Origin of the sequence: Winslowiella iniecta (genome assembly GCF_001267535.1) — a bacterium.
GTDB lineage: Bacteria > Pseudomonadota > Gammaproteobacteria > Enterobacterales > Enterobacteriaceae > Erwinia > Erwinia iniecta.
The window spans coordinates 40,745-98,415 of record NZ_JRXE01000019.1; the positions used below are offsets into that span (position 1 = coordinate 40,745).

Annotated in this window: 53 protein-coding genes, 1 tRNA gene and 2 pseudogenes (1 of these 56 cut by a window edge); 24 read left to right on the forward strand and 32 right to left on the reverse strand. The window is 52.8% G+C overall.

All coding sequences use genetic code 11. The features are described 5' to 3' along the window. Positions 1 to 101 (reverse strand): annotated as a pseudogene (locus tag NG42_RS23555) (PTS mannose/fructose/sorbose transporter subunit IIC); the annotation flags it as partial. A 71-nt stretch (positions 102 to 172) separates the two neighbouring features. Beyond that, the gene (manX, locus tag NG42_RS14175) at positions 173 to 1,138 is read right to left on the reverse strand and encodes a PTS mannose transporter subunit IIAB (protein WP_052900103.1); all 966 of its coding nucleotides are present in this window, start codon (positions 1,136 to 1,138) and stop codon (positions 173 to 175) included. A gap of 519 nt (positions 1,139 to 1,657) precedes the next feature. On the opposite strand from manX, the gene NG42_RS14180 reads away from it, so the two are divergent. Further along, positions 1,658 to 3,220 (forward strand): TerC family protein, encoded by a 1,563-nt coding sequence (locus NG42_RS14180; RefSeq protein WP_052900104.1) that lies wholly within the window; start codon positions 1,658 to 1,660, stop codon positions 3,218 to 3,220. Between the two features lie 74 nt (positions 3,221 to 3,294). Here the strand turns inward: NG42_RS14180 and NG42_RS14185 are convergent, their stop codons facing one another. The 4 genes from NG42_RS14185 to pabB form a co-directional block, all read right to left on the reverse strand. Beyond that, the gene (locus NG42_RS14185) at positions 3,295 to 4,857 is read right to left on the reverse strand and encodes an EAL domain-containing protein (RefSeq protein ID WP_052900105.1); all 1,563 of its coding nucleotides are present in this window, start codon (positions 4,855 to 4,857) and stop codon (positions 3,295 to 3,297) included. A gap of 217 nt (positions 4,858 to 5,074) precedes the next feature. After that, positions 5,075 to 6,439, reverse strand: a complete 1,365-nt coding sequence (gene sdaA, locus NG42_RS14190; RefSeq protein ID WP_052900106.1) for an L-serine ammonia-lyase — start codon at positions 6,437 to 6,439, stop codon at positions 5,075 to 5,077. 302 nt (positions 6,440 to 6,741) lie between these two features. Continuing rightward, a complete protein-coding gene (locus NG42_RS14195; protein ID WP_052900107.1) occupies positions 6,742 to 7,317 on the reverse strand; it encodes a CoA pyrophosphatase in 576 nt (191 codons plus the stop codon). Continuing rightward, positions 7,307 to 8,677: an aminodeoxychorismate synthase component 1 gene (gene pabB, locus NG42_RS14200; protein WP_052900108.1), complete on the reverse strand. Its 1,371-nt coding sequence runs from the start codon at positions 8,675 to 8,677 to the stop codon at positions 7,307 to 7,309. Before pabB ends, NG42_RS14195 begins: the two co-directional genes overlap by 11 nt. A gap of 112 nt (positions 8,678 to 8,789) precedes the next feature. Here pabB and NG42_RS14205 point away from each other — a divergent pair, with 112 nt between their 5' ends. Further along, entirely contained in the window at positions 8,790 to 8,975 is a 186-nt protein-coding gene (locus tag NG42_RS14205) for a YoaH family protein (protein WP_052900109.1), read from the forward strand. A gap of 14 nt (positions 8,976 to 8,989) precedes the next feature. Here the strand turns inward: NG42_RS14205 and NG42_RS14210 are convergent, their stop codons facing one another. Then, positions 8,990 to 9,334 (reverse strand): RidA family protein, encoded by a 345-nt coding sequence (locus NG42_RS14210; RefSeq protein WP_052900110.1) that lies wholly within the window; start codon positions 9,332 to 9,334, stop codon positions 8,990 to 8,992. A gap of 130 nt (positions 9,335 to 9,464) precedes the next feature. On the opposite strand from NG42_RS14210, the gene NG42_RS14215 reads away from it, so the two are divergent. The 5 genes from NG42_RS14215 to rnd all read left to right on the forward strand — a co-directional run bounded on the left by NG42_RS14215 (position 9,465) and on the right by rnd (position 15,931). Then, complete coding sequence (locus NG42_RS14215) at positions 9,465 to 11,375, forward strand: DNA repair helicase YoaA (protein WP_052900111.1); 1,911 nt, start codon at positions 9,465 to 9,467, stop codon at positions 11,373 to 11,375. Between the two features lie 57 nt (positions 11,376 to 11,432). Beyond that, the gene (gene tsaB, locus NG42_RS14220) at positions 11,433 to 12,134 is read left to right on the forward strand and encodes a tRNA (adenosine(37)-N6)-threonylcarbamoyltransferase complex dimerization subunit type 1 TsaB (protein ID WP_052900175.1); all 702 of its coding nucleotides are present in this window, start codon (positions 11,433 to 11,435) and stop codon (positions 12,132 to 12,134) included. A 56-nt stretch (positions 12,135 to 12,190) separates the two neighbouring features. Continuing rightward, positions 12,191 to 12,787: a Slp family lipoprotein gene (locus NG42_RS14225; protein ID WP_052900112.1), complete on the forward strand. Its 597-nt coding sequence runs from the start codon at positions 12,191 to 12,193 to the stop codon at positions 12,785 to 12,787. A 222-nt stretch (positions 12,788 to 13,009) separates the two neighbouring features. Beyond that, entirely contained in the window at positions 13,010 to 14,695 is a 1,686-nt protein-coding gene (fadD, locus tag NG42_RS14230; protein ID WP_156322135.1) for a long-chain-fatty-acid--CoA ligase FadD, read from the forward strand. A 114-nt stretch (positions 14,696 to 14,809) separates the two neighbouring features. Beyond that, positions 14,810 to 15,931, forward strand: a complete 1,122-nt coding sequence (gene rnd / locus NG42_RS14235) for a ribonuclease D (protein WP_052900114.1) — start codon at positions 14,810 to 14,812, stop codon at positions 15,929 to 15,931. Positions 15,932 to 15,993: 62 nt separating this feature from the next. Here the strand turns inward: rnd and minE are convergent, their stop codons facing one another. The 3 genes from minE to minC all read right to left on the reverse strand — a co-directional run bounded on the left by minE (position 15,994) and on the right by minC (position 17,901). Further along, on the reverse strand, positions 15,994 to 16,263 hold the full coding sequence (minE, locus tag NG42_RS14240) for a cell division topological specificity factor MinE (RefSeq protein WP_052900115.1): 270 nt from the start codon (positions 16,261 to 16,263) through the stop codon (positions 15,994 to 15,996). A 3-nt stretch (positions 16,264 to 16,266) separates the two neighbouring features. Then, complete coding sequence (minD, locus tag NG42_RS14245; RefSeq protein ID WP_052900116.1) at positions 16,267 to 17,079, reverse strand: septum site-determining protein MinD; 813 nt, start codon at positions 17,077 to 17,079, stop codon at positions 16,267 to 16,269. Between the two features lie 120 nt (positions 17,080 to 17,199). Beyond that, positions 17,200 to 17,901, reverse strand: a complete 702-nt coding sequence (minC, locus tag NG42_RS14250; protein ID WP_052900117.1) for a septum site-determining protein MinC — start codon at positions 17,899 to 17,901, stop codon at positions 17,200 to 17,202. 160 nt (positions 17,902 to 18,061) lie between these two features. Here minC and NG42_RS14255 point away from each other — a divergent pair, with 160 nt between their 5' ends. From NG42_RS14255 to NG42_RS14270, 4 genes are all read left to right on the forward strand, one after another. Continuing rightward, positions 18,062 to 18,331: a YcgL domain-containing protein gene (locus NG42_RS14255; RefSeq protein ID WP_052900118.1), complete on the forward strand. Its 270-nt coding sequence runs from the start codon at positions 18,062 to 18,064 to the stop codon at positions 18,329 to 18,331. A 96-nt stretch (positions 18,332 to 18,427) separates the two neighbouring features. Further along, entirely contained in the window at positions 18,428 to 19,519 is a 1,092-nt protein-coding gene (locus NG42_RS14260; protein WP_052900119.1) for a lytic murein transglycosylase, read from the forward strand. A gap of 66 nt (positions 19,520 to 19,585) precedes the next feature. Further along, entirely contained in the window at positions 19,586 to 20,245 is a 660-nt protein-coding gene (locus tag NG42_RS14265; RefSeq protein WP_052900120.1) for a fumarylacetoacetate hydrolase family protein, read from the forward strand. 62 nt (positions 20,246 to 20,307) lie between these two features. After that, positions 20,308 to 20,760 (forward strand): YcgN family cysteine cluster protein, encoded by a 453-nt coding sequence (locus tag NG42_RS14270; protein WP_052900121.1) that lies wholly within the window; start codon positions 20,308 to 20,310, stop codon positions 20,758 to 20,760. A 33-nt stretch (positions 20,761 to 20,793) separates the two neighbouring features. Here the strand turns inward: NG42_RS14270 and dsbB are convergent, their stop codons facing one another. Both dsbB and nhaB read right to left on the reverse strand, forming a co-directional pair. Further along, a complete protein-coding gene (dsbB, locus tag NG42_RS14275) occupies positions 20,794 to 21,324 on the reverse strand; it encodes a disulfide bond formation protein DsbB (protein WP_052900122.1) in 531 nt (176 codons plus the stop codon). 121 nt (positions 21,325 to 21,445) lie between these two features. Then, positions 21,446 to 22,996 carry a sodium/proton antiporter NhaB gene (nhaB, locus tag NG42_RS14280; protein WP_052900123.1) on the reverse strand — a complete coding sequence of 517 codons (1,551 nt, stop codon included), beginning with the start codon at positions 22,994 to 22,996 and terminating at the stop codon, positions 21,446 to 21,448. A gap of 217 nt (positions 22,997 to 23,213) precedes the next feature. On the opposite strand from nhaB, the gene fadR reads away from it, so the two are divergent. Beyond that, positions 23,214 to 23,933: a fatty acid metabolism transcriptional regulator FadR gene (fadR, locus tag NG42_RS14285; protein ID WP_052900124.1), complete on the forward strand. Its 720-nt coding sequence runs from the start codon at positions 23,214 to 23,216 to the stop codon at positions 23,931 to 23,933. Between the two features lie 54 nt (positions 23,934 to 23,987). Here the strand turns inward: fadR and NG42_RS14290 are convergent, their stop codons facing one another. Continuing rightward, entirely contained in the window at positions 23,988 to 25,523 is a 1,536-nt protein-coding gene (locus tag NG42_RS14290; RefSeq protein WP_052900125.1) for a SpoVR family protein, read from the reverse strand. Between the two features lie 530 nt (positions 25,524 to 26,053). On the opposite strand from NG42_RS14290, the gene NG42_RS14295 reads away from it, so the two are divergent. Together NG42_RS14295 and dadX are read left to right on the forward strand one after the other, a co-directional pair. Next, entirely contained in the window at positions 26,054 to 27,358 is a 1,305-nt protein-coding gene (locus NG42_RS14295) for a D-amino acid dehydrogenase (RefSeq protein WP_052900126.1), read from the forward strand. Positions 27,359 to 27,376: 18 nt separating this feature from the next. Continuing rightward, complete coding sequence (dadX, locus tag NG42_RS14300; protein ID WP_052900127.1) at positions 27,377 to 28,447, forward strand: catabolic alanine racemase DadX; 1,071 nt, start codon at positions 27,377 to 27,379, stop codon at positions 28,445 to 28,447. Positions 28,448 to 28,450: 3 nt separating this feature from the next. On the opposite strand, the gene NG42_RS14305 is transcribed toward dadX, so the two are convergent. The 4 genes from NG42_RS14305 to NG42_RS14320 all read right to left on the reverse strand — a co-directional run bounded on the left by NG42_RS14305 (position 28,451) and on the right by NG42_RS14320 (position 32,882). Continuing rightward, entirely contained in the window at positions 28,451 to 29,641 is a 1,191-nt protein-coding gene (locus NG42_RS14305; protein ID WP_052900128.1) for a multidrug effflux MFS transporter, read from the reverse strand. 153 nt (positions 29,642 to 29,794) lie between these two features. Next, the gene (locus tag NG42_RS14310; RefSeq protein ID WP_052900129.1) at positions 29,795 to 30,490 is read right to left on the reverse strand and encodes a sugar transferase; all 696 of its coding nucleotides are present in this window, start codon (positions 30,488 to 30,490) and stop codon (positions 29,795 to 29,797) included. Positions 30,491 to 30,844: 354 nt separating this feature from the next. Further along, positions 30,845 to 31,078 (reverse strand): DUF1480 family protein, encoded by a 234-nt coding sequence (locus NG42_RS14315; protein WP_052900130.1) that lies wholly within the window; start codon positions 31,076 to 31,078, stop codon positions 30,845 to 30,847. 76 nt (positions 31,079 to 31,154) lie between these two features. Further along, entirely contained in the window at positions 31,155 to 32,882 is a 1,728-nt protein-coding gene (locus NG42_RS14320) for a potassium/proton antiporter (protein ID WP_052900131.1), read from the reverse strand. A 56-nt stretch (positions 32,883 to 32,938) separates the two neighbouring features. Here NG42_RS14320 and NG42_RS14325 point away from each other — a divergent pair, with 56 nt between their 5' ends. Then, positions 32,939 to 33,229 carry a hypothetical protein gene (locus NG42_RS14325; protein WP_156322137.1) on the forward strand — a complete coding sequence of 97 codons (291 nt, stop codon included), beginning with the start codon at positions 32,939 to 32,941 and terminating at the stop codon, positions 33,227 to 33,229. Here NG42_RS14325 and NG42_RS14330 read toward each other — a convergent pair. The 5 genes and pseudogenes from NG42_RS14330 to NG42_RS14350 form a co-directional block, all read right to left on the reverse strand. Continuing rightward, positions 33,195 to 34,315, reverse strand: a pseudogene (locus NG42_RS14330) (IS110 family RNA-guided transposase). The gene NG42_RS14325 and the pseudogene NG42_RS14330 overlap by 35 nt on opposite strands. 363 nt (positions 34,316 to 34,678) lie before the next feature. Further along, positions 34,679 to 35,389 carry an ArsR/SmtB family transcription factor gene (locus NG42_RS14335; protein ID WP_052900133.1) on the reverse strand — a complete coding sequence of 237 codons (711 nt, stop codon included), beginning with the start codon at positions 35,387 to 35,389 and terminating at the stop codon, positions 34,679 to 34,681. Next, positions 35,386 to 35,778, reverse strand: coding sequence for an amino acid-binding protein (locus NG42_RS14340; RefSeq protein ID WP_052900134.1), 393 nt, complete (start codon positions 35,776 to 35,778; stop codon positions 35,386 to 35,388). The genes NG42_RS14335 and NG42_RS14340 overlap by 4 nt, the downstream gene beginning before the upstream one ends. Next, positions 35,771 to 36,094: an antibiotic biosynthesis monooxygenase family protein gene (locus tag NG42_RS14345; protein ID WP_052900135.1), complete on the reverse strand. Its 324-nt coding sequence runs from the start codon at positions 36,092 to 36,094 to the stop codon at positions 35,771 to 35,773. Before NG42_RS14345 ends, NG42_RS14340 begins: the two co-directional genes overlap by 8 nt. Positions 36,095 to 36,367: 273 nt before the next feature. Continuing rightward, positions 36,368 to 37,285: a LysR family transcriptional regulator gene (locus tag NG42_RS14350; RefSeq protein WP_052900136.1), complete on the reverse strand. Its 918-nt coding sequence runs from the start codon at positions 37,283 to 37,285 to the stop codon at positions 36,368 to 36,370. 103 nt (positions 37,286 to 37,388) lie between these two features. Here NG42_RS14350 and NG42_RS14355 point away from each other — a divergent pair, with 103 nt between their 5' ends. The 3 genes from NG42_RS14355 to NG42_RS14365 all read left to right on the forward strand — a co-directional run bounded on the left by NG42_RS14355 (position 37,389) and on the right by NG42_RS14365 (position 40,600). Continuing rightward, positions 37,389 to 38,597 carry an MFS transporter gene (locus NG42_RS14355; protein ID WP_052900137.1) on the forward strand — a complete coding sequence of 403 codons (1,209 nt, stop codon included), beginning with the start codon at positions 37,389 to 37,391 and terminating at the stop codon, positions 38,595 to 38,597. A 448-nt stretch (positions 38,598 to 39,045) separates the two neighbouring features. Then, on the forward strand, positions 39,046 to 39,486 hold the full coding sequence (locus NG42_RS14360) for a GNAT family N-acetyltransferase (RefSeq protein WP_052900138.1): 441 nt from the start codon (positions 39,046 to 39,048) through the stop codon (positions 39,484 to 39,486). Between the two features lie 481 nt (positions 39,487 to 39,967). Beyond that, positions 39,968 to 40,600, forward strand: a complete 633-nt coding sequence (locus tag NG42_RS14365) for a hypothetical protein (protein ID WP_052900177.1) — start codon at positions 39,968 to 39,970, stop codon at positions 40,598 to 40,600. Positions 40,601 to 40,688: 88 nt separating this feature from the next. On the opposite strand, the gene NG42_RS14370 is transcribed toward NG42_RS14365, so the two are convergent. Further along, entirely contained in the window at positions 40,689 to 41,969 is a 1,281-nt protein-coding gene (locus tag NG42_RS14370; RefSeq protein WP_052900139.1) for a YeaH/YhbH family protein, read from the reverse strand. 92 nt (positions 41,970 to 42,061) lie between these two features. After that, positions 42,062 to 43,996, reverse strand: a complete 1,935-nt coding sequence (yeaG, locus tag NG42_RS14375) for a protein kinase YeaG (protein ID WP_052900140.1) — start codon at positions 43,994 to 43,996, stop codon at positions 42,062 to 42,064. A 441-nt stretch (positions 43,997 to 44,437) separates the two neighbouring features. On the opposite strand from yeaG, the gene NG42_RS14380 reads away from it, so the two are divergent. After that, positions 44,438 to 45,187 (forward strand): MipA/OmpV family protein, encoded by a 750-nt coding sequence (locus NG42_RS14380; RefSeq protein WP_052900141.1) that lies wholly within the window; start codon positions 44,438 to 44,440, stop codon positions 45,185 to 45,187. An 80-nt stretch (positions 45,188 to 45,267) separates the two neighbouring features. Beyond that, on the forward strand, positions 45,268 to 46,119 hold the full coding sequence (locus NG42_RS14385) for an aldo/keto reductase (protein WP_052900142.1): 852 nt from the start codon (positions 45,268 to 45,270) through the stop codon (positions 46,117 to 46,119). Between the two features lie 33 nt (positions 46,120 to 46,152). Here NG42_RS14385 and NG42_RS14390 read toward each other — a convergent pair whose 3' ends face one another. Continuing rightward, entirely contained in the window at positions 46,153 to 47,031 is an 879-nt protein-coding gene (locus tag NG42_RS14390; protein WP_052900143.1) for a D-hexose-6-phosphate mutarotase, read from the reverse strand. Positions 47,032 to 47,113: 82 nt separating this feature from the next. Then, complete coding sequence (gapA, locus tag NG42_RS14395; protein ID WP_052900144.1) at positions 47,114 to 48,112, reverse strand: glyceraldehyde-3-phosphate dehydrogenase; 999 nt, start codon at positions 48,110 to 48,112, stop codon at positions 47,114 to 47,116. 342 nt (positions 48,113 to 48,454) lie between these two features. On the opposite strand from gapA, the gene msrB reads away from it, so the two are divergent. Beyond that, a complete protein-coding gene (msrB, locus tag NG42_RS14400) occupies positions 48,455 to 48,865 on the forward strand; it encodes a peptide-methionine (R)-S-oxide reductase MsrB (protein ID WP_052900145.1) in 411 nt (136 codons plus the stop codon). A gap of 4 nt (positions 48,866 to 48,869) precedes the next feature. Then, positions 48,870 to 49,151, forward strand: coding sequence for a YeaC family protein (locus tag NG42_RS14405; protein ID WP_052900146.1), 282 nt, complete (start codon positions 48,870 to 48,872; stop codon positions 49,149 to 49,151). Positions 49,152 to 49,187: 36 nt separating this feature from the next. Here the strand turns inward: NG42_RS14405 and pncA are convergent, their stop codons facing one another. The 3 genes from pncA to sppA all read right to left on the reverse strand — a co-directional run bounded on the left by pncA (position 49,188) and on the right by sppA (position 52,878). Further along, positions 49,188 to 49,796 (reverse strand): bifunctional nicotinamidase/pyrazinamidase, encoded by a 609-nt coding sequence (gene pncA / locus NG42_RS14410; RefSeq protein ID WP_052900147.1) that lies wholly within the window; start codon positions 49,794 to 49,796, stop codon positions 49,188 to 49,190. Positions 49,797 to 49,815: 19 nt separating this feature from the next. Then, entirely contained in the window at positions 49,816 to 50,829 is a 1,014-nt protein-coding gene (gene ansA / locus NG42_RS14415; RefSeq protein ID WP_052900148.1) for an asparaginase, read from the reverse strand. 192 nt (positions 50,830 to 51,021) lie between these two features. Next, positions 51,022 to 52,878, reverse strand: a complete 1,857-nt coding sequence (gene sppA / locus NG42_RS14420; protein ID WP_052900149.1) for a signal peptide peptidase SppA — start codon at positions 52,876 to 52,878, stop codon at positions 51,022 to 51,024. Positions 52,879 to 53,052: 174 nt separating this feature from the next. On the opposite strand from sppA, the gene NG42_RS14425 reads away from it, so the two are divergent. Both NG42_RS14425 and NG42_RS14430 read left to right on the forward strand, forming a co-directional pair. Then, positions 53,053 to 53,604: an NAD(P)H nitroreductase gene (locus NG42_RS14425; RefSeq protein WP_052900150.1), complete on the forward strand. Its 552-nt coding sequence runs from the start codon at positions 53,053 to 53,055 to the stop codon at positions 53,602 to 53,604. A gap of 245 nt (positions 53,605 to 53,849) precedes the next feature. Next, positions 53,850 to 55,766 (forward strand): DNA topoisomerase III, encoded by a 1,917-nt coding sequence (locus tag NG42_RS14430; RefSeq protein ID WP_052900151.1) that lies wholly within the window; start codon positions 53,850 to 53,852, stop codon positions 55,764 to 55,766. Between the two features lie 45 nt (positions 55,767 to 55,811). Here the strand turns inward: NG42_RS14430 and xthA are convergent, their stop codons facing one another. From xthA to purU, 3 genes are all read right to left on the reverse strand, one after another. Beyond that, positions 55,812 to 56,618 (reverse strand): exodeoxyribonuclease III, encoded by an 807-nt coding sequence (gene xthA / locus NG42_RS14435; protein ID WP_052900152.1) that lies wholly within the window; start codon positions 56,616 to 56,618, stop codon positions 55,812 to 55,814. Between the two features lie 140 nt (positions 56,619 to 56,758). Continuing rightward, positions 56,759 to 56,843: transfer RNA gene (locus NG42_RS14440), tRNA-Tyr, on the reverse strand. 149 nt (positions 56,844 to 56,992) lie between these two features. Continuing rightward, positions 56,993 to 57,671, reverse strand: partial view of a formyltetrahydrofolate deformylase gene (gene purU, locus NG42_RS14445; RefSeq protein ID WP_052900153.1) — the 3' portion only. Its footprint extends 170 nt past the window's final position; only the last 679 of its 849 coding nucleotides appear in the window; its start codon lies off the right edge, out of view; the stop codon is at positions 56,993 to 56,995.

Consider the following 57,671-nt stretch of genomic DNA (forward strand, 5'->3'; position numbering starts at 1 on the left):
ACCAGCGGACGGTGAAACTGAAACTCATCAAGAATCGATCCCATACCTGCGACGCAGGCAACAATAAATATCAGTACAATTTGAAGAGTGGTAATCTCCATTGCACTTCTCCTTCTGACATTAACATTCTGAGGTAAACCTGACGCGTCAGGCGATGAATAAGGCTTTCAACTTATTGATTCACTCTGGCAATCAGGTCCATCATTTTTAGTTTCTGGTCGGACGAGACTTTTCTCACTTCCAGTTCGATGCCGCGAGCATTGAGCTTTTTAAACGCTTCAATGTCCTTTTCATCAACCGACACCGCATTGTTCACCTGGGTTTTGCCCTGGCGGAACGCCATGCCACCGATATTGACGGATTTGATATTGACGCCTTCTGCCACAATCCGCTCGACATCGGTCGGATTGGTGAACAGCAGCATCACTTTATCCTGACCATATTTCGGGTTGTTGTAGACGCGAACCATTTTGGCGACATCAACCACATGCGCGGTGACGCCGGGTGGCGCGACCTGAGTCAGCAGGGTTTTACGCACGTTATCCGCTGCCACTTCATCACTGACGACGATGATGCGGTTAACGTTGGTTTCTTTAGTCCAGCGGGTGGCGACCTGACCATGAATCAGGCGGTCATCGATACGCGCCAGACCAATTTTCATATGATCTTCGGCGCTCATCGGCTTTTGCGGTGCAGCAGGGGCGACAGGTTTAACGGCGGCAACCGCAGCGGGTTCCGCTTCTTTGGCCTTCAGCGCTTTCACCCCTTCACGGCCCGTTTCCACCGCCAGCGCCACCAGCTCATCAAATGCCGGATCGTCATCACGCGCCATCAGCGTTTCCACCAGCATCGGGATGTTTACCCCAGCGATCACTTCATAGTTTTGCTTATCGACCACAATACGACTGGCGGCGTTAAACGGACTGCCACCCCAGGTATCAACGAGGAACAGTACGCCCTTACTGGTATCCAGTTCCGCAAGGCGTGCGGTGTATTTCTCTATCAGGGTTTCAGCATTTTCACCGGGGACAAAATCAATCCAGCCGACGTTTTCCTGTTCGCCTAACAGCATTTCGGCGGTTTTAAGAAGCTGTTCCGCTGCCCAACCATGCGTGCCGATGACAATAGCAATAGTCACTTGCTACCTCCTTTTAGAATAGTGAGCGCTTCAGCCAGTGTGCACTGAGTCGCCAACGGGTTGCTCGCCACAGCGAAAAACCCACCCCATGTAAACGCCGCAATCATCTGTAAGACTTTTTGCAGTGTCAGGATTTGAAGCGATTGTTTCGGTAATTATTTTAGTCTGTGAAAAAATAAATTTTGTGACCCCGCTCAGTTAATACGATGGTTAACTTGCTGATTTGTCATTCAGCTTAGTTATAAGGCGGCCAAATTGAGCCACTTTGTTAACTGTAAGAAAATATTTTGACGACAATGTTTCTGCTGATAAAGTAATGCTTCCTTTTTTGCTACAGGAGTAATGGGCCTCAGCCCTCCCTATGGACTGTCACCGAAGTTGCTTATCCATGCCACCGGGTCATCCGGCTTGTTTTCTGACGCCTTCCGGCGTATCACGCACTATTGCCTGTCGTTATCCCCTGCGCACGCCCATTAGCCTGATGGCGGCGTTGTCCTGTTCCTTGTTCCGGAGTCTGTAATGGAATTTCTTTTAGACCCCTCAATTTGGGCCGGTCTGCTGACGCTAATCGTTCTTGAGATCGTGCTGGGTATTGATAACCTGGTATTTATCGCCATCCTGGCGGACAAATTGCCGCCGAAGCAGCGCGATAAAGCGCGTCTGATCGGCCTGTCGCTGGCGCTGCTGATGCGTCTGGGGCTGTTGTCGTTAATTTCCTGGATGGTGACCCTGACAAAACCGCTGTTCAGCGTGGCTGATTTCAGCTTTTCGGGGCGCGACCTGATTCTGTTGTTCGGCGGGGTGTTCTTGCTGTTTAAGGCGACCATGGAGTTGCATGAACGGCTGGAGAACCGTCAACACGAGAGTGACGGCAACCGCACTTACGCCAGTTTCTGGGCAGTGGTGATTCAGATTGTGGTACTGGATGCGGTGTTCTCGCTTGATGCGGTGATTACCGCGGTGGGTATGGTCAATGACCTGGCGATTATGATGACCGCAGTGATCATTGCCATGGGCGTCATGCTGCTGGCGTCGAAGCCGTTAACTAACTTTGTTAACGCGCATCCGACAGTGGTGGTGCTGTGCCTCAGCTTCCTGCTGATGATTGGTTTGAGCCTGGTGGCTGAAGGCTTTGGTTTCCATATTCCGAAAGGTTACCTGTACGCGGCGATCGGCTTCTCGATTCTTATCGAGCTGTTTAACCAGATTGCGCGGCGTAACTTTATTCGTCATCAGTCGCATCGTCCGATGCGTGAGCGTACCGCCGAAGCGATTCTGCGCCTGATGGGCGGGCGCCAGGGTTCGCAGCAGGTGAAAAGCGAGAGCAGCGAGGTGGCTTCGGTAATGCCGAAGGAAGCGTTTAAAGACGAAGAGCGCTATATGATTAACGGCGTGCTGACGCTGGCTTCGCGCTCGGTGCGCAGCATTATGACGCCGCGCGGCGAAATCTCATGGGTCGATGCTGAACGTCCGCTGGATGAAATCCGCATTCAGCTGCTGGATACGCCACACAGCCTGTTCCCGGTGTGTCGCGGTGAGCTGGATGAAATTATCGGCGTGGTGCGTGCCAAGGAACTGCTGGTGGCGCTGGATCACGGTATTGATGTGGCTACCTTCGCCTCGGCGACGCCACCGATTATCGTGCCGGAAACCCTCGACCCGATTAACCTGTTGGGTGTGCTGCGTCGTGCCAAGGGCAGCTTTGTGGTGGTCACCAGTGAGTTCGGCGTGGTGCAGGGTCTGATTACCCCGCTGGATGTGCTGGAAGCGATTGCCGGTGAATTCCCGGATGAGGATGAAACCCCGGATATTATCGCCGACGGTGACGGCTGGCTGGTCAAAGGCGGCACCGATCTGCACTCGCTGCAACAGCTGCTGGATACCAAGGATCTGGTGAAAGCCGAGGACGATCACGCTTCACTGGCGGGCTTACTGATTGCGCAGAAAGGGCAACTGCCGTTACCCGGTGATGTGATTGAGCTATTGCCACTGCGCTTCCAGATTATCGAAGCCACCGAGTATCGTGTGGATCTGGTGCGTGTGACGAAAGAGCGCAACGAGATGGATGAAGAAGAGTCCTGATTAAGGGATGGAGGGCGGTGAGAATATCGCCCTGAAACAGGAAAACACAACGGCGCTTTTATCGCGCCGTTTTTTTATGTCATCTGATCCGACTGATGTGCACTCAGCCATGCCGGGAAATCCGCTAATGGCATCGGGCGGGCAAAATAATAACCCTGTAGCGTATCCACTCCGCGCTCACGCAAATAGGCCGCCTGTTCCGCGGTTTCCACCCCTTCGGCCACCACGCTGATATTCAGGCGCTGCGCCAGCGAAATCACCATATCCGTCACCGTAGCGTTAATCGCATCGGTACCGATCGAGGCGGTAAAGATTTTATCGATCTTCAGCACATCGGGACTGAGGGTTTTCAGATAAGAGAGCGAACTGTGGCCGGTGCCAAAGTCGTCAATCGCTACTTTAACGCCGGTTTTTTGCAGGTGGGCGACCACGCGTTGATCCACCACCGGCAGGGCATCTCGTTCGGTCAGTTCAACAATCAGCTGCGGACGCGGGTTCGCCGGCCACCACAGATGCTGTAAATCGTCGAGAATGGCGCGGTCATGGAAGTGGCTGGCGGCGACGTTAAGGGCAATATGGAAAGCCGGGTTGTCGGGCAGCGAGGGCAGGTGGCTCACGGCTTCCGTAATCACAAAACGCGTCAGCGGCGCGATCAGGTTTTGCCGTTCGGCCATCGGAATAAAGACATCCGGCGGCACCCAACCCTGACGGGGATTATGCCAGCGCAGCAGCAGTTCAATGCCGTCACATCCACCGGTTTGCGCATTGATTAACGGCTGGCAGTAAACGATAAACTCCTGCGACGATAAGCCGTAGCTGATTTCCCAGGCGATACTCATCCGGTTCGCGGTCGCCAGCCAGACGATATAGCCCATCAGCAGGCTCAGTAACAGCGCCAGCGGCAGCTGAGACGGAAGCGCCATCAGCGCCAGACGGGCGGGCGACGGGCCGAACAGCGTGATCGAAAACGGATAGCGCATCGACGCTTCTTCGTAGCTCACTTCATCTTCGGAGGGAATAGCCGGCTGGATAAGCGGAGTGCCATATTCCAGGCTTTTACCGCCAACATTAAATATCGCGCGCTCAACCCATGGCAGTGCCGGTTCCAGCAGATAATTGCTCATCATCTCGATGTTAATCACCTGCACAATACCGGACTGATTATCGAGTGATTTTGGCGTCCACAACATCAGAACCGGCGAACCTTTCAGCAGGTAGTTGTCGGTGGTCAGCAGCATACGCTGATTATTTACTGCCAGCTCGGGGTAAAGTTCACTGAATGACAGGGTGCGGTCACCAAAGATGCTGGAGCAGTAGATACTGTCATTCTCGACCAGTAACAGCACTCGCACCGTTTGCAGGGTCGCCAGCTTCTCCACCAGCGGAAAACGTACATCGGTGCAGCGCAGGCCGACCAGCCCGAGGGTGTTATTCGCCGAGACATCCAGCGGTGAGAACATGCGGTCAAAACGCTGGATCGCTTCACTGGCAAAGGTGTGCGACAGTTGTTCGATGCGGCTTTTTTCTTCGAAAAAGCGAAAGGCCAGGGCAAGAATGATCACTAACGCGGCAACAGTCGAAGCAATCAATAAACGCTTGCGACGAAACTGTCCAACAATTTGCTGGGACACTTGCATCAGTAACCATCCTTAAGAAAGTGCCAAATGAAATTCTGACTAGCAGTTATCGACCGTGCGTAAGCTGAGTTTAGTACCGATAATTAAAAAGCGCAGCGGCCATAAATAACAACGCGGCCTGAAAAGGCCGCGTAGGTTTACTGTAGCGCTTTACCGCTATATCTGATAGTTCTGGAGCAACTATTTATGCGGCAGTGCACTCATTTCTAATGAGAAATTAGTCACATTGCACTTTAATCGCCAGCCCGCCGCGTGAAGTTTCACGATATTTGGCGTTCATATCTTTGCCGGTTTCATACATGGTTTCGATCACTTTATCCAGTGAGACGCGTGGCTGGCTGGTGCGTCGCATGGCCATACGCGCGGAGTTGATCGCTTTTACCGACGCGATAGCATTACGCTCAATGCACGGCACCTGCACCTGGCCGGCAACCGGATCGCAGGTCAGACCGAGGTTGTGTTCCATACCGATTTCGGCCGCGACGCAAACCTGTTCCGGGCTGGCACCCAATAATTCAGCCAGACCAGCGGCGGCCATCGAACAGGCTACACCGACTTCACCCTGGCAACCCACTTCCGCGCCGGAAATAGACGCATTCATTTTATACAGCACGCCAACCGCACCGGCGGCGAGGAAATAGCGGATAAAAATATCCGGGCTGACCGATTCGATAAAGTGATCATAGTAAGCCAGCACCGCTGGGACGATACCGCAGGCACCGTTGGTCGGAGCGGTAACCACCCGGCCACCGGCCGCATTCTCTTCATTGACCGCCAGCGCAAACATATTGACCCAGTCAATCACGTTCATCGGGTCGCTGGAGAGCTTATCGGATGAGACCAGCAAACGACGCAGCGCCGAGGCGCGGCGCGGAACCCGCAGTGGGCCAGGCAGAACGCCTTCGGTATTCAGACCACGATCGATACAGTCGCGCATCGCTTGCCAGACATCACCAAAATACTTCTCGATATCCTGACGGCTGTGCAGCGCCAGTTCGTTTTTCATCACCATGCCGGAGAGTGACAGGCCGGTTTCATGGCAGTGCGCCAGCATCTCTTTCGCCGAATGGAAAGGATAGGGCACGCTGACTTCATCCAGCGCGGACTCACCGAAGTGCTCCTCATCGACAATAAAACCGCCGCCGATGGAGTAATAAGTTTTGCTGTAGATAAGCTGTTCACCGGCAAAAGCATGGATGCGCATGCCGTTCTCATGCAGCGACAGGTTATCACTGCGGAACACCATGCCGCCTTCACGCGGGAAATCAACCTCGTGCTCGCCATTTGCCAGCAGCAGGCGCTGACGCTGCTCGACGTCACGAATAAAGCCCGGAATGCTGTCAATATCCACGCTGTCCGGAGACGCGCCCGACAACCCCATAATAATCGCGATATCAGTATGGTGGCCCTTACCGGTCAGGGAAAGAGAGCCATAAACGTCGACGGCAATACGCGTAACAGAAGAGAGCTGGCCATTTTGCACCAGATCATCGACGAACTGTTTGCCGGCTTTCATCGGTCCTACCGTATGAGAACTGGAAGGGCCAATGCCGATCTTAAACATGTCGAAAACGCTAATCACGCTACACGCTCCTTAAAGTGGTTATCTCTGCGTTGGCTATCGGGTGAGCAGAGCGACTGGTGTCAATCATGCGGGAAAGGGGAAAGCTATCGCATGAAAAAAAACTTATCTAAATAAACTGTCAGATTTCTGACTGCCGCATTAAACGGCGGCATAGCATAACTGACTTTGATTGCGCGAGGAATATAAATGAAAAGCCGCCTGATGTAAGTGATTCAGATCGCTTACTCAGGCATTGCCAGTGAAAAATAATGAATTGTGCAGAAATCAGACGATATTTGTAGTGGAACGCGCCAGCCGCATCAGGGCTGACCAATCTGCAAGCTGAGCTGGCGAATAATTCCGGCGGTCATGCCCCAGACAAAGTAATCCTCAAACCACGATAGCCAGACGCGATGTTCCGTGCCGTGACGATGAATATCCAGTGGCGTATAGCGGCCGAGGCGCAGCGCTTCCTGCAATGGCATTTCAAACACCGCTGCCACTTCATCTTCACTCGGATGATAAGTAATGGTATCCGGCAGGATACCGACCACCGGCGTCACCTGAAAGCCGGTGCTGCTGGTGACGGCCGGCAGCGTACCAATGACTTTTACGCTGGCGGGCGTGATTGCCACTTCCTCTTCGGCTTCACGCAGTGCGGTGAAAACCAGCGAAGGATCGCTGTGATCCATCATTCCGCCAGGAAAGGCCACCTGACCGGCATGCTTGCGTAGCGAATCGGCGCGGCGGGTCAATAACAGCGTTGGCTGCGGCCGCGCGATAATCGGCACCAGTACCGCCGCGCGACGGGTCGGCAACACCGCTGGCTGGATTTCAGGCTGTTGTAGCATAAAACGGGTAAGAAACTGGGGCAACGTCAGCGAGTCAGCCGTCATGGCGGTGATCCTTAAGATAAGGCAGAATGCGGTTCACTTTGTCGAACGTCTCCTGATATTCCGCCTGCTGGTCACTGTCGGCCACGATGCCGCCGCCCGCCGAGCAGAACAGTTGCCCCTGTTCGGCAATCAGCGTGCGGATAGTAATACTGGTATCCATACGGCCGCAAAGACTGAGATAACCAATACTGCCGCACCAGGCGTTACGCCGCTGCGGTTCCAGCTCTTCAATAATCTCCATCGCACGCACCTTCGGGGCACCGGTAATGGAACCGCCAGGGAAGCAGGCGCGCAGCAGATCGCTGGCATTCAGTTCCGGCTTCAGTTGGGCACGAATGGTGCTGACCAGATGATGCACCGCCGGGAAAGGCTCGACGACAAACAGTTCGGGCACGTTAACCGTACCGGGCAGCGCCACGCGGCCAATATCATTGCGCAGCAGATCGACAATCATCAGGTTTTCCGCACGATCTTTTGGCGAGGATGCCAGTTTTTCTGCCTGGCGGCGATCGGCTTCAGCCTCCGCTAAACGCGGCAGGGTGCCTTTAATCGGGCGGGTTTCAATCTCACCCTGTTGCAGTTCAAGGAAGCGCTCTGGCGACAGGCTGAGGATCGCGCTCTGTTGCAGCCGGATAAAGGCGCTGAAAGGCGCGCGGTTCTGCTGATTCAGCAGATTAAACGCCTGCCATTCATCGCCACGATAGCGGGCGGCGAAACGCTGCGCCAGATTTACCTGATAACAATCGCCCGCTTGCAGATACTGCTGTATGCTGTCGAACTTCTCACCGTACTGCGCAGGCGTCATATTCGACTGCCACTCGCTGGTGAGGGTAAAGGCTTCAGTCTGCTGCGGGGCTGGCAGCGTCAGCAACCAGCTGCGGCGTGCTTCATGCTGCCGGTGGGTAATCAGCGTCAGCGTCTGGCGATGATGATCGGCGATCAACGCCCAGTCATACAGCCCGACCGCCATATCCGGCGTGGTCAAATCGGCGACGGCCGTTTGCGGCAGTTGCTCGAAACGGCGACCAAGATCGTAACCAAACAGTCCCAGTGCGCCTCCCTGGAAAGGAAGGTCGGGATGCTGCGTGGTCGGTAAGTTGAGTTTATCCAGCGCTTGCTGCAACAACGTCAGGGGATCGGCAGCCGACTCGGTGAGGATTTCACCCTGCTGCCAGTGCGTCACTGCGCCGCGAGTCTGTAATGTGGCGCACGGCTCTGCCACCATCATATCGAAACGGTTATCGGCATGCTCGGCGAAGCCGGAACTGAGCAGCATTGCCCAGGGTAAATGGGCTACGCGTGCAAACAGATTATGCAGGGCATCGGGCGTATAGTCTAAAGCGTGGTAAACAGGCAGCATTGAATTCAGCAGGTCGTCACATCATAAAGATGCAAGCCTGGCATATTTTTGCCTTGCTGGCATCTCTTTGTTTGTCGTGAAATAATTTGCATATTCATTATTAGGAGTCACCATGATTACAGGTCTTCCCGCATTATCACACGAACAGCAGCAGCAAGCTGTGGAGCGTATTCAGGAATTAATGTCGCAGGGATTAACCAGTGGCCAGGCGATCGCGCTGGTGGCGCAGGAGATTCGTGAAACCCATACCGGTGGGATGATTGCGGCGCGCTTCGAAGATGAGGATGACGAAGAGTAACGCGCCGCGCTGATTTACAGTGCAGCGATAATCTTGATTTCCACTTTGTATTTCGGGTTCATCAGATTTGCCTGCACCGTGCAGCGTACCGGTGCGTTACCCGGTGACACCCATGCGTCCCACGCACGGTTCATCGCCGGGAAATCCTCCAGGTTCACCAGAAAAAGGGTGGCATCCAGAATGCGGCTTTTATCCGAACCGACACGCGTCAGAAGCGCGTCAATCACCGCCAGCGCATTGGCCGTTTGCGCTTCGGCATCATCATCGAGATTTTCCGGCACGCTGGTGTAATACACCGTTTGATTGTGGATCACGGCTTCCGACATGCGGTGTTCAGGATCAATGCGGGTAATGCTCATCAAGGTTTCCTTCTTATTGAGTTTCGGTTGCCAGCCTGCCACAGAATTCATCCTGCTGTCATCTGTTGTGGAGGGCAGTACAAAATACTGACATAATAAACAGTGTTTTTTTCTCTGACAGAGAGGGTATGTGGCGGACGATTTTGCAGCAGACGGCGCACTGGCGCGGGAAATTCCCGGTTTTAAACCGCGTGAAGCGCAGCGTCAGATGGCTGAGGCGGTCAGTAAGGCGATTGAAAACCGCAGCGAGCTGGTGGTCGAAGCCGGTACAGGTACAGGTAAAACCTTCGCTTATTTAGCCCCGGCACTGCGCGCCGGTAAAAAAGTGATCGTCTCCACCGGCTCCAAAGCCTTGCAGGATCAGCTGTACAGCCGGGATTTACCGACCGTGGCGCGGGCGCTGAAATTTAAAGGCAGCCTCGCGCTGCTGAAAGGCCGCTCCAACTATCTCTGTCTTGAACGTCTTGAGCAGCAGTCAATGGCCGGCGGCGAGCTGGCGGTGCAGGCGATGAGCGATCTGGTTCATCTGCGCGGCTGGTCGAACGAAACCGTCGACGGTGATATCAGTACCTGCGGCGGTGTGGCGGAAGACAGCACCATCTGGCCGCTGGTGACCAGCACCAACGATAACTGCCTCGGCAGTGACTGCCCGCTGTATAAAGATTGTTTCGTGGTGAAAGCGCGCCGCCGCGCCATGGACGCCGACGTGGTGGTGGTGAATCATCACCTGTTTCTCGCCGATATGGTGGTAAAGGAGAGCGGTTTCGCCGAGCTGATCCCCGAAGCCGACGTAATGATCTTCGATGAAGCGCATCAGGTGCCGGATATTGCCAGCCAGTATTTTGGTCAGCAGCTCTCCAGTCGTCAGCTGATCGATCTGGCGAAAGATATTACGATTGCCTACCGCACCGAAATCCGCGATGCCCAGCAGTTGCAGAAATCTGCCGATCGACTGGCGCAGTGCGCGCAGGATTTCCGGCTGGCGCTTGGCGACCCGGGTTTCCGCGGTAATTTACGTGAGCTGTTAAGTGACACGCATATCCAGCGTGCGCTGACGTTACTCGATGACGCGCTGGAACTCTGTTACGACGTGGCGAAAATGTCGCTTGGGCGCTCGGCACTGCTGGATGCCGCTTTTGAGCGCGCGGCGCTGTACCGCAACCGCCTGAAGCGGCTGAAAGATGTGTCACAACCGGGCTTCAGCTACTGGTATGAGTGTAACTCGCGTCACTTTGTGCTGGCGCTGACGCCGCTGTCGGTCTCCGAACGCTTCCGTGAAGTGATGGATGAGCGCCCGGCGGCATGGATTTTCACCTCAGCGACGCTGTCGGTTAATGAGCAGATGAGTCATTTCGTTGAGCGACTCGGCGTGACCGGCGCTGACTCAATGATTCTTTCCAGCCCGTTTGATTACGCCAGCCAGGCGTTGCTGTGCGTGCCGCGTAATTTGCCGTCGCCGAATCAGCCTGACGGTGCGCGCCAGCTGGCCCGCATGCTGCTGCCGCTGATTGAGGCCAATAATGGCCGCTGCTTCTTTCTCTGTACCTCGCATAAAATGATGCGTGAGCTGGCAGAACAGTTTCGTGCGCTGCTGACCCTGCCGGTGTTGTTGCAGGGCGAAACCAGTAAAGGCCAGTTGCTGAAACAGTTTGTCGCGGCCGGTAATGCGTTGCTGGTTGCTACCAGCAGTTTCTGGGAAGGGGTGGATGTACGCGGCGATGCGCTGTCGCTGGTGATTATCGATAAGCTGCCGTTTACCTCGCCGGACGATCCTCTGTTAAAGGCGCGCATGGAAGACTGCAAAGTGCGCGGCGGCGAACCGTTTGATGATGTGCAACTGCCGGATGCGGTGATTACCCTGAAACAAGGGGTGGGGCGTTTGATCCGCGACGTTGACGATCGGGGCGTGCTGGTGATTTGTGATAACCGGCTGGTGATGCGTCCGTATGGCGCGGTTTTCCTTAACAGCCTGCCGCCGACGCCGCGTACCCGCGATATCCAGCAGGCGGTTGATTTCCTTACCTCTGCGTCAGCGCAGTAATTCGCGGCACCTTGTGCTAAGATGCCGCCGAAAATTTTTATCCCGCCTGAGGTTGTTATGTCCACGCGAATTTTAGCCATTGATACCGCGACTGAAGCTTGTTCAGTGGCGCTGTTAAATGATGAAAGCATTGATGCGCTGTTTGAACTCTGTCCGCGTGAGCATACGCAACGCATTCTGCCGATGGTGCAGCAGGTGCTGGCAAATAATCAGCTAAACTTAAATCAGCTGGATGCGCTGGCTTTTGGCCGTGGGCCAGGCAGTTTTACCGGCGTGCGTATCGGCATTGGCATCGCGCAGGGGCTGGGGCTGGGCGCGGATTTGCCGCTGATTGGCGTGTCAACGCTGGCGACCATGGCGCAGGGCGCCTGGCGTCAGACCGGTGCCACCCGGGTGCTGGCGGCAATTGACGCGCGGATGGGCGAAGTCTACTGGGCAGAGTACCAGCGCGATGAGCAAGGTAACTGGCTGGGTGAAAGCAGTGAAGCGGTACTGAAGCCGGATGCGGCAATGGCGCGGATGGCACAGCTGGATGGCGAGTGGGCGACGGTTGGCACCGGCTGGAAAGCCTGGCCGGAGCTGGCCGAGCAGAGTCCGTTGCAGTTAACCGCCACCGCCGTTGAACTGCCCGCCGCAGAAGATATGTTACCACTGGCGGTGCTGGCGCTGGCCACGGGTCACACCGTCGCCGCAGAGCATGCTGAGCCAACCTATTTGCGTAATGAAGTGACCTGGAAAAAATTGCCCGGACGTCAGTAACCGGCAACTTTTTAGCTGCCTGAGAGTCTAAAAAAACAGTACAGGGAGAGATCATAATGCGTAAACGTTTTATTGGCCCGGCCGGTGCGTTATTACTGGCAACTGTTTTACTTTCAGGCTGTGTTTCCGTTCCCGATTCGGTGAAAGGCAGCTCGGCCGCTCCACAGCAAGATTTACTGCGGGTTATGAATGCACCGCAGTTGTATGTCGGTCAGGAAGCGCGCTTTGGCGGTAAAGTGGTCAACGTCACCAATCTTACTGGCCGCACGCGTTTAGAGATTGCCACTCAGCGACTGGATGACAGCGCACGGCCGATTCTCGGTTCGGCTTCTGTCGGGCGAATTTTCGCCGATGTGAACAGCTTCATCGATCCGGTTGATGTAAAAAATCAGATGGTGACGGTGGTCGGGCCAATTAAGGGCACCGAAAAAGGTGAAATTGGTAAGGCAGCCTACAATTTTGTCGTGGTGAATGTGACCGGCTATCAGCGCTGGCATTTGACACAACAGGTTATGGTTCCGCCGCAGCCGATTGATCCGTGGATTTGGTATGGTCCACCGCGGGGTCGTCATGGCGGCTACTGGGGGCCAGGCCCGTGGGGCGGTTACTACAATCCCGCACCGGCGCAGGTTCAGACTATTTTGACCGAGTAAAACCCGCAGTAACATCGTGTTAAAACATTTTGCGGCCCGGTCGCGACATCATGCGACCGGGCTTTTTTATTTAATTTCTCAGGGAGTGAGAAATTTAGTGATGTGCTTCGCAACCTCGTCACAGAGAGATCTGCAAACTGGTACGCTGAGTTAAAATATTGTTAACAAGGCGTGCTGGCAGAGGCTGCGATGACAACAAATTATAATTTCCGAGGTGAATCCTTGAAAAAGGTTTGGCTTAACCGTTATCCGGCTGATGTTCCGGCTGAAATTAATTCTGAGCGCTATACGTCACTTATCGACCTGTTTGAGCAGGCAGCAAAACGTTATGCCGACCAGCCCGCTTTTATCAATATGGGGCAGGCGATGACTTTCCGTAAGCTGGAGGAGCGCAGTCGCGCCTTTGCCGCCTATTTACAGGAAGGGCTGGGGCTGAAAAAGGGCGACCGGGTGGCACTGATGATGCCAAACCTGTTGCAGTATCCAATCGCGCTGTTTGGTGTGCTGCGCGCCGGGATGATCGTGGTTAACGTCAACCCGCTGTACACCCCGCGTGAACTGGAACATCAGCTGAATGACAGCGGCGCCAGCGCGATTGTGCTGGTCTCCAACTTTGCGCATACGCTGGAAAAAGTGGTCGACCGGACTCAGGTTAAGCACGTTATCCTCACCCGACTGGGCGATCAGCTCTCCCCGGCGAAAGCCACGCTGGTCAACTTTGTCGTCAAATATATCAAGCGGCTGGTGCCGAAATATAACCTGCCAAACGCCATCTCGTTCCGCAGCGCCATGCACCAGGGCTACCGCCTGCAATATGTTAAGCCGGACATCATTAATGACGATCTGGCGTTTCTGCAATATACCGGCGGAACCACCGGCGTTGCAAAAGGCGCGATGCTGACCCACCGCAATATGCAGGCCAATCTTGAGCAGACCAAAGCCACTTATGGTTCGTTATTACAGGATGGTAACGAAACCGTGGTGACCGCACTGCCGCTGTATCATATCTTTGCGCTGACGGTGAACTGTCTGCTGTTTATTGAGCTGGGCGGCTGTAATCTGTTAATTACCAACCCGCGCGATATTCCGGGCCTGGTAAAAGAGCTGGGCAAATATCCGTTTACCGCCATTACCGGCGTGAATACGCTGTTTAATGCGCTGCTGAATGACAAAGATTTCCAGCAGCTGGATTTCTCCTCACTGCGCCTGTCGGCCGGTGGCGGCATGGCGGTGCAGAAGGCGGTGGCCGAGCGCTGGGAAAAGCTCACCGGACACTATTTGCTGGAAGGCTACGGGCTGACCGAGTGCTCGCCGCTGGTGTCGGTTAACCCTTACGATATCACCTGTCATAATGGCAGCATTGGTTTACCGGTGCCTTCCACCGATATCAAACTGGTGGATGACGAAGGCAATGAAGTGGCAGAGGGTGAACCGGGTGAGCTGTGTATTAAAGGGCCACAGGTGATGCTCGGCTACTGGCAGCATCCCAAAGCCACCGATGAAGTGTTAAAAAATGGATGGCTTCGCAGCGGCGATATTGTTACCGTTGATCATGAAGGCTTCCTGCGGATTGTCGATCGCAAAAAGGATATGATTCTGGTTTCCGGATTTAACGTCTATCCGAATGAGATCGAAGATGTTCTGATGCAACATCCGAAAGTGCGCGAAGCAGCAGCCATCGGTGTGCCAAGCGATCTGTCTGGCGAAGCAGTGAAAATCTGCGTGGTGAAGAAGGATGATTCACTGAGCAAAGACGAGCTGATCGAGCACTGTCGCCGCAATTTAACCGGCTATAAAGTGCCGAAAATTGTCGAGTTTCGTGACGAATTACCGAAAAGCAATGTCGGTAAAATTCTGCGGCGTGAGCTGCGTGACGAAGCGATAAAAGCGGCAAAACAGAGTCAGTAGCTGAAAAGAAGCTGCGAAAAGTTTAAAAAAACGCCGGAAACCCCGGCGTTTTTATTGATATCAACACCTGACTGCTGTCTGTTCTCAGTTTGCAGGCGGCGAGAGATAAACACTTTGAATTACTCATTAATTACCACCAATGACGCGCTGGCCGAGGTATGTCAGGCGGCACGTCAGTTCCCGGCACTGGCGCTGGATACCGAATTTGTTCGCACCCGCACCTACTACCCACGTTTAGGCCTGATCCAGCTGTATGATGGTGAACGTCTGTCGTTAATCGATCCGCTGACTATCACCGACTGGACGCCGTTTGAAGCGCTGCTTAGCGACCCGCAGGTGATCAAGTTCCTGCACGCCGGTAGTGAAGATCTGGAAGTGTTTCTCAATGAATTCGGTGTGATGCCGCAACCGATGATTGATACGCAAATTCTGGCGGCGTTTAGCGGGCGTCCGCTTTCTTGCGGCTTTGCCACTATTGTTGAATCCTTTACCGGCATTGCGCTGGACAAAAGCGAGTCACGAACCGACTGGATTGCCCGTCCACTGACCGATCGCCAGTGTGAATATGCCGCCGCCGATGTGTTTTATCTGCTGCCGATCGCTCACAAGCTGGTGGCCGAGACCGAAGCCGCAGGGCAGATGGCGGCTGCACTCAGTGAATGTCAGCTGCTGTGCCAGCGCCGTAGCGATATTCTGCTGCCGGAAGATGCATGGCGTGATATCAGCAATGCCTGGCAGTTGCGTCCACGCCAGCTGGCGGCGCTGCGACTGATGGCGGCCTGGCGTCTGGATCTGGCGCGCGAGAAAGATATGGCGGTTAACTTTGTGGTGCGCGAAGAGAATTTATGGAAAGTGGCGCGCTATATGCCGGGTTCACTGGGTGAGCTGGATCATCTTGGCCTGAATGGCCATGAAATCCGCTTCCACGGTAAAACGCTGGTGGGGTTTGTTGAGCAAGCCAATGCGCTGCCCGAAGAACAGCTGCCGGAGCCGTTGAGCAATATTATTGAGCACCCGGAGTATAAAAGAGCATTTAAGGCCCTGAAAGCACTGGTGCAGGAAGTGAGTGAAAGCTCGGGTCTGAGTCAGGAACTACTGGCATCACGTCGCCAGATCAATCAGTTACTTAGCTGGCACTGGCGCATCAAACCGCGTGAGCGTTTACCAGAACTGCTGGCCGGCTGGCGTGGCGAGCTGATGGAAAAAGGCATAAACGAGATACTGGCGCAGTATTAATTCGCCATGATACAAACGTTTCCCCTGCAACAGCGCAGGGGAAATTTAATCGTAATGAAGAATCATTTCGTGGTTTCTTCCACTTCTGGCAGCGTAACGTTCAGCTCCAGAATCGAAATGTCATCTCCTTTTTGATCCAGCTGCACGGTCACCATCTCGGGATCTATTTTTACGTACTTACAAATCACTTCCAGGATGTCGCGCTTCAACTGCGGAAGATAGTGGGGCTCGCTATCGCCCCTCCTGCGTTCCGCCACGATGATTTGCAGCCGTTCCTTGGCTATATTAGCTGTGCTCTTTTTACGGGATAAAAAGAAATCGAGTAAGGCCATGGTTTATCCCCCGAACAGGCGTTTCAGGAAACCCTTCTTCTCTTCTTCAATGAAGCGGAAGGGACGTTCTTCGCCGAGTAAACGATCAACAGTGTCAGCGTAGGCTTTGCCAGCATCGGACTCGCTATCAAGAATGACCGGCTCGCCCTGGTTGGACGCACGCAGTACAGACTGATCTTCCGGGATCACGCCAGCCAGTGGAATGCGCAGGATTTCCAGCACATCTTCCATGCTCAGCATGTCGCCACGGTTAACGCGGCCCGGGTTATAACGGGTTAACAGCAGGTGTTCTTTGATCGGATCCTGACCATTTTCCGCACGACGTGATTTCGAGGCGATAATCCCCAAAATACGGTCGGAGTCACGTACCGAAGAGACTTCCGGGTTAGTGGTAATGATCGCTTCGTCAGCAAAGTACAGCGCCATCAGTGCACCGGTTTCGATACCTGCCGGTGAATCACAGACCACAAAATCAAACTCCATCGTGCCTAAATCATTCAGCACTTTTTCCACGCCTTCGCGCGTCAGAGCATCTTTATCACGGGTCTGAGAAGCCGGAAGAATAAATAAGTTTTCGGTGCGTTTATCTTTGATCAGCGCCTGATTCAGCGTGGCATCACCCTGAATCACGTTAACGAAGTCATATACCACACGGCGTTCGCAACCCATAATCAGGTCAAGGTTACGCAGACCGATATCGAAATCGATCACTACCGTTTTTTTGCCTTTCTGCGCCAGGCCAGTAGCGATGGCCGCGCTTGACGTGGTCTTACCAACGCCCCCTTTACCCGATGTAACTACAATAATGCGTGCCATATTGATTTATTCCTTAAAAAAGGGGCTGTGTCTGTTCCAACAGGCTATTTTACCGGTCATGCAGCGGCAGGCTGATACCTGCCAATAGTGTGTGCAAATGACGCTGTAAAACCAGTCCTGCTAATTCAATGTCTGGATGGTCAACGCGCCATCTTTCAGGCTCAGTCGCGAAGCTTTCCCAAAAAATTCAGCAGGAATCTGGTCCATAATCCAGTATTCACCAGCAATCGACACCAATTCAGCTGACAGGTTAGTACAAAAAATCTGGCAATCACGATCGCCACTGGCTCCGGCAAGTGCGCGTCCACGCATCATACCGTAGATATGAATATTGCCGTCGGCAACCAGTTCAGCACCGGCGCTGACGCTGTTAGTGATAATCAGGTCTGCGTTGCGGGCATAAATCTGCTGGCCGGATCGCACCGGCGTATTGACCACGCGCGTTTTCAGCACCAGATTTTCGGCGGGCGTGACCGGCTCAGTTACCGCAGCAGGTTCCGCGGAACGCTTCTGCTCTTTTCCTTCAGCCAGCACCGGCAGACCCGCACGGGCAATCATTCGTTTCAGGTTTTCATCTTTGCAACCACTGACGCCAACGATTCGTAAACCGGTGGAGATCACGGCTTGCTGCATCTGTTTCCAGTTAACATCACCAGACAGGGTCGCGACATTCAGAACCACTGGCGCGTTTTTCAGGAAGGCGGGAGCCTGGTCAATTTTGTCCTGAAGCGCCTGGCGAACCACCTCGGGTTGAGAGTGGTGTAAATGAACGACAGACAGCGTAAAACTACTGCCTTTTAACTCGATTGGCGTTTGCGACATCTGTGCTGACTCAGTCCTGTTATGTCTGTACCCGACGCAATTAGGCTTAATTTTGCAATCGCTTAATCATGTCGACACATTATTCCGAAGTACTGCAAGCATGTTATAGTTACTGCTATATTCAGGCAAGTCACCATCCCGGTTAATTCGAGTAAAAAATATGTTTTGTGTGATCTACAGAAGCCCACAGCGTGACCAGACTTATCTTTACGTTGAAAAAAAGGACGATTTCTCTCGCGTTCCTGAAGAACTGCTGAAAGGCTTTGGTAAACCGCAGCTTGCCATGCTGCTGCCGCTTGATGGCAGTAAAAAGCTGGTCAATGCGGACCTCGCCAAAGTGAAAGCGGCACTGGAAAAGCAGGGCTATTATTTGCAGCTGCCACCGCCGCCGGAAAGTCTGCTTAAGATGCATCTGGAAAATAGCAAATAACGCGAATTAAGAATCATCTGTAAATATCTCCGCCGCATTCGCTACCTGAGGTTAATTATTTGCGGCGGATAAACCCGATTAATAAAGGATGCCCGCATGAAGCTGACAGCCCTGAGCGCGCTAACCCTGTCGATTTTCCTCACCGGATGTGCCAGTAAAAACAGTGCCGCAACCCCGCCCGCCGCACCGCAACCCTCTGCCAGCACCGCGCCCGCCACGCCAGAAGGCGGCTTTCTTAAGCCCGGCAATGGCAAAGCTACCCTGGCCACCGAGGGGCGTAATCCCGCAGAGTTTCCTGCTTATGTGGAGCAGCTAAAAGCCAAAGCGCGTGCCGAGGGCATCAGCGACAGCACGCTGCAAAGCGCCTTTGCCGACATACACTTTGTTGATCGGGTTATTCAGTCCGATCGAAACCAGTTAGAGAAGAAAGTGACGCTGGATGATTATCTTGCGCGCACCCTACCGGCGTGGAAGATTAAGCAGGCGCAGGAAAATTATCAGCGTTACCAGGCGGATTTAGCGCCAATCAGCAAAAAATATGGCGTGCCAGCCCAATATATTGTGGCGTTGTGGGCGATGGAGAGCAGCTTTGGCAAAATCCAGGGCAAGGAAGATGTGATTTCCGCTCTGGCGACGCTGGCCTTTGAAGGCCGGCGCGAAGCCTTCTTTACCCAAGAGCTGATGGCGGCGCTGAATATCATTCAGCAGCAGCATATCGCTGCCAGCGACATGAAAGGGTCCTGGGCCGGTGCCATGGGGCAGAATCAGTTTATGCCCAGCTCGTTCCTGCGCTACGGCGCTGACGGCGACGGCGATGGTAAAATCGATATCTGGAATAATACCGACGACGTGTTTGCCTCAACCGCTAACTATCTGGCGAAAGAGGGCTGGCGTGCCGGTGAAGGCTGGGGGCGCGAAGTGGTGCTGCCGGTCGATTTCGAGAAACAGCAGGCGGGTATTAAGTCGTCGCAGGGGAAAAGCGTCGGTGAGTGGCAAAAGCTGGGGGTACGTATGACCAACAGCCTGTCGCTGCCGGACACTGCACAACGCGCCTGGATCATTCTGCCGGATGATATGGAAGGGCGGGCGTTTATGGTTTACGACAACTTCCGCACCATTATGCACTGGAATCGCTCTTATTATTTCGCCATCAGCATCGGTAAAATGGCCGACGCGATCGCAGAGTAATCTATTACAGGATTGACGCCGGCAGCCGTGCTGGCGTTGCCAATCACTCACAAGCAGGGGAAAAGCATGTATCAGCATCGTAACTGGCAAGGCGCACTGTTAGATTTTCCGGTCAGCAAAGTGGTTTGTGTCGGCAGTAATTATGCCAAACATATTAAAGAGATGGGCAGCGCCACGCCGACCGAGCCGGTGATTTTTATTAAACCCGAAACCGCAATTTGCGATCTGCGTCAGCCAATTTCCATTCCGCAAGAGTTTGGTTCAGTGCATCATGAAATTGAGCTGGCGGTGCTGATAGGCTCCAACCTGAAGCATGCCTCGGAAGAGCATGTGGCAAAAGCGATTGCCGGTTACGGTATCGCCCTCGACCTTACGCTGCGTGATGTGCAGTCCGGACTCAAAAAGGCCGGTCAGCCGTGGGAAAAGGCCAAAGGTTTTGATAACTCTTGTCCGCTGTCCGGCTTTATCGCCGCCAGCGAGTTTGCGGACGACCCGCAAAACACCGAACTGAAGCTGCTGGTTAATGGTGAAGTTCGCCAGCACGGCAGTACTTCGGATATGATCACTAAAATTCTGCCGCTGATTGCCTACATGAGCCGTTATTTTACCCTGCGTGCGGGCGATGTGGTGATTACCGGTACACCGGAAGGCGTCGGCCCGATGGCCTCTGGCGACAAGCTAGAACTGTCGCTTGGCGGTCACGGCATCTCGACGCGCGTACTGTAAAGGTTGCATCTGACGCCTGAACCCTTTATAAGGTGCGGGTTTTCACTAATCAGGACACAACGATGACAGAGACCCAAACCCCTTTCTGGCAACAGAAGTCGCTGGAGCAAATGACCGATGAGGAATGGGAATCCTTGTGTGATGGTTGTGGCCAGTGTTGCCTGAATAAGTTGCAGGATGAAGATACTGATGAAATTTATTTCACCAATGTCGCCTGTAACCAGCTCAATATTAAAACCTGTCAATGCCGTAACTATGAGCGCCGCTTCGAGTATGAAGAGGATTGCATCAAGCTGACGCGCGACAATCTGCCAACCTTTTCCTGGTTACCGCCAAGCTGCGCTTATCGCCTGCTGGCCGAAGGGAAGGGCCTGCCGGTCTGGCATCCGCTGCGCAGCGGTTCAAAGGCGGCGATGCATGCCGAACGCATTTCGGTGCGCCATATTGCGGTGCGCGAAAGTGAAGTGGTGGACTGGGAAGATCACATCATGAATCGCCCGAGCTGGGCAAAATAATCAACGGGCCGTCAGGCCCGTTTTGCTGTCTGTTTAGCGTGAGAACAGGTCGCGACGCTTCGGCTTAAACGGCTGAGCGATTAACACCAGAACGCCAACCGCCAGATAAGCGGCAAAGATTACCAGCATCCATTGCGGCATACTGAAAGTCAGGAAAGACCAGGATCGCTCCGCGCAGTCGCCAGAGGCAACAAAAACCGACGGCAGCCATTTATCCAGCGGTAACCAGCTCGGGAAACGTGCGGCAAAATCGCAGGTGACAAACGGGTTCGGATGCAGCTGAATCATGGTGTGCTCATACGCGAGGCGTACCCCTTCCCATGCGCTGTAAAGCCAGATAGCGATTGCGGCGAAGCGCAATGGACTCTTTGGCGCAATCGCGCCGACGATACCTGCTCCCATCACGCCAAATAAGGCCGCGCGCTCGTAAATACACATCACGCAGGGTTTTAGCCCCATGCCATGCTGGAACCAGAGCGCTACCATTTCCAGCGCAAAAGCGGTAAACGCCATCAGTAACCAGGCGCCACGTCCTCTGGAGCATTGATTTAAAAATCGCAACATAGTCTTTCCATGCAATAAACCTTGATAGCGCAGTGTAAACCAAAAGCGATTCGCTGCCAGCCTCGACAGCGAAATATTAATCAGATAACTGACTTAAAATAAACAATTATTCATTATTGCTTCACAGCGTGGCTGAACTGATCCAGCCCTGTTGCAGAAACCAGTCCGTCATCGGTTGCAGGGTAAATTCAATGCACATCAGACCCACGAGTGAGAGCACAAGGGTGAAGGGCAGCGCCATCCAGACCATGCGACCATAAGAGAGACGAATCAGCGGTGCCAGCGCCGAGGTGAGCAGGAACAGAAAGGCGGCCTGACCGTTAGGGGTGGCGACCGACGGCAGGTTAGTCCCGGTATTGGTAGCAACGGCTAACAGCTCGAACTGCTGTGGGCTTATTGCCCCGCTGGTCAGCGCATTTTTCGCTTCATTAATATAGACCGAGCCAACAAAGACGTTATCGGAAATCGACGAGAGCAGGCCGTTGAAAACGTAGAACCACGTCAGCTGTGAGCCAGCATCGGCTTGTAGCACAAAGTGGATGATCGGGCTAAATAACTGCTGTTCAACAATCACCGCAACAATGGCGAAAAATACCGCTAACAGGGCGGTAAACGGCAATGCTTCCGTAAAAGCTTTTCCAATCGCGTGTTCATCCGTGACGCCGCACAGTGAGGTCGCGAGAATAATCACTGACAGGCCAATTAATCCGACTTCTGCCAGATGGAAAGCCAGCGCGATAATCAGCCAGATGCCAATAGCGGCCTGTACCCACAGGCGAACGCTCTCCTGGCGGGTGCGCTTTGCTGTGGACTGACGATCGTACTGTTGCAGGATTTCCCGTACTTTCTGCGGCAGCGGCTCGCCATAGCCAAAGATTTTAAAACGTTCCAGTAATATGCTGGTAATAATGCCGCAAATCAGCACCGGCACAGTGACCGGTGCCATACGCAGGAAGAACTCGCTAAAGTTCCAGCCAGCAGCTTTGGCAATAATCAGGTTTTGCGGTTCACCGACCATGGTCATCACGCCACCCAGTGCGGTGCCGACGCCTGCCTGCATCATCAGGCTGCGCAGGAAGCTACGAAACTTCTCCAGCATCAGGCGGTGATCGGCGTCTTCGATATCGCTGTCATCCGCGCGCATTTCTTCACTGCCATTCGACACCACGCGGTGATAAATGCCATAAAATCCCATCGCCACGCTGATGACCACTGCGATCACCGTCAGCGCATCAAGAAACGCCGAGAGAAAGGCGGCGGCAAGACAAAATGCCAGCGCGATGCGTACTTTGGACTGGATATTCAGCAACATTTTGGTAAACAGTGTCAGCAGCAACTGCTTCATAAAATAAATGCCTGCCACCATAAAGATCAGCAGCAGTAACACTTCCAGATTGGCCGCCAGCTCGGCTTTGACCTGCTGCGGGCTGGCCATGCCGATGGCAATCGCTTCCAGTGCCAGCAGACCGCCCGGCAGTAACGGGTAGCATTTCAGCGCCATCGCCAGGGTGAAAATAAACTCTGCCACCAGTAACCAGCCAGCGAGAAAAGGGCTGATAAAAAAGAACAGCAGTGGATTAATAACCAGAAAAGCCAGTAGCGTCAGTTTGTACCACACTGGCGATTGCCCAAGAAAGTTATGCGTCATGGCGCGTGAGACAGAGATATCCATCAGTAACCGTATCCTCATTTTTTATTATGCAACATCAACCAGAAGGAAGGGTAAAGTGCATCCTTTAAGCAGGCAATATGATTATTGCAGCGGATAATTTTCCAATTTTCTCACCGCGATCGCTTTTTACCTCCCGGACAGGCTATGTCATGCCTGGGGGCTCTGGTATGATGAGCTGAATTTTTTGCTGTGTATGAAAGCCACGAGAACAAACGCTATGGTCATTAAGGCGCAAAGCCCAGCGGGTTTCGCTGAAGAGTATATTATTGAGAGTATCTGGAATAGCCGTTTTCCACCCGGTTCCATTTTACCCGCAGAGCGCGAACTTTCAGAATTAATTGGCGTCACTCGTACCACGCTGCGTGAAGTGTTGCAGCGCCTTGCGCGAGACGGCTGGTTAACTATTCAGCACGGCAAGCCGACGCGCGTGAATAATTTCTGGGAAACCTCCGGGCTGAATATTCTGGAAACCCTGGCTCGTCTCGATCACGATAGCGTTCCGCAGCTGATTGATAATTTACTGTCAGTGCGTACCAATATTTCTTCAATCTTTATTCGCCGGGCGATTCGCCATCACGGGGAAAAGGCGCAAGAGGTACTGGAAACCGCCAACCACGTGGAAGATCACGCCGAAGCTTATACCGAGCTGGATTATAATATTTTCCGCGGGCTGGCATTTGCCTCCGGCAATCCGATTTATGGTCTGATTCTGAACGGACTGAAAGGGCTGTATACCCGCGTCGGGCGTTATTACTTCTCCAATCCCGAAGCGCGCAAGCTGGCGCAGAATTTTTATCAGCAGCTGATGACTATCAGCCAGAATCAGCAGTTTGATGCGATTGTTGATGCGGTGCGTGATTATGGCCGTCAGAGTGGTGAGATTTGGCACGGCATGCAGAAAGCTATGCCCGCCGATTTAGCGCATCACCGCCGATAAGGTTACCGCGTTTGTACGGGCGGCGAAAACGCCGCCCGTACGGCCTGATGCCAGTTACAACGCCGTCGGTCGCGGCGGGCAGCGGTCGAGAATCTCGGTGCTGCCATCTTCATTCTGCTGCTCAAGATGCACGTCAAAACCCCATAACCGATGCACATGTTTCAGCACATCGCGGCGGCTTTTATCCAGCGGCGCACGATCCTGCGGCACATAACGCAACGTTAACGAACGGTCACCGCGCAGGTCGACATTATAGACCTGAATATTTGGCTCCAGATTGCTCAGGTTGTACTGAGCGGAAAGCTGCTGACGAATGGCGCGATAACCGGCTTCGTCATGGATAGCGGCAATTTCCAGATAATTATTGCGATCGTCATCCAGCACGGTAAACAGACGGAAATCACGCATCACCTTCGGTGACAGGAACTGGCTGATAAAGCTCTCATCTTTAAACTCACGCATGGCAAAGTGCAGCGTTTCCAGCCAGTCTTTTCCGGCAATATCCGGGAACCAGTAGCGATCTTCTTCAGTCGGCGACTGACAGATGCGCTTAATATCCTGGAACATGGCAAAGCCAAGTGCATACGGGTTAATTCCGCTGTACCACTGGCTGTTATACGGCGGCTGATACACCACATTGGTGTGGCTGTGCAAAAACTCCAGCATAAAGCGTTCTGACACTTTACCTTCGTCATACAGGTGATTGAGGATGGTGTAGTGCCAGAATGTCGCCCAGCCTTCGTTCATCACCTGGGTTTGTTTCTGTGGATAGAAGTACTGGCTGACCTTTCGCACAATACGCAACACTTCACGCTGCCATGACTCCAGCAGTGGCGCGTTCTTCTCCATAAAGTACAGCAGATTTTCCTGCGGCTCCGAAGGGTAGCGTGCCGCTTCGGTATGCACTTCCTCTTTCTCACGGCGCGGCAGGGTACGCCACAGGGTATTCACCTGACTTTGCAGATATTCTTCACGACTTTTCTGCCGCGCTTTCTCCTCCTGTAGCGAGATTTTCTGTGGGCGTTTATAGCGATCAACGCCGTAGTTCATCAGCGCGTGGCAGGAATCAAGCAGCCGTTCAACCTCTTCAACGCCATAACGCTCTTCACATTTAGCGATATAGGTGCGGGCAAACAGCAGATAATCGACAATCGAGCTGGCGTCAGTCCAGCTGCGGAACAGGTAGTTATTCTTAAAAAAAGAGTTATGGCCATAGCAGGCATGCGCCATCACCAGCGCCTGCATGGTAATGGTGTTCTCTTCCATCAGATAGGCAATGCAGGGGTTGGAATTAATGACGATTTCATACGCCAGACCCTGCTGGCCGTGTTTGTAGCGCTGCTCAGTTTCGATGAACTTTTTGCCAAATGACCAGTGGGCATAGTTGATCGGCATGCCGACGCTGGAGTAAGCGTCCATCATCTGTTCGGAGGTAATGACTTCAATCTGATGCGGATAGGTGTCGAGCCGGTAGAGTTTTGCGACACGGTCAATCTCTTCCAGGTAGACATCCAGCAGTTCAAAGGTCCAGTCGGGTCCGTCACTGATTCGTTTATTGTGCCTGATAGCATCGTCAAAAATAGTCGTCATAGCGCACCCTCTTATGTGAATCGGCTTCCAGTCTCAAGCTGTTGCTGAGGCTAAAATAACCCTTCATGGTGACCTGAGTTTTCTCTGTTTTTCTTCCGACAAAGAAACCCGAAAATCTGAGCGAATACATCAATGATAGTTCACTGTCTCCCATCCGAAACAGGAAAACAAATGAAATATTTGGCACAAAATAGAGCGGGAGGAAAAAAAGAATATTCAAATGCGGGAAGATGCGATTATTAATGTCATTTATAGCATAAAGTGCTGTTTATAAGATTTTTGTATCACGGATTTCTTTTCTGCTGGTCGCGGTCAAAAAACCTGTCTTCAGCATAATTTGCTACTGCAAAGGGGCGAAAACTAAGATTTTATTCCGAATTTTGCGGCTGAAGTTATTTTTACTTACCTGAAAGGTAAAAAAGATGTGAAATAGTTCACCGCGCTGGCGACGGATTTTCGTTAGTATCATCATCTGAAACCAGACTGTTTAAACAGTATATTGTTCTTTTGTTAACTGCCGTGGAGTAGTTATGCGAGTTGTCATTCTTGGAAGTGGGGTGGTTGGTGTCGCCAGTGCCTGGTATCTGGCGCAGGCCGGTCATCAGGTAACGGTGATCGATCGCCAGCCCGGACCTGCACTGGAAACCAGCGCCGGTAACGCCGGTCAGATTTCACCCGGCTATGCTGCCCCCTGGGCGGCACCGGGTGTGCCGTTAAAAGCGGTGAAGTGGATGTTTCAGCGCCATGCGCCGCTGGCGATCCGCCTTGATGGCAGCAGCTTCCAGTTGCAGTGGATGTGGCAGATGCTGCGCAACTGCGATATGCGCCACTATCAGCAGAACAAGAGCCGCATGGTGCGGATTGCCGAGTACAGCCGTGACTGCCTGAAGCTGCTGCGTGAACAGACCGGCATCGCCTATGAAGGGCGTCAGGGCGGCACGCTGCAACTGTTCCGCACTGAGCAGCAGTATCAGAGCGCAGAGAAAGATATTGCGGTGCTGCAACAGGCGGGTGTGCCTTATCAACTGCTGGAGGCCAGTCAGCTGGCGACGGTGGAACCGGCGCTGGCGGCGACCCGTCATAAACTGACCGGCGGGTTACGCCTGCCAAACGATGAAACCGGCGATTGCCAGTTATTCACCCGTCATCTGGCAGATATGGCCGCTGCGGCGGGTGTGACATTCCGTTTTGATACCCCGGTCGACCATTTGCTGCGTGACGGTAATGCGATTTATGGCGTGAAGTGCGGGGATGAAGTAATCAAAGCCGATGCTTATGTGGTGGCGTTTGGCTCGTTCTCCACCGCGTTGCTGCACAATATTCTTGATATCCCGGTTTATCCGCTTAAAGGCTATTCGCTGACCATTCCCATCAATGACGAAGCGAGCGCGCCGGTTTCCACCGTGCTGGACGAAAGCTATAAAGTGGCGATTACCCGTTTCGATCAGCGGATACGCGTCGGCGGGATGGCGGAAATCGTCGGCTACAACAATCAGTTACTGCCAGCACGTCGTGAAACGCTGGAAATGGTGGTGCGCGACCTCTATCCACAGGGCGGCCATATTGAACAGGCGACGTTCTGGAGCGGACTGCGTCCCATGACGCCAGACGGCACGCCAATTGTCGGACGGACGCCGCTAAAAAATCTTTTTTTGAATACCGGTCACGGAACGCTCGGATGGACCATGGCATGCGGTTCAGGCCAGCTGCTTTCTGATATCATTTCTGGACAGACCCCGGCCATCGCCGCCGACGACTTGTCAGTGATGCGCTATCTGCCGGGATTTACCGCATCAGGCAGCACACCGTTACAGAGTGCTAACGTTTCGCGTTAAGGGTTACAAGGAGAGGTTATGTCACGTCCGATTGTCGCAACCATTCATACAGCCGCGTTGCGACAAAATCTGGCGATCGTTCGCCAGGCTGCCGCGAATTCCCGCGTGTGGTCAGTGGTTAAGGCAAATGCCTATGGTCACGGTATCGATCGCGTCTGGCAAAGTTTTTCAGATACCGATGGCTTTGCGCTACTGAATCTGGAAGAGGCGATTTTGCTGCGCGAGCGCGGCTGGAAGAAACCGATTCTGCTGCTGGAGGGTTTTTTCCATCGCGATGAGCTGGAAATCATTGACCGCTACCGGCTGACGACCAGTGTCCACAGTAACTGGCAGATTAAGGCGATTGCTGAAGCGCAGCTGTCAGCACCGCTGGATATCTACGTCAAAATGAACAGCGGTATGAACCGTTTAGGCTTTCAGCCGGAGATGGTTTACAACGCGTGGCAAAAATTGCGTGCGCTGGATAATGTTGCGGAAATGACCTTGATGGCGCACTTTGCTGAGGCAGAGCAGCCGGAAGGAGTGACTGTCCCGATGCAGCGCGTTGAGCAGGCGGCGGAAGGGCTGAACTGCCGACGCTCGCTGGCCAACTCGGCTGCCACAATGTGGCATCCGGAAACCCATTTTGACTGGGTGCGCCCCGGTATCATTCTGTATGGCGCGTCGCCGAGCGGACAGTGGCAGGATATCGCCGGCAGTGGTCTGCAACCGGCGATGACCCTTAGCAGCGAAATTATCGGCATTCAAAATTTGCAGGCGGGCGATGGTGTCGGTTACGGCAGTCGCTATCGTGCGTCCGCTGCCCAGCGTATCGGGGCGGTGGCCTGTGGCTATGCCGATGGCTATCCACGTCATGCGCCAACCGGTACCCCGGTGATGGTTGATGGCGTACGCACGCAGACGGTCGGGGCAGTATCAATGGATATGATTATGGTCGATCTGACACCTTGTGATCGGGCCGGAATCGGCAGCAAGGTGGAGCTGTGGGGCAACGCGGTGAAAATCGATGATGTCGCCAGTGCCGCCGGTACCGTGGGTTATGAGCTGATGTGCGCGCTCGCCCCACGGGTCCCGGTCGTCACCGAATAGTGATCAGAGCGCGGTGATTCGGCCGCGCACTGTTTTACTGCAACGCCAGGCGGTGAAACTTAATGCCGCACCGACCAGCATCATCAGCGCCAGCGCGCTTTTCTCCGCCAGCGGTAGCGACATCATCAGTAAACCCGCTGATGAGCCGCCGGCCATCTGAATAAAACCGGCCAGTGCTGACGCGACGCCAGCCTGTTGCTGATACGGCTCCAGCGCATAGCTGGTGGCCGGGCCAACGGTAAACGCAAGACCGGCGACCGACACTGCCACCGGCAGCATATACAGCGCCCAGTTATTCTGCCAGGTCTCAGGCAGCAACAGCACGCCGCCGTACAGCATCAGCGCACCGAGCAGCATCGCCAGGCTGCCAATCGCCAGGCAGACCGGACGACCCACCTTGCGGATCATTTTGTTTACCACCACGCTGACCAGCATAATCCAGAAACCGTTCGCACCAAAGGCGATGGAGAATTGCAGGGCGCTGAGCTGACCTTCGGTCATCAGCACCTGCGGTGCCAGTGAAACATAGGTCAGTACCATGCCCAGTGCCCCCGCATTCGCAAAGGCAAACGCCAGAAAACGCGGTTGCTTCAGGATTTGCCAGTACTGACGCAGCGGCAAACCTTTCACCGGCTGGGTATCGGCCGGGCGGGTTTCCGGCAGGAAGAACACCACAATCAGGCCAATAAACAGCGCGTAGCTGGTGAGGAACCAGAAAGGCGCGCGCCAGCCAAAGGCGTCGGCGAGAAAACCACCCAGCATCGGTGCCAGCGCCGGAACAATATTCAGCGCACCGTTAAGAAAGCCGTAAGCACGGGCCGCTTCTTCGCCATCGAGGCGGTCACGCACGCCGCTAAAGGCCACTACCGCAGTACAGCAGACGGCAATGCCCTGAATCAGACGGGCGGTAAGGAACATTGGCCAGTTGATTGCCGTTGCGCCGATAATACTGCCCGCGACATACAGCAGCAGACCAATAATTGCGATCGGTTTACGGCCAAAATTATCGACCAGTGGACCGGCAACAATCTGACCCAGACCCATTACCAGCAAAAACAGCGGAATAGTGGTCTGAATATTACTGACCGGGGTGGCTAAACCTTCGGCAATTTGCGGCAGGGTTGGCAAATAAAGATCGATGCCAAGCGGAGCCAGCAGAACAAGACTCAGCAGGAGCAGAGTGAATTTTTGCATAAGAGGGCGCGCAATCCGATAAAAAACAAGCCGCACAGGGTAGAGCTAACGCAGCGAAAAGAAAAGAGAAAATTAATCAGCGGGGCAGGAACAGACGGTGATATTAATGCGTGTTGACATAAAACGCATTAATATCACCGGGGTGGTCATCGATCAGCGCGGTTTACCGCAAAATAATTGCCCGGCCGATTTACACAGGATTCGGCTGTCTGACCACAATGTCCAGTTGTTAACGTAGAGTGCATCATAATGTGCACGGGTGCCGTAATCTTTACCCTGACGTCCTTCAGCCTGCCACAGGCCGGTGATACCCGGTTTTGCCGCCAGATAATAACCGGCGTGAGTCGCGTAACGTTCCAGCTCAACCGCCATTAAGGGGCGCGGACCCACCAGACTCATCTCCCCCCGCACCACGTTCCACAGCTGTGGCAGCTTATCGAGGCTGGTGCTGCGCAGAAACATGCCTGTGGCGGTAATGCGCGGATCCTGTTCCAGCTTAAAATCGTCCTCCCAGTCGCGCTGTGCCTGTTCACTGGTGGCGAGTAACTGAGCCAGTCGCTCATCAGCATTGGCAACCATGGTGCGAAACTTGTAGCAGGTAAAACTCTTGCCATTCTGCCCGACGCGCTGATGACCATAAATGGCTTTGCCACCCTCACGGGATGCCATCCACCAAAGTACCAACAGGGCTGGTGCCAGGAAAATCAGCAGGAATGAGGCGACAACAACATCGAAAGCGCGTTTCATCAACTGTGAGGAGCGCCGGGAAAACAGGTGGCGGCCACTCATCAACATCGCCTGCTGGTCGTATGAACGTCGCGTGCGGGTGATGGCTTTCATCTCTTCCATAGATAGTTGCTCTCTTATAACAAGTAGTGGGTTAGCCTGAACGCACGGCAAGTCCGGGCAACGAACGATAATTGTTAATAATCGATCTGCTTTTGGTATTCAGGGTGAGCAAGGCTGCACCAGGATAATTCTGAGGAGTGTGATTTAACTCACTTATCTTTGCAGTAATGCTGAAGATTATGCAGGACAAATTTGATTTAGTTAATAGGGTAATAGTCTGAAAAGAAATAGACATCAGTCTTATTCAGCTATTGCCAAAATAATATTCTGATAATTCAGCAGATTGAGATGTAACATAAAATTTAATGGATCAGGTAAGACGCTGCCGCAGCAAAAGCCTACGGCAGCGGGGGATCAGGCCGGTTTTTTCAGGATCCAGCGGTCGTGTTGCTTGTCGTAGTGCCCAACGTCCAGATCGACCGGGTTACCGTCAATCCACGCGGGAACGCTGGTCTCAGTGTCCCAGCCATCAAGTTGATAGCTGAGACCGGGATTGGTGTTGCAGGGAATACTGATGGTGTCGAGGTTTTCAGTATCCATTTCTGCATCAATAATCTCATAGCGACCAATTTTGAGTACATGCCCCATATCATTCTCCCTCAGGAAAGACGTGAACAGTAAGTTTAGTCGTTAAGGGAAGAATATCGAGTCGTGGCGACTCGGATTAATCCTTGTCTTCCGCGACGCGCACGCCAATCTTAATCACCTGATTATCCAGTTTTTCTGCCACCGTCCACACCAGCGATTTCCATTCCACCTGATCACCGACGACCGGTGCGCCGCCAATCATGCCGAGAATTAAGTGCCCCAGCGTCTGTTGATCGTCGGTCTCTTCATCCAGCTCAAGACCGTAGATTTGCGAAACATCGCGCAAACGGGCGTCGGCTTCGAGAATAAAGTCACCAAAGAAGCGCTGGTCAAGGGAGACCGGTGGCGACTGGCTGAACAGTTTGCCCAGCGCCGGAAGATCGCGTTCACGACCAATCACACAGAGCACATCCCCCTCTTTCAGTCGGGTGTTACCGGTGGGGTGCAGCAGCAGATTGTCACGAAACAGGGCGGCAATCCGTGTTTCACGCGGCATATGCAGATCGCGCAGCGCTGCGCCGACACACCATTTATCCGCGCTAAGCTGATAGACAAACTGCTCCCAGGGATTTTCCGGATGAATATCGAGGCCGACCCGGCTAATCGGTACGCCGGTCGGTGGCACCACGACCCGCGCTTTACGTGCGGCGTAACCGAGAGAAGTTCCCTGCAACATCAGGGAAACCAGCACCACAAAAAAGGCAATATTAAAGAACAGTCGGGCGTTTTCCAGCCCGGCCATCATCGGAAACACCGCCAGAATAATCGGTACCGCACCGCGCAGCCCGACCCAGCTGATAAAGAAGCGCTCGCGAATATTAAAACCACGAAACGGCATCAGGCCGACGAGGATCGACAGCGGACGCGCCACCAGAATCAGCCACAGCGACAGAATCATCGCCGGAATGGCGATATGCCACAGATCCGATGGCGTGACCAGCAGACCGAGCACCAGAAACATGCCGATTTGACTCAGCCAGGCCATGCCGTCGAACGTTTGCAGGATACCGTGGCGGTTACGGATCGGGCGGTTGCCCAGCACAAAACCGCACAGATAAACCGCCAGAATGCCGCTGCCTTCCAGTACGGTGGTCAGGGCAAACACCAGAATGCCGCCGCTCAGCGCCAGCAGCGGATAGAGACCGTGGGCGAGAGAAATACGGTTGATTAACTGCTGCACTGCCCAGCCACCGCCCAGTCCTAGCACAATACCGAGGCCAAATTGCTGCACCAGGTGCACCACAAACATCCAGCTCAGGCCGCTTTGCCCCTGCTGAATCATGTCAATCAGGGTGATGGTCAGAAACACCGCCATCGGGTCATTACTGCCGGACTCAATCTCCAGCGTGGCGCTGACGCGTTCATTCAGGCCTTTGCCGCCCAACAGTGAGAACACCGCCGCCGCATCGGTTGAACCAATAATTGCCCCGACCAGAAAGCCCTGCATCAAATCCAGCTTAAACAGCCAGGCGGCGACCATGCCGGTTAAACCCGCAGTGATCAGTACGCCAATGGTCGCCAGCGACAGCGCCGGCCCTAATGCCACTTTAAACGAGCTGGCTTGCGTGCGTACGCCGCCGTCCAGCAGAATAATCGCCAGTGCCAGGTTGGAAACCAGATAGGCCGCCGGATAGTTATCAAAAGCAATGCCGCCGATACCGTCGACGCCGGCCAGCATGCCAAGTGCCAGGAAGATCACCAGAATCGGAATGCCCAACCGCGAGGAGAAAGAACTTAGCAGGATGCTCGATGCGACCAGCACGGAACCGATGATAAACAGACTATAAATCGCGCTGGCTTCCAATGGGCGGGTCTCCTGGAGTAGTGGGTATTTTTACAGTGTGTAAAACGCGGGTGAAAATGTCAAAAGCAATTATACAGGATAAAATAGCCTGTTTTGCCATCAAACAAATGACTGTCAGTGCGTTAATTTTGCAGCTTAATTCGCCGATTGATAACAGGGAGAGAAGGGGATTGCCGCTTTGGCACAGCGGACAGCAACAGAGGGAAGCGATAAGTTATCAATTGTCGCTTTATGGATTGATGGGCCTTCTGCATCAGCTTACCGAAGGGTTTAAAATGTCCGCTTCACGCCCTGAGACTTTCGACAAGCTTCTTATGGCTTCAGCAAGGGCGAATTTCGCGCTTTGAGTGCCAGTAAGTATTTTGCCTCATCGTAACGGGTTCTACTCTTCCAGCAGCGGTAAATGATCCTTATCCACTTGAATGCCAGAGCCCGGATGGAGGATTGATGAGATTTACCCTTTTCTCGTTGTCTCTGATAATACAGTTTGGCCCAGTACGATGAATTAACGGTCTTCGCTGCCCATTCAACGAATGTCTGCCTGACAAATTTGGCACATTGCCAGCGCCAGTGTCTCCATGATTTTTGACCGCTTCGTTCGGTCACAGGTGCTATGCCCGCGTAGTTTTGAATTTCTTCGGCACTGTTAAACCGGTTACGGTTATCGCTCAGTGCTGCCAGCATTCGCGGACCCATGCAAGGCCCCATCCCTGGAAGGGACACAAACAGGTTTGCATCCGGCAGGGTATCGAACAACGCTTCGATTCGTTCGTTGTAAGTCTGGATAATTTCACCCACTAGTTTGATTTGCATTGCCAGTGCAGTTGCCATTAATGCATTGGCCTCGATGACACTTTTGTCAGTGGTCAGTGGAACAGCTTCAGCAATTTTGGTCACACGATGTTCTGTGTGCGCAGCAGCGGAGCCACCTCTGGCATTTAGAAAATGACGGACAGTATCGCTTCGGGCACGTTTTAAAAGCGGCGTTTGTCTTCGACCAGAAGTCGACGCTGTTCAACCAGCTGTTGTAGCAACCGGATATCAGCATTGTTGGGTTCTATGGCTTTTATCTTTTGGGGATATCGTAGCATTAGCTCTAACGCTAACTCAGCATCCTGTGGATCATCCTTCGCGCCGCTGGGCCAGAAGGTCTGCCGATAGCGGGCCAGTGACAACGCGTGCACAGGGAAAACAGTGACAAATGGGTACTTCTGGAGAGCATACACCACTGGGCCTTTCTTCAGTTCAAGGGCGATAGCGATCCTGCCTTTCACCTTTTGGTGTAACTCGTTAAGCCAGATATCAAGCGCTTCCGGCGTGTGTTCAATCACATGGAATATGCGCTCACCGTTTTTAAACTGAACACAAACATCGTGCTTTATATCCGCCCAGTCCAGACCAACATGAGCAGCAAACTGATCTATCGCAGTCATCACCAACTCCTTTTTATCGGGGATTGGTATGCATTCCACGTTCTTCGAAAGAAATATAGTCAGCAGTTTATCTGCATGCCCTGAGTATTCGTTAGCGAGCGTGGAGCACTTACTGGCTCGAAAGCAAAGCGGCAATCATCACATCACATGATTCTGGCACAATATTCGTAACCAGTAAGCGCATACCCTGAATCACTTAAAAGTGTCATTCTCAGGGCGCGAATGACTATATCTGGCACAGATCAGCCCAAATTGGACTAAAGTTCTGCTGTGAGCGAGATGCTGACCTTTTACGTAAAATGGCTATGTAAGATGAAGGCATCTTAATTCACCTGATCAAATCAAGCGGTACATGACTTAAGATCAGGTGATTTTCAGCTTAAACAGCCGATATATTGCAACCCGGCCTGAATCGGTTACGTTCACTTCACGATATCCCTGTGTACGCGTTACCCATTCTTTTTGCAGGAAAAGTGTAAACAGGGCTGAGCCAGCGTCACCGCCGAGGTGGAAACGCCGCTCACTCCAGTCCAGACAGGGGCAGCAGAATTTGCGGCGCGTGCGTGAATTCAGCACGACGCCCATTTTCTCAACATGCCTTTTGCCGGCCAATGTCAGTTCCGAGCCATCTGCTGCAAGCCAGTTTTCATGCAGCATAAATTCATAAATACTGACTGCAAGCTCGCCTGCCAGATGGTCATAGCAGGTTCGTGCGTAACGAAGACAGACCGGCGTACTGGAAACAGGTGCCTTAGGAGTTCCCATGGAAACTCCCATCAGGTTCTCCAGCAGTCCGGCGATATGATGACCCGCAAGGCTGTAATACCTGTGACGCCCCTGTGTCAGGCAAATGATCAGACCGTTGCTGAGAAGTCGGTTCAGATGCCCGCTGGCCGTCGAGGCTGCTATGCCAGCCACTACGCTGAGTTCGGTGGCTGTCCACGCGCGCCCGTCCATCAGCGCGCACAGAATGCTGACCCTTGACGGCTCAGACAGGGCAGAGGCTACCGTTGCCATGGATGTTTCCAGAACATCATCCGGCTCACTGTCGCGCGGTGTTTTAACGAGGTTCATTCAGAAAATATTGCCCATTTTCGGGTTACTTCGGCTGCACGTGCATCATCATCCGTAATGAGAATGAGCCGGTTAATGTGGTCGCTGTACTGTACCAGAATATTGATGCCGTTCCGGGCAATTGTGTCAGCTATTTCTCCCAGCTCTCCGGGCCGTTCCTGAGGTAATTTCCTTACCAGAGGACGACAAACATTGCAGACTTCAAAGCCGGCGTCAGTCAGCACCTTGCGTGCTTTATAACCGTCTTCCACCAGGAAGTGTGCATGCCCGCCTTCAGGTGCTGTAAATACGCCGCCACCTTCAAGCCCCACACCGTTTTCGCCCAGTACACTACCCAGTGAACCAAGTGAGCCCGGGCTATTTTTGAGAATAACGTGAATGTCATACATGCTGATTTGTTCCCTTATCAGAAGAGTAATCACGGAATACGCTGGCTACCCGTATTCTGTAGAATGAAAAAATCGACTGCTTACCCTCTTTCTGCGCGGCTTGATGCATCACATTCCGCTTCCATCCGGCTACAGACTCCTCATCTTCCCACCACGACAAAGAGAGAATCTTTCCGGGCGTTGTCAGACTCTGGAAACGCTCAATTGAAATAAAACCGGGTGTGTCGGCTAAGAGAGGCTTCAGCTCCGAAGCAAGCTGAAGATATCTTTCCTGCGCCTCTGGCAGGGCATCTGCCTCAAAAAGTACTGCAATCATGGTTCGCTCCGTCGTTAATTTTCGGACAGTTTAATGATGACGGAGGCATGTTGCTTCGGTCGGCACCGAAGTATGCATGTACGTTATTGAAGCCATCAAAATGGATAAGCGATGAACAGCAAACACATAAGTGAAAAGGCGGGACAACATAGCGGGGTGGATTTACACGCAATGTCCGCTTTTTGTCCTGGAATTCTGTGGCCCGCTATGAGCGAAAAGCGGACCAGAGATTCATGGTACCAACTGGGCTCTCTGTGGCGATTCAGTGCCGCCTCAGGTTGCCAGGGATATATCGCTTAATTCCTGTTGAATAAAATCAATGAGCGCTCTTGTTTTAGCGGGCAAGTAGCGCCTGTCTGAGTAAATTGCGAACAATTGTAATGGGGCTGCTATTTGTTCAAACTTAATCTCGATTAACCGTCCATCGCTAATGTAGGGCTGGCAGGCTTGTTTCGATAAAATTGCAAAACCGACACCTGCTACCGCAGCTCGTCCCGCCATCTCTCCGCTGTTTACCCGATAATGCCCGTTGACCTTAATTGTCTCGAACCGCCCCTTTTTATTGACAAACTGCCAGGGGGCACCTTTCAGTGCGCTTACTGTAGTAATACAGGGTAATTCTTCAAACTGCTGGATATAAGCAGGGATGCCATAACGCTGAATGACGCAGGGAGCTGCAACAATGGTGCAGGGGATAGTCATCAGATGACGTGCAATATAATCACTGTCATCCAACTGACCACGGGTAATAATAATAGCTAAATCGAGATCGTCTCGCAGGGATTCGAAACCTGATAAATTTGTGACACAGCCAATTTCCAGGTCCGGATGCTGACAGGCGAAATCGGCAATAACCGAACCCAGCAATGCAGGACCTATTTCATTGGGAATACAGATACGCAATGGGCCCTTGAGTTGCATTTGCCGCAACGTTAATTCTGTCTCAGTTTGCTCAAGCGCCTCAAGTAATGGCTTCGCTCGGGTAGAGAGCAGGTGCCCCGCCTCGGTGAGCTTCATATGTCGGGTGCTGCGCTCGATAAGCTGAAGATTTAGCTTTTCTTCTAACTGAGAAATAAAACGACTAACATTTGATGTTGGCATTTCAAGGAGCTTTGCCGCCCCTACAAAACTTTCTTTTTCAACCACGGCAATGAACACTTTCAGGGAATTAAAATCGAGAGCCGGACGCATTAATTATCCCATTTTTGATAATAATAAGTGCCACTTTTACCATGTTATTAACAACATTGATAGCGGTTAAACTAGGATATCTTTCATACACAGGTTACTTGCTATGCTACCGGCCTCACAGACGTTTAATCATAAAGCCCTTATGCGGATGGCCATTGTAATGGCTTTCGTCCAGTTCACGAACGCGCTGGAATATATGATGTTCAACCCTGTTTTTGCTTTTATGGCAGCGGATTTCGCCGTTCCCGTATCATTTTCCGGCTATGTGTCGGGTATATACACGTTTGGAGCAGTGCTTTCGGGAGTTATCGCCTTTTACTGGATTGGTGGTTTCAACAAGAAACATTTATTAATCGCCAATATGGCCCTATTGGGCCTGCTGACATTTTTGACTACCTTCGCCTCCAGTTTCAGTCTCCTGCTTGCACTACGATGGTGTGCAGGGCTGGTTGGAGGTACGACAATGGGCGTGGGTATAAGTATATTGATCAACAACGCACCGAGTAATCTGCGCGGAAAGATGTTGGCGACGGTTATTGCGTCATTTTCGATGGTAAGCATTGTCGGCATGCCGACGATATTATTTTTGTGTACCAGTTATGGCTGGCATGTCGCTTTGTGGTTAATAAGTGCGTTTTGTTTGTTGGCTTTGCCACTGATTGGCTCCATCATACCTCGGGACCCGGCCTCTTACGGCAGGCTGAGCAAGCAGCCTCTCGATGGGCATACTTTACTGTTCGCCTCCGGTAATGCGCTGGTACAGTTTAGTCCAATGCTGGTCATTCCTGTGCTGGTACCCCTAATGACTCAGCAGCTGGGCGCTTCGCCAGATCTGTTGCCATGGCTGTTCTTCGGCGGGGGTGTGGCAGGTTACCTCTCTACAAAAATAACCGGCGTGTTAATCCCCCATTTTTCTGCTTTGTTTCTGGCTATGGCTTCAACCATTATCTTTATACTGAGTTTACTAATACCCGTGCTGGGTTATCAGCATGCGGCGTTATTTATTACCTTATTTCTCGGTGCCTCTTACAGTCGTCTGGTGTCATCTTCGGCGCTTACGATTCAGTTTCCTGATAACAGGCACCGGGCCGGATTCTCTTCATTACAGACATCAATAATGTATCTGATTTCAACCGTTGCATTTTTCCTGTCTGCTATTCTTTTACCCGGTCATGATATGGCACCACAACATATAAACTCGTTGCTGGCAATATGTGCAATTTCCGCAGCAGGGTTTCCAGTGATGGTTATCATTTTGCAAAAGAAGCTGGCTAAACGTACTCTCGAGCCTGACTATCCCAGCGTTGATTAGCATTACGTCCGCTTCTGGCACAGATCAGCCCAAACTGGACTAAAGTTTCGCTGTGAGCGAATAACGTACAATGCTATCTTTGCCACTCTCTGTACGTTAATAAGAAATCGACTGATATGGATATGAAATGGTCAGGTGGAGGTTTATGTGGGTTTATCAGATTCACAGCGCTGAACCCTTCTTCCTCTCATTCCTGCGCCTGCGATATTTGCCAGAAGTATCAGGCTGTCAGACCGCAGTATGGCTTGAATTCGACTCGGCTGATAAGGATGTGTAACACGATGTCGCTTCGATTTGAAGGTCAGTGTCACCTCTGGTCCAGAGTTATCAGCAAGAAACGTAAAGCTTAAATGTCCATCAGACTTAACCTCAAACGCCTGGGGATGTTTAACGGAAATGTCGGACAAAATTATCAATATTAATTTTTGTCATACATGGAGTAAGACTGGTGAATATAAATACAAGAACAGCTCAGCTTACTGATGTCGCCAGTATTTTCGATGTCAGAACTTCGGTTGTCGAGAATCATCTGAGCCGTGAAGAAATGCGGCAGATGGGGATTACCGAAAGCGTCGTTGCCGATATGATTGAGAAGAGCAGATGCGTATGGGTTGCGACCGTAAATGAAAAAGTTATTGGCTTCTCAATGATTTTGCCGGATGAAGGCTGTCTTTTTGCGGCGTTTGTTCTCCCGGAATATGAAGGCAGAGGTGCTGGCCGTAGCCTTGTTACACTCGCCGAGCGTGAGTTATTTAAACATCATGAGATTGCCTGGCTGGAGACGGATAAAAATAGTCGTGCTGCGCAATTTTATATGCAACTCGGCTGGGGTAATAAAAAGCATATCAATGGCACTGACATCAGATTAGAGAAATATCGCGGCGGTTAATCCACGGTTACGTTGATCAATGTCCGTTGCTGGCATATAGCGGACCATTTTGTCCCGCACAGGTGGTGAGTCTGTGCAGCTTCCAGCCTGCGCGGGCCAGATGTGTCAGCCGCAGGTGCCGGAAGGTAGGTGTTGAGATGTCAGTCAGCGCTGAATCCAGCACTCATTTCCGTACCGTTTTGCTCCAGGTCCGGTATGAAAGCGGCGCACCCTGATTACGGCCGGACTGTAACCGACAACGCGTTCACACCGGCTTTTAGTGACAGGCTAATGCCTGCATCAGGCGGTCACGAAGTGGGAAACAGAAATTAACTTATTTATCTGCTTAATTATTGCTCTTTTTAGTGCCTGTAATCCAATCCGCAGGATATATAGTTTACTGAGTAAACTACGTTAAAATTTATATTTCCGCACAAATGGCCAGGTATCATCGATAAAGGGTGGTTAGACTTTGGTTTTTTCTTTGAAGTCCTTTATTTTTATGAAAACTGATAATACGTTATCACCAGTGACAGCCCTGCTTGCGGTTGCGACTCTGCTTTTTCCATTATTAGCAATCTGGCAAATCCCGCTGGCAGATGGCAATGTCGTGCTGGCGATTGAAGACCTGCAATCCCTTTGGTTGTTGTTTGGCGCGGCTTTTACCTGGGGCTGGATGAAGCCAAAGACACTCGCGCCGCAGAAGAAACAGTTCTGGCTCTGGTCGATCGTCTGGTGGGTGGTGCTGTTTGGTCGCGGCATCAGTTGGGGGCGCGATTTCTTTCCTGAAGTGCCAAAAATCTATTTCAGAACTATTTCGGTAATATTAATTGGTACGCTGGTGCTGATGTTGCTGCTTCCTGAATTACGCCGGGAAATTGCGGTTAAAATGAAATCAGCTACGCTACCAACCTGGACGGTAATATTGATGGTGGTGAGTTTTCTTATTTCCGACACCATTGAGCATCACCGACTGCTGGCACCGTTATTTATTCGTGATCCGAACTATCAGGATTTATTAGAAGAGATGTATGAGATTCCGTTTATGCTGTGTTTATTTATTGTCGCATTTAGCCTGATGCGCAGTGATAAACAGGTTCAGAAAGCACAGCGACTGGTGCCGCTGGAAAATTAAATTCCGGCGCGGGCGGCGAAAACGCCGCCTTACAAAAAATTGCGCAGGGGAGCCGTTTTGGCTCCCGTCTTGCACAGTAAAGCAGCAATCAGTAACTTTCTTCCGCCTGTTTATGAAACAGTTCACGAAATACCGGGTAAATATCTTCCGGCTCACGAATATGCTGAATGGCAAAATTCGCGAAATGGGACTGCAAATGTTCGTACTCACGCCACAGCGTCTGATGCGCCCGGCGGGTAATTTCAATATAAGTGTAGTAACGCACCACCGGCAGGATATTTTTTGCCAGTATCTCATGGCATAACGGCGAGTCATCTGCCCAGTTATCGCCATCGGACGCCTGTGCGGCATAAATGTTCCACTGCGTCGGGTCATAACGCTCTTTGACCACTTCATCCATCAACTTCAGCGCGCTGGACACGATGGTGCCGCCGGTCTCCTGCGAATAGAAAAACTCCTGTTCATCGACCTCTTTCGCCTGCGTATGGTGGCGGATATACACCACTTCTACGTTCTTATAGGTGCGGCTCAGGAACAGATAGAGCAGAATATAGAACCGTTTAGCCATATCCTTGGTCGCCTGATCCATCGAACCGGACACGTCCATCAGACAAAACATGACGGCCTGGCTGGAAGGCTCCGGGCGTTTCTCAAAGTTTTTGTAACGCAGGTCGAAGGTGTCAATAAATGGCACTCTGGCGATACGCGCGCGCAGTTCGGCAATCTCTTTGCGCAGGCGCTCCTCTTCCAGTAAGCGGGCAGGCTCGGTTTTCTCAACCTCTAACAGCGCCTCTTCCAGCTCCCCGAGCATCCGGCGTTTACCGGCGGTCATTGCCGTGCGCCGCGCCAGCGAATTTTGCAACGAACGCACTACGCTGATATTGGCCGGCACGCCGTTGGCGGTATAACCGGCACGGTGGGTTTTGTATTCATTCAGCTGACGATGCTGATTTTTACGCAGGTTGGGCAGGGCGAGATCCTCAAACAACAGGTCGAGATACTCGTCTTTCGAAATCTGAAAGACAAACTCATCCTGACCTTCACCATCCTGGCTGGCGTTGCCCTGGCCGCTACCGGAACCGCCGCCGCCACCTTGTGGACGTTCGACACGGTCATTTTGTACAAAATGGTCGTTACCGGGATGAACGCGATGGCGATGGCCGCCGCGCCCCTGATGGAAAATCGGCTCGTTGATGTCATCCACCGGAATAGAAACCGATTCACCACTTGAAACGTCGGTAACCGAACGCTTATTGATGGCCTCGGAGATCGACTGCTTGATTTGCGACTTATAGCGGCGCAGAAAGCGCTGACGGTTTACCGCGCTCTTGTTTTTGCCGTTAAGTCGCCGATCGATAAAATAGGCCATAGGTCCCCCAAACAACTTTGCAAGCAGGTCGGGCGAACCCGACCTTTCCGATTTCACATCCTTGCGTGTTCTGAGCTCACATGACAGTCAGGTTAAGACGATTTACGCACCCGCAGATACCATTCGCACAGCAGGCGCACCTGCTTGCGGGTATAACCTTTCTCCATCATACGGTCGACGAAATCATCGTGTTTCTTCTGTTCATCCGTGGATGTTTTGGCGTTAAAGGAGATAACCGGTAACAGCTCCTCGGTATTAGAGAACATTTTCTTCTCAATAACCGTGCGCAGCTTCTCGTAGCTGGTCCAGTTCGGGTTACGACCATTGTTATGCGCCCGGGCACGCAGCACAAAGTTGACGATTTCATTACGGAAATCTTTCGGGTTACTGATACCGGCAGGCTTCTCAATCTTTTCCAGTTCCGCATTCAGCGATTCACGGTCAAACAGCTGACCGGTATCCGGGTCGCGATATTCCTGGTCCTGAATCCAGAAGTCGGCATAGGTAACGTAACGGTCAAAAATATTCTGTCCGTACTCTGAGTATGATTCGAGGTACGCGGTCTGAATCTCTTTACCGATAAACTCCGCGTACTTAGGAATCAGATAGCCTTTCAGATGCTCAAGATATTTTTCCGCCTGGTCCTGCGGGAACTGCTCGCGCTCAATTTGCTGCTCCAGCACGTAAAACAGATGCACCGGGTTGGCCGCCACTTCAGCATGGTCAAAGTTAAATACCCGCGACAGGATCTTAAAGGCAAAACGCGTCGACAGGCCATTCATCCCCTCGTCGACCCCGGCGTAATCGCGATACTCCTGATAAGACTTGGCTTTCGGGTCGGTATCTTTCAGGCTCTCGCCATCATAGACGCGCATTTTCGAGTAAGTGCTGGAGTTTTCCGGCTCTTTCAGCCGCGACAAGATTGAGAAACGCGACAGGGTTTCCAGCGTGCCCGGTGCGCAAGGAGCATGCGTCAGCTCACTATGATTCAACAGCTTCTCATAAATTTTGATCTCTTCGGAGACCCGCAGGCAGTAAGGCACCTTAACGATGTAAACACGGTCAAGAAATGCTTCGTTGTTCTTGTTGTTACGGAAGGTCACCCACTCGGATTCATTCGAGTGCGCCAGAATAATACCGTTAAACGGCAGCGCAGAGATGCCTTCGGTGCCGTTGTAGTTACCTTCCTGCGTCGCAGTCAGCAACGGATGCAGCACTTTGATCGGTGCTTTGAACATCTCAACGAATTCCATAATGCCCTGGTTGGCGCGGCACAGTGCGCCGGAGTAGCCATAGGCATCAGGATCGTTTTGCGCATGGTTTTCCAGCTTACGGATATCCACTTTACCCACCAGCGCCGAAATATCCTGGTTATTCTCATCACCCGGTTCGGTTTTGGCAATTGCCAGCTGTTCCAGAATCGATGGCCAGACTTTGACCACTTTAAAGCGGGTAATATCGCCGCCAAAGTCGTGCAGGCGTTTTGCCGCCCATGGCGACATAATGGTGCCGAGATAGCGACGTGGTACGCCGTACTCTTTTTCCAGAATATTGGCGTCTTCCTGCGGATTAAACAGGCACAGTGGATGGTCGTTAACCGGGCTGCGCTCACCGTCTGCACTCAACACATAAATCGGTACGCGCTGCATCAGTGATTTCAGCCGCTCGGCCAGTGATGATTTACCGCCACCCACCGGTCCCAGCAGGTAGAGAATCTGTTTCTTCTCTTCCAGCCCTTGCGCGGCATGTTTCAGATAAGAGACGATCTGTTCAATTGCCTCCTCCATACCATAAAACTCTTCGAAAGCCGGATAGCGTGCGACCACGCGGTTGGAGAACAGGCGGGAAAGGCGTGGCTCAAGCGCAGTATCTACCATTACTGGCTCGCCTATAGCCATTAATAGTCTCTCTGCTGCGTTGGCGTATGCACTACGATCTTGCTTGCAGGTTGCAAGAAATTCCTGGAGTGTGAACTCTTCGTCCTTGGCAGCTTCATAGCGCTGACGATAGTGATCGAATATATTCATAGCGATGCCCGTCCTTTCGTTTTTAGCACAGGTAAAAGGAGCGTAATAAAGGTCTGAATGCTCCCGGAAGATATTCATTAATGAGTACAGCAACCCTTATGCCAACCTGACTTTTTTTTATCGGGATACACAATTCTTATGGTTACTCTGCTCGCACAAATTTAGCGTCTTACTTTCACTGTAGATGGCATTGAAAAAAATTTCCTCAGCAACTTGCCTTTTTTGATGAGATTTCAATAACAAAGTCACAAATCTTCTAAGGGAAATCCCTCGGCTGACGCGGCCTGCGCGCAAATTATCAGTCAGTCAGATGGCCCATCAGCTAACCCTTACGGATTAAATTGATTCTGAGTGCTACTAATTATGTAAATTTCTCAACAGCCGCTCACACTATGGTTACACTTATAAACCTGATTGTTATATTTATGGAACGAATAAATTGTGAACCATTTCAAAGTTAGCGCGGTTGCTGTTCTTTTACCTTGTTGTTTTGCGGCCTTCTCCGCGTCAGCTGCACCACTGACCCTGGGAGCGTCGGTCCTCTATTCTGAAAGCCCTTACCGCAGTGGGCAGGATCGTTACTATCCGGTACCGATCATTAACTACGAAGGAGAAAGCTTCTATTTCCGCAGTCTGCAGGCCGGTTACTACCTGTGGAAAGACCAACAGGATCAGCTGTCTCTGACGGTTCTGGGTTCGCCGCAGAACTTCGATCCCGATGATGTCGATGATGGTGATATGAAGGAGCTGAACAAGCGCCGCATGACGTTGATGGCGGGTGTGGCTTATCGTCATAGCGCTGACTGGGGTACGGTTCGTACCACGCTGGTGGGCGATGTACTGAACAACAGCAACGGTATCATCTGGGATCTCACCTATCTCTATCCGTTCCAGTTTGGCGACCTGCGTGTGACCCCGGGTATTGGTGCGCTGTGGAACAGTTCCAATCAGAACCAGTACTATTACGGCGTCTCCAGCGGCGAATCGGCGCGTAGCGGGATTGATCGCTATGATGCAGATGACAGCTGGAGCCCGTACGTTGAGCTGAGCTTCGACTACAAAATCAACCAGAACTGGCGTGCTAACCTGGTCGGGCGCTATACCCGTCTGGGCGATGACATTAAAGACAGCCCGATGGTCGATACCAATTCTCAGGCGCTGGTCTGGACCGGTCTTAGCTACACCTTTTAAATAAAATCAGGCACTACTTTGGGGCGCTTTGCGCCCCTTTGCACTTTTGTGGTGCTCGTTGTTGGTGCAGGGAGGAAGTTATGCGGCGTACCGTCACATTTGCAGATGTCATTACGTTACCGGCTATTGGGCAAGGCAGCTGGTATATGGGCGAAGACCCGCATCAGCGCCAGCAAGAGGTCGCGGCGTTGCAGGCCGGACTGGAGTGTGGTCTGACGCTGATTGATACCGCCGAGATGTATGCTGACGGCGGCGCCGAGCAGGTCGTCGGTGAGGCGTTAATTGGGCGTCGTGATGCGGCCTGGCTGGTATCAAAAGTCTACCCGTGGAACGCGGGTGAAATTGATGCCGTCGAGGCCTGCGAGCGCAGTCTGCGCCGTCTGAAAACGGATTATCTCGATCTTTACTTACTGCACTGGCGCGGAACCATACCGCTGGAAGAGACCATCCGTGCGATGGAAACGCTGCAACGGCAGGGTAAAATTCGCCACTGGGGCGTATCCAATTTTGACCACGAAGATATGCAGGAGCTGTGGCAGGAGCCGGGTGGTGAAGCCTGTGCCACCAATCAGGTGCTGTATCATCTGGCGTCGCGCGGCATTGAATATGACTTATTACCGGAGTGTCAGCAGCGCCGGATGCCAGTGATGGCCTACTGCCCGCTGGCGCAGGCTGGCCGGTTGCGCCGCGACCTGATGAACAACCCGACGCTTAACCAGATTGCACAACAAAAGCGCATCAGCGTCGCTCAGCTATTGCTGGCATGGGTTATCCGACATGAGGGCGTAATCGCGATTCCGAAAGCCAGTTCAGTGGTGCACGTGCAGGAAAATGCGGCGGCGTTGCAGGTGATGCTGACCGCCGGGGAGCAGGCGGCGATTAATCAGCAGTTCCCGCCGCCCATGGCAAAAATGCCGCTCGACGTGGTGTAAATCAGCAGGGCGACGCACGGTCGCCCTGGTCAGTCAGCTTTTCTTACGCACCCGCAGGGTGGTGGCCAGCCGAGCAGGCTGCTCACCGGCGCTCTTCATCGGTTTGCTGATATGCGCGGTTTCCACGCAGACAAAGGTTTTATAACCATCATTCGCCATATCACCCATGCTGCAAGATAATTCTGCGCCGGGGTTCCACGTGACAACGTCACTATGATAGTGGTGATACACTTCGATAAAGCGTTCGCCGGCTTTATCGGCAATCACGCTGCAATCATCCGGCTGGTTAAAGATGCGGTCAACGCGCCCGGCATAGCGCTGCTTACCGAGGTCAGCCCGTCCGGTTACGCCGTCGGCAACCTTATCAATAAAGCTGTTACCCAGTCCGCTGACTTCAACACCGGCAATATCTGAAACTGCAAAGTAGCTGTGTAGCGCGGCGGTAGCCTGATAATCACCGTGGGCTTCCAGCTCAATCTCACAACGCTCACCGAGGCGGAAGCGGGCAAACAGGGTGAAATCATGTGGCCACAGTTTTTTCGTCTGCTCGTTGCTCTCCAGCACCAGCGTCAGCATCACGCCGTTTTCATTTTCGTCATGCGCAGACAGGGTCCACGGCAGATTACGTGCAAAACCGTGTGCCGGTTCACCGGCCGGGCCGAACCACGGCCAGCAGATCGGCACGCCGCCACGAATGGCTTTGCCAGCAATAAACGGGGTTTTCTCGCTGAGCCAGATTACCGGCTTCTCACCGCCCGGCTGCCAGGCAATCAGCTGCGCACCCTGTAAGGTCACGGCGGCGCGGACTTTTGGGTGGCTGATAACAATCACCGGCAGGTCACCAATCTGGCGCTGAGAAAGATAAGGGGTAATTTGGTGAATAACCGGAAGCGAAAAGAGTTTCTCGTTCATGATGAACCCTATTTTTATTCAGATACTGACGATAAAAAAGGGCGACCGTAGTCGCCCTCTGTAATCAGATGTTCAGCATCGCTTATTTTTTAGCGATGTGAGCAACCAGATCCAGTACTTTGTTTGAGTAGCCAGTTTCGTTGTCATACCAGGAAACCAGTTTCACAAAGGTGTCGCTCAGCGCAATACCGGCCTTCGCATCGAAGATGGAAGTCAGGGTTTCGCCGTTGAAATCGGTAGAAACCACTTCGTCTTCGGTGTAGCCCAGAACGCCTTTCATTTCGCCTTCAGCAGCGGCTTTGATTGCTTCACAAATTTCTTTGTAAGAAGCAGGTTTTGCCAGACGTGCAGTCAGGTCAACCACGGAAACGTTAGGAGTCGGTACGCGGAACGCCATACCCGTCAGTTTGCCGTTCAGCTCAGGGATCACTTTACCTACTGCTTTAGCAGCACCGGTAGAAGAAGGGATGATGTTCTGAGATGCGCCGCGGCCGCCGCGCCAGTCTTTGTGAGACGGGCCATCAACGGTTTTCTGAGTCGCGGTGGTTGCGTGAACAGTGGTCATCAGCGCTTCAACGATACCGAATTTGTCGTTGATCACTTTTGCCAGCGGTGCCAGGCAGTTAGTGGTACAAGATGCGTTAGAAACGATATCCTGACCCGCGTAAGCGGTGTGGTTAACGCCCATCACAAACATCGGGGTGTCATCTTTAGAAGGACCGGTCAGCACAACTTTCTTCGCGCCAGCTTCGATGTGTTTACGCGCCGTTTCGTCGGTCAGGAAGATGCCGGTTGCTTCAGCAACAACATCAACACCCGCTTCGTTCCACTTCAGGTTAGCTGGATCACGCTCAGCGGTAACACGGATGGTTTTGCCGTTAACAACCAGATGGCCGTCTTTGACTTCCACGGTACCGTTGAAACGACCGTGAGTTGAGTCATACTTCAGCATGTAAGCCATGTACTCTGCGTCTAACAGATCGTTGATTGCAACGATTTCAACGTCAGAACGTTCCTGAGCAGCACGGAAAACAATGCGACCGATGCGGCCAAAACCGTTGATACCTACTTTGATAGTCATATATTCCACCAGCTCGTTGTTAGTGAATAAAAGGTTGGCTGTAAAATTACAAAAACCTTACCAGGCGTCAAGCGGAATCGTGTCAATTGTTGCGACAAATCAAACCTTGGTTCAGGAATTATTCATCTTAAAACCGACTCCACGACGGCGGATAATGTTACACATTGGGGCTGACTGCCCGAATATAAAGGGATGTCAGTGCCAAAGAGTGATCCGGGTCACAATTTTAACTGCGGCTCGAAATGTGACGCGCAGAGGCACGAAAAATTCACCTGCACTTGTTAAGTGTTTGTTAGAATACTAGCTGAATATTTCAGAATAACACTGCCAGAGACGACCAACATGGCTAAAGACTTTACCGATATCACACCCGAAAACGAATTGTCCGAAATGCAGCGCTATGTGACGCAACAGCGCGGCACTGAGCCGCCGTTTTCAGGCGCGCTGCTGCATAACAAAGGCGATGGCATCTATCACTGCCTGGTGTGCAGCGCACCGCTGTTTCTCTCGGAAACGAAATATGATTCCGGCTGTGGCTGGCCAAGCTTTTATCAGCCTTACAGTGATGAGGCGATCCGTTATATCGATGATCACTCGCACGGTATGCAGCGTATTGAAATTCGTTGCGGCAGCTGCGACGCGCATCTCGGCCATGTGTTCCCGGATGGCCCGCAACCGAGTGGCGAGCGCTACTGCGTCAATTCGGCCTCATTGAGTTTTACGGATGATGACGGCAAGCAAACCAAAGGCTGAGCGGATGCAAAAAGATCTGAATGAGATGATTGCGGCGATGACGCCAGAAGTTTATCAGCGTCTGGCGACCGCCGTAGAGCTGGGCAAATGGGCGGACGGTGTGGCGCTGACCGCCGAGCAGAAAGAGAATTGTCTGCAACTGGTGTTGCTGTGGCAGGCGAAGAATAACCATCAGCCCCAGCATATGAGCATCGGGCCGGATGGGCAGATCGTCACCAAAACCAAGCAGCAGCTGAAAGAAGAGTTTGGTATCAGCAGTGATACCACGCGGATTACCTTACAGTAAGCATAACAGGCGGGCTGAATCATACAGCCCGCTGGTTTAGTTGATAACCGCACCCGCAGCGGCCATTTCCGCCAGTGCGTGGTCACTGTCTTCCGCGTTCAGATTGACACCCCGACAGCCTGCGCGCACTACCTCAACCTGATACCCCAGCGCCAGTGCATCCAGCACGCTGAACTTAACGCAATAGTCGGTGGCCAGCCCGAGGATCGTCAGTGCCGTAATACCGCGATTTTTGAGCCAGTCATCCAGCTCGGTTTTGCGCTGATGGCCGTTATCAAAGAAGGCGCTGTAACTGTCTACCGTGGCGTCCTGGCCTTTATAAAACACCGCATCAATCACTGAAGTGTCGAGCTGAGAATGAAACTGTGCGCCATGACTGTGCTGGATACAGTGATCCGGCCACCAGACCTGCGGCAGGCCGTTCAGCTCGCCGAAGGTATGCGGCGGCTGACCGGCCACCAAGGCAAAGCTACCGTGGTTGGCCGGATGCCAGTCCTGCGAGGCAATCACCGCGTCGCCTCGCTGAGAAAACGCCGCCGCCAGGCGATTTGCCACGGCGATGGTGGCATCACCGTCGTGGACCGCCAGCGCACCGCCGGGGCAGAAGTCGTTTTGCAAATCGATCAGCAGTAAAGCGCGTTTCATCAGGCTTTCCTTTACGGGTTCAGTTTGGGGTCAGTTCACCGCGCAGGTTGCTCTGCATCAGGCGGCGCACTTCATCAACAGAGAAATTCTGGCTTAGCAGGAAGTGCAGTTTGGTTAGCGCCGCTTCCACCGTCAGGTCGAATCCGCTAATCACCCCGGCATGGGCCAGCGCATTACCGGTGGCGTAACCGCCCATATTGACTTTGCCGGACATACATTGCGTCAGATTAACTACCACAATGCCGCGTGCCGCCGCATCTTTCAGCTCATTGATGAAATCGGGATTCTGCGGCGCATTACCGACACCGTAGGAACGCAGAATCAGCGCCTTAACCGGCTGTCGCAGGAAATTGCGCACCACTTCGGCAGAGATCCCCGGATAGAGGGTGACAACACCAATTGGCTGTGGCGACGTCGGATGCACAATCAGCTCACCTGCGCCCTGCGGGGCGGCCGGGGTATTCAGGCGACGAATATGGATACCGGCCTCCAGCAGCGGTTCAAGGTTCGGCGAAGCAAAGGCGTTAAAGCCATCGGCATGCGCCTTGGTAGTCCGGTTGCCGCGGAACAGGGTGTTGTTAAAGAACAGCGTCACTTCATTGATGGGATAATTGGCGGCCACAAACAGCGCGTTAAGCAAATTTTGCTGACCATCAGAGCGCAGTTCTGCCAGCGGAATTTGCGACCCTGTCACAATTACCGGCTTTGCCAGATTTTCCAGCATAAAAGAGAGCGCAGAGGCGGTAAACGCCATGGTGTCGGTGCCATGCAGAATGACAAAACCGTCATAGGCGTGATAATTCTTCTGAATATCTTCCGCAATCGATTGCCAGTCTTCCGGCGTCATATCGGAAGAGTCCATCAGCGGCTGATATTCGTGAATGGTAAAGTCAGGCATTTCCGGGCGGTGGAACTCAGGCATATTTGCCAGTTGAGTTTGCAGATGGCCGGAAACCGGGATGTAGCCGTGCTCAGACCGCTGCATACCGATGGTGCCGCCAGTGTAGGCTACATAGATTGATTTTTTTTGCATTATAAACAGACTCAAAAACTTGCCATAAAGGACAACAGTATATTACTTCAGACGGGCAGCGAAAACGCCGCCCCTATGATTAATCCGTCTGTAAGGGAGCCGTATTTGGCTCCCGCCACAAGAGTGTGCAGGATATAACCCTCGATAAGGGCGGCGAAAATGCCGCCCTTATCGCCATACTGGCGACAGACACTAACGCACGTCGCCGCAGGTCAGGCAGAGGGCATAACGGTTTTGCGGATCGTTCATCTCATCAAACAGGCCTGGCTGTTTTTTCATATCCGCCAGCACATCCGCCATCGGCGCGGGCAGCCAGGCTTTCAGTGCGCTCGGTAATGAGGCGCGAACCGAAACATCGACCTGGCTCAGCAGCGCATCAAACAGCGTTGGCTCATCCTGTGACCAGACCAGCTGATAATCTTTCAGCTTCGCCAGTTCCGCCGCTTTTGCTACCGCATCATCAAAATCACCCAGCGCATCGACCAGACCATTGGCTTTGGCATCACTACCGGTCCAGACATGACCTTGTGCAATCTGGTCAATCTGCTCCGGCGTTTTATTGCGTGATTTCGCGACCAGGCCAATAAAGTTCTTATAGCCGTTTTCGATGGTCAGCTGCATCAGCTGCTGAACTTCCGGCGGCAGGGCTTTGGTTGACGCAACATCAGCCAGCGGGGAGGTCGCCACACCATCGGTATGCACGCCAATCGCATCCAGCGAGTTCTCCACGGTATTGATCACGCCAAAGATGCCGATTGAACCGGTCAGAGTACTTGGGCTGGCAACGATATAGCTGGCCGGGGTTGAAATCCAGTAACCGCCGGAAGCGGCCATGCCACCCATCGACACCACCACTGGCTTACCGGCTTCACGCGCGGCGGCCAGCTCTTCACGGATCACTTCCGAAGCGGATACGCTGCCGCCAGGACTGTTAACGCGCAGAATGATCGCCTTGATTTTCGGGTCGAGACGCGCTTCACGGATCTGCATCGCAGTGGTATCACCACCGACCTGACCCGGCGTCTCTTCACCGTCCATAATCGCGCCGTTTGCCATAATGACGGCAATATTGCCATTCTGGTTGTTGTTATCGTTCAGCGGATAGTCATAGATACTGATGTTATTGTAATGATTATCCTGCTTATTCAGACCGAAGGTTTTCACCAGTTGTTGGTCAACCACTGCACGTGATCCCAGCTCATCAACCAGTTTATTGTTTTTGGCATACTGCGCGGTATCACCAGCGACTTTTTGCAGGCCATCGAGCACGCCTTGTGCACCGGGGAACAGCTGTTGTGGGGTGATCTGACGGTTGGCGGCGATGGTATTCAGGTAGTTATCCCACAGCTCACCGACCCAGCGGCTGTCGGCATTACGCGCGGCAGGGGACATATCATCACGCAGGAACGGCTCTACCGCCGATTTATACGTACCGACGCGGAACACATGTGAACTGACTTTCAGTTTATCCAGCAGCGTTTTATAATAGAGGCTGTTCGTGGCGAAACCGTGCAAATCAACATTACCCTGTGACGAGAGCCAGATTTTATTGGCAAAGCTGGCGAGATAATATTGCGCCTGACTGTAGCTGTCGCCCGTCGCGTAGATTGGTTTGCCGCTGTCACGGAATTCGCGCAGCGCTTTACCAATATATTGCAGAGAAGGTTGATCGGCACCGGCGAAATCGCGCAGTTCCAGCACCATGCCGGAAATATTTTTATCCTCTTTCGCCTGACGAATGGCGTTCACCACGTCGAACAGCGAATTCTCTTTCAGACGGTCGCTGCTGGCACCGAGTAGCTGACGGCCAATTTTGCTCAGGCGGTTACTGACGGACGGTTTATCCACCACCACGCCGGTAAGATCGACTTTTAATGCGCCACGCGGCACTTCCGCCGGGGTATTCGCGCTATTGATCTGGAAATAAATGCCAACGCAAATAAGGATCAAAAAAATCAAAAACAGGTTAAGAATGAACTCACGAATAAAGTTCATTACTCGCCATGTCCATCTAAAAATACCAGCGATAATTCGCCACAAAGTGCGCATGTCATCTCCATATTCGCAGAGTAATAGCCCGGAAGCCTGAGCTCCCGGATGATGAGCTCATCCTAAAGAGCGTTAGCCCAATTGTCAGCAGGAAAAAGCACTATGCTGTAACAAAAGGTCAGCCTGTGTTAGTTTGCTGGAAAAGTAAATGCTACTCATTATCAGGAGGCATTCATGGATGCACTGGATTTATTGGTTAATCGTCGTTCCGCATCACGTTTAGCAGAACCCGCACCCGCCGGTGAAGCGCTGGACAATATTTTGCGCGCCGGTATGCGTGCCCCCGACCATGGCACCCTGCAGCCGTGGCGCTTTATCGTGATTGAAAATGAAGGTCGCGAGCGTTTCAGTGCGCTGCTGGAAAAGGCGGCGCGTGATGATCAGATGGAGCAGAAAGCGATTGATAAAGCGCAGCAGGCCCCATTCCGTGCACCAATGATTATCACCGTGGTGGCTCATTGCGAAGATCATCCAAAAGTCCCGCGCTGGGAGCAGGTGGTTTCTGCCGGTTGTGCAGTTATGGCGATGCAGATGGCGGCGGCGGCGCAGGGCTTCAATGGTATCTGGCGCAGCGGTGCCTGGACCGAGCATGATGCAGTGCGCGACGCTTTCCACTGTCGTGAGCAGGATGCCATTGTCGGTTTCCTCTATCTGGGCACGCCCCAGCTTAAATCTTCCACCACCGTTCTTCCCCCGGACACCGCGCCATTTGTCAGTTATTTCTGAGTGACTTTTTCCACCGCGGCATGCAGGGTTGTCAGCAACCCTGTTTTTCGTCGGCATAATGAGCGAATAAACTGCCAACGGCGATCGCAGGCTTATCACTGTCGGCTTAACACGCTAACATATGTGCCGGTAATGCGACGATGGAGTGAACCCAATGGAGTACCTGACTGACCAATGGCAACCGGTGCGCAGCAGACACGCATTGACTGAGATGAAACCGTGAAGCAAAAGGTTAAAGCGAAATAATGCGCCTGTTTATTGCTGAAAAACCGAGCCTGGCCAGAGCAATTGCTGATGTGCTGCCGAAACCGCATCGTCGCGGCGATGGTTATATCGCCTGTGGTAATGATCAGGTGGTCACCTGGTGTGTCGGGCACCTGTTAGAACAGGCGCAGCCAGACAGCTACAACAGCCGCTATGCGCGCTGGTCGCTGGCCGATCTGCCGATTGTGCCGGAAAAGTGGCAGTTGCAGCCACGTCCTTCCGTCGCCAAACAACTGAATGTCATTAAAGGTCTGCTGGAAAAAGCCAGTGAAGTGATTCATGCCGGTGACCCGGATCGTGAAGGGCAGTTACTGGTGGATGAAGTACTGGATTATCTGGCGTTACCCGCCGAAAAGCGCGAGAGAGTGCAGCGCTGCCTGATTAACGATCTTAATCCGCAAGCGGTGGAGCGGGCGGTCAGCCGCCTGCGCGAGAATCGCGAGTTTATTCCGCTTTGCGTCTCGGCGCTGGCGCGTGCGCGGGCAGACTGGTTGTACGGCATCAATATGACGCGTGCTTACACGCTGCTGGGACGCAACGCGGGTTACGATGGCGTGCTGTCGGTGGGCAGGGTGCAGACCCCGGTATTGGGGCTGGTGGTGCGCCGTGATGAAGAGATCGAAAACTTTGTCGCGAAAGATTTCTTTGAAGTTAAAGCACATATCGTTACGCCAAAAGATGAACGCTTTGTCGCACTGTGGCAACCCAGCGACTCCTGCGAGCCTTATCAGGACGAAGAGGGGCGCTTACTGCACCGGCCCTTAGCCGAGCATGTGGTGGCGCGTATCGGCGGACAGCCGGCGATCGTTACGCAATATAATGATAAGCGGGAAAATGACACCGCACCGCTGCCGTTTTCACTCTCCAGTTTGCAGATTGAGGCCGCGCGTCGCTTCGGCCTGAGTGCGCAGACGGTGCTCGATACCTGCCAGCGGCTGTATGAAACCCATAAGCTGATTACCTATCCACGTTCCGACAGCCGCTATTTGCCTGACGAGCATTTCGCTGGACGCCATGCGGTATTAAATGCCATCAGCGTGCATCAGCCGGAATTAACTCCGCCAGCGGATTTCGATACCGACAGAAAAAACCGCTGCTGGGACGATAAAAAGGTCGATGCTCACCACGCGATTATTCCTACTGCGCGCAGTAGCCAGACGCGACTGAGCGAAAATGAAGCCAATGTTTATGGCCTGGTTGCCCGTCAGTATCTGATGCAGTTTTGTCCGGATGCGGTTTATCGCAAGTGTGTGATTGAGCTGGATATTGCGGGTGGCAAATTTATCGCTAAAGCGCGCTTCCTGGCGGAAGCGGGCTGGCGTGCGCTGCTTGGCAGCAAAGAGCGTGACGAAGAGAACGACGGCACGCCACTGCCAGTGGTAAAGAAAGACGATGAGTTGTTGTGTGAACGCGGCGAGGTAGTGGAGAAGCAGACGCAGCCGCCGCGTCCGTTTACCGATGCCACGCTGTTGTCAGCCATGACCGGCATTGCGCGCTTTGTGCAGGATAAAGATCTGAAGAAAATCTTGCGTGCTACCGACGGGTTAGGAACCGAGGCAACGCGTGCGGGGATTATTGAATTACTGTTCCGCCGCACGTTCCTGTATAAAAAAGGGCGCTACATACATTCAAGTGAAGCGGGGCGCGCGTTAATCCACTCACTGCCGGAGATGGCGGCACGGCCGGATATGACCGCGCAGTGGGAATCCACGCTGACGAAAATCAGTGAAAAGCAGTGTCGTTATCAGGACTTTATGCATCCGCTGGTGGAGACGCTGTACAGCCTGATTCACCAGGCGCGCCAGCAACCAGCCGCTCACGCCTTCCGCGGTTTACCGGCGGCGAGTAACAGCAAAAAGCCGCCGCGTAAGAAAGCGAAAGCCAGAGCGGCCAGCTAACCACTGCGTCCCTCTGACCGCATCACGCGGTCAGAGGCTTTGCTGTCAGAGACTGAATTCAGCCCAGATTGGCGCATGGTCAGACGGTTTTTCCATGCTGCGGATTTCATAGTCGATGCCGGTGGCAACACAGCGTTCGGCCAGCGGCTTGCTCGCCAGCACCAAATCAATACGCAGACCGCGGTTATCGTCAAAGCCTTTCGAGCGGTAGTCAAACCATGAGAAACGGTCGTTAATCTCCTGATTCTGCGCCCGCCAGGTATCCACCAGGCCCCAGTTCATCAGACGATCCATCCACTCTCGCTCTTCCGGCAGGAAGGAGCACTTACCGGTGCGCAGCCAGCGTTTACGGTTCTCTTCGCCGATACCAATATCTAAATCGCTGGAGCTGATATTCATATCGCCCATAATCACCACCGGATTTTCCGGTTTCAGGCTCTGTTCAAGATAATCTTGCAGGTCACGATAGAATTTGTCTTTGGCCGGGAATTTGGTTGGATGGTCGCGGCTTTCACCTTGCGGGAAATAGCCGTTAATCACCGTCAGAATGCCGGCGGGCGTTGCCAGGTCCGCCATAATCAGGCGGCGCTGAGACTCGTCGTCATCGCCCGGAAAGCCACGACGCACACTGATCGGCTGCTCTTTGGTCAGTAATGCCACGCCGTAGTGACCTTTCTGGCCATGATAGAAGACGTGATAGCCCAGCTTACTGACGTCTTCCAGCGGGAACATATCATCGTGAACTTTGGTTTCCTGCAAACCAATAACGTCGGGTTGATGCTGCTCGATAATCGCTGCGAGCTGATGAGGGCGGGCGCGCAGCCCATTGATATTGAAAGAAACAAATTTCATTTCAGTTGCCGTTTCGCGAGGGAAAAGATGGCCGGATGGTAGCAGAGTTTAACCGTGGCTGTCACCGTTTGTGCGTGCGGCAAAGTCGGGTGTTTAAATTGAATGATTCTGGAAACGAATAATGAGGGATAATGCTGAAATGGTGGTGGGGGAAGGATTCGAACCTTCGAAGTCGATGACGGCAGATTTACAGTCTGCTCCCTTTGGCCGCTCGGGAACCCCACCACTGGCCTGGCTACTATGCTGGTAAGCGGGGCGCATCATATCAAATGAAACGGGGCTGTAAAGCACTGGATAACGGAAACTTTATCGTTTGCCGGTTTTTTGCCCGTAGCGCTGCATTAGCCAGCAACGCAGCGCTACGTCTTATCCATTTACAGGATGATGGTGCGGTTGCCGTAAACAAACACGCGCTGCGCCAGCACTTTATCCAGCGCACGGCTCAGAACATTTTTTTCCACATCACGACCGGCGCGCATCATATCTTCCGCCGTGTAGTTATGATCGACGTGAATCACGTCCTGCATAATGATCGGGCCTTCATCCAGATTATCGTTTACGTAGTGTGCTGTGGCACCGATAATCTTCACGCCGCGCTCATAAGCCTGATGGTAAGGACGTGCGCCAATAAACGCCGGCAGGAATGAGTGGTGGATATTGATGATTTGATTCGGGTAGCGCTGCACAAAAGCCGGGGTCAGCACGCGCATATATTTTGCCAGCACCACGTAATCAGGCTGATAGCGGTCAATCTCTGTGGCCATATTGTTATCATGCTGTTCACGTGTCATGCCTTCATGGCTGACCAGAACAAACGGAATATCAAAGCGCTCCACCAGCGTACGCAGGGTTTCATGGTTGCCAATCACCGCCGCAATTTCAACGTCCAGGCCACCGTAAGTGCTTTTCATCAACAGATCGCCAAGGCAGTGCGCCTCTTTGGTCACCAGAATCACCACGCGACGACGGCCAGCCGCGCCCAGTTCGCGTACCGAGCCTTGCGGCAGAGCGCTGTCGAGGTCAGCCAGCAGGGTGTTGTCGTTGAAAATACCT

Coding starts and splice junctions, on each gene's coding strand:
- NG42_RS14195 (WP_052900107.1), bottom strand. CDS start 7,317: ATGACGGCTGACTCGCTGACGTTGCCCCAGTTTCTTACCCGTTTTATG.
- gapA (WP_052900144.1), bottom strand. CDS start 48,112: ATGACTATCAAAGTAGGTATCAACGGTTTTGGCCGCATCGGTCGCATT.
- NG42_RS14265 (WP_052900120.1), top strand. CDS start 19,586: ATGTATCAGCATCGTAACTGGCAAGGCGCACTGTTAGATTTTCCGGTC.
- NG42_RS14225 (WP_052900112.1), top strand. CDS start 12,191: ATGCGTAAACGTTTTATTGGCCCGGCCGGTGCGTTATTACTGGCAACT.
- NG42_RS14425 (WP_052900150.1), top strand. CDS start 53,053: ATGGATGCACTGGATTTATTGGTTAATCGTCGTTCCGCATCACGTTTA.
- pabB (WP_052900108.1), bottom strand. CDS start 8,677: ATGCTGCCTGTTTACCACGCTTTAGACTATACGCCCGATGCCCTGCAT.
- NG42_RS14255 (WP_052900118.1), top strand. CDS start 18,062: ATGTTTTGTGTGATCTACAGAAGCCCACAGCGTGACCAGACTTATCTT.
- msrB (WP_052900145.1), top strand. CDS start 48,455: ATGGCTAAAGACTTTACCGATATCACACCCGAAAACGAATTGTCCGAA.
- NG42_RS14205 (WP_052900109.1), top strand. CDS start 8,790: ATGATTACAGGTCTTCCCGCATTATCACACGAACAGCAGCAGCAAGCT.
- NG42_RS14325 (WP_156322137.1), top strand. CDS start 32,939: ATGTCAAAAGCAATTATACAGGATAAAATAGCCTGTTTTGCCATCAAA.
- NG42_RS14260 (WP_052900119.1), top strand. CDS start 18,428: ATGAAGCTGACAGCCCTGAGCGCGCTAACCCTGTCGATTTTCCTCACC.
- pncA (WP_052900147.1), bottom strand. CDS start 49,796: ATGAAACGCGCTTTACTGCTGATCGATTTGCAAAACGACTTCTGCCCC.
- minD (WP_052900116.1), bottom strand. CDS start 17,079: ATGGCACGCATTATTGTAGTTACATCGGGTAAAGGGGGCGTTGGTAAG.
- xthA (WP_052900152.1), bottom strand. CDS start 56,618: ATGAAATTTGTTTCTTTCAATATCAATGGGCTGCGCGCCCGCCCTCAT.
- minC (WP_052900117.1), bottom strand. CDS start 17,901: ATGTCGCAAACGCCAATCGAGTTAAAAGGCAGTAGTTTTACGCTGTCT.
- NG42_RS14310 (WP_052900129.1), bottom strand. CDS start 30,490: ATGGAAGAGATGAAAGCCATCACCCGCACGCGACGTTCATACGACCAG.
- dsbB (WP_052900122.1), bottom strand. CDS start 21,324: ATGTTGCGATTTTTAAATCAATGCTCCAGAGGACGTGGCGCCTGGTTA.
- tsaB (WP_052900175.1), top strand. CDS start 11,433: ATGTCCACGCGAATTTTAGCCATTGATACCGCGACTGAAGCTTGTTCA.
- NG42_RS14270 (WP_052900121.1), top strand. CDS start 20,308: ATGACAGAGACCCAAACCCCTTTCTGGCAACAGAAGTCGCTGGAGCAA.
- NG42_RS14210 (WP_052900110.1), bottom strand. CDS start 9,334: ATGAGCATTACCCGCATTGATCCTGAACACCGCATGTCGGAAGCCGTG.
- NG42_RS14335 (WP_052900133.1), bottom strand. CDS start 35,389: ATGAACCTCGTTAAAACACCGCGCGACAGTGAGCCGGATGATGTTCTG.
- NG42_RS14185 (WP_052900105.1), bottom strand. CDS start 4,857: ATGCAAGTGTCCCAGCAAATTGTTGGACAGTTTCGTCGCAAGCGTTTA.
- NG42_RS14385 (WP_052900142.1), top strand. CDS start 45,268: ATGCGGCGTACCGTCACATTTGCAGATGTCATTACGTTACCGGCTATT.
- sppA (WP_052900149.1), bottom strand. CDS start 52,878: ATGCGCACTTTGTGGCGAATTATCGCTGGTATTTTTAGATGGACATGG.
- dadX (WP_052900127.1), top strand. CDS start 27,377: ATGTCACGTCCGATTGTCGCAACCATTCATACAGCCGCGTTGCGACAA.
- NG42_RS14180 (WP_052900104.1), top strand. CDS start 1,658: ATGGAATTTCTTTTAGACCCCTCAATTTGGGCCGGTCTGCTGACGCTA.
- NG42_RS14355 (WP_052900137.1), top strand. CDS start 37,389: ATGCTACCGGCCTCACAGACGTTTAATCATAAAGCCCTTATGCGGATG.
- yeaG (WP_052900140.1), bottom strand. CDS start 43,996: ATGAATATATTCGATCACTATCGTCAGCGCTATGAAGCTGCCAAGGAC.
- NG42_RS14365 (WP_052900177.1), top strand. CDS start 39,968: ATGAAAACTGATAATACGTTATCACCAGTGACAGCCCTGCTTGCGGTT.
- NG42_RS14305 (WP_052900128.1), bottom strand. CDS start 29,641: ATGCAAAAATTCACTCTGCTCCTGCTGAGTCTTGTTCTGCTGGCTCCG.
- NG42_RS14430 (WP_052900151.1), top strand. CDS start 53,850: ATGCGCCTGTTTATTGCTGAAAAACCGAGCCTGGCCAGAGCAATTGCT.
- NG42_RS14350 (WP_052900136.1), bottom strand. CDS start 37,285: ATGCGTCCGGCTCTCGATTTTAATTCCCTGAAAGTGTTCATTGCCGTG.
- NG42_RS14405 (WP_052900146.1), top strand. CDS start 48,870: ATGCAAAAAGATCTGAATGAGATGATTGCGGCGATGACGCCAGAAGTT.
- nhaB (WP_052900123.1), bottom strand. CDS start 22,996: ATGGATATCTCTGTCTCACGCGCCATGACGCATAACTTTCTTGGGCAA.
- NG42_RS14315 (WP_052900130.1), bottom strand. CDS start 31,078: ATGGGGCATGTACTCAAAATTGGTCGCTATGAGATTATTGATGCAGAA.
- NG42_RS14290 (WP_052900125.1), bottom strand. CDS start 25,523: ATGACGACTATTTTTGACGATGCTATCAGGCACAATAAACGAATCAGT.
- NG42_RS14340 (WP_052900134.1), bottom strand. CDS start 35,778: ATGTATGACATTCACGTTATTCTCAAAAATAGCCCGGGCTCACTTGGT.
- ansA (WP_052900148.1), bottom strand. CDS start 50,829: ATGCAAAAAAAATCAATCTATGTAGCCTACACTGGCGGCACCATCGGT.
- NG42_RS14370 (WP_052900139.1), bottom strand. CDS start 41,969: ATGGCCTATTTTATCGATCGGCGACTTAACGGCAAAAACAAGAGCGCG.
- NG42_RS14345 (WP_052900135.1), bottom strand. CDS start 36,094: ATGATTGCAGTACTTTTTGAGGCAGATGCCCTGCCAGAGGCGCAGGAA.
- minE (WP_052900115.1), bottom strand. CDS start 16,263: ATGGCCTTACTCGATTTCTTTTTATCCCGTAAAAAGAGCACAGCTAAT.
- fadR (WP_052900124.1), top strand. CDS start 23,214: ATGGTCATTAAGGCGCAAAGCCCAGCGGGTTTCGCTGAAGAGTATATT.
- NG42_RS14390 (WP_052900143.1), bottom strand. CDS start 47,031: ATGAACGAGAAACTCTTTTCGCTTCCGGTTATTCACCAAATTACCCCT.
- NG42_RS14295 (WP_052900126.1), top strand. CDS start 26,054: ATGCGAGTTGTCATTCTTGGAAGTGGGGTGGTTGGTGTCGCCAGTGCC.